This is a genomic window from Kitasatospora sp. NPDC091335 (assembly GCF_044757205.1).
Lineage (GTDB): Bacteria > Actinomycetota > Actinomycetes > Streptomycetales > Streptomycetaceae > Kitasatospora.
Window position 1 is genome coordinate 126,463 of the sequence record NZ_JBIVUM010000012.1, and the last position, 55,569, is coordinate 182,031.

Sequence of the window (55,569 nt, forward strand, 5' to 3'; positions counted from 1 at the left end):
TGGTCGGCGCTCCCTTCGACCTGGCCGCGGGGCCGCTGGTCCGGGCGCACCTGGTCACGCTCCCCGACGGCCGCCGCCTGCTGCTGGTCACCGCCCACCACATCCTGCTGGACGGCACCTCCACGGCCCTGCTGGTCCGCACGCTGGGCGACGCCTACCGGGGTCGGGCGCGGCTGCGCGGCGCCGAGTTCGGCGAGTTCACCGCCTGGGAGGAGGAGCTGCTGGCCGGCCCGCGAGGGCGGCGCCACCGGGACCACTGGCTGACGGAACTGGCCGGCGCCGACCGGCGGCTCGCCCTGCCGTACGACCGTCCGCCGGTGCCGGGGCGGCTGCCCGACGCCGACGTGGTGGTGGCCCGGGTGCCGGGTGAGCTGGCCGCCGAGGTCGCCGGTACGGCGCGCCGGCACCGGGTCAGCGTCTCGACCGTGCTGTTCGCGGCCTACGCCCGGTGCCTGCACCGGTGGACAGGACAGGACGACCTGATCGCCGGGGTCACCACGGTGGCGCGCTACGAAGAGCGGTTCCAGGACGTGGTCGGCCAGTTCGCGAACTGCCTGCCGATCCGGTCCACGGCCACTGCCCCGGCCGGCGCCCCGGAGGACGTCGCCGGGCAGCTCAGGTCGCTCCACCGCCGGGTGGTGGCCGGGATCGAGCACGGCGCCTACCCGCTGGCGGAGATCGGCCGGGCCCTGGGCGGCGGTGACGAGCCGCTGGTGCGGGCCAACTTCCTGTTCCAGAACTTCGACGGCGCCGAGCTGCTCACCGGCGGCTCGCCCGCCGGGCCCGGCGAGTTGGACCTCGGGACCTTCGAGGACCTGCCCTACCCGGGCGAGTACCCGCTCGCCCTGGAGGTCTACCGGGAGGGCGACGGCTACAAGGCCTTCCTCAAGTACGACACCAGGGCCTTCGAGCAGGCCACGGCCCGGCGGATGGCGGACGAGTGGCTGGCGGCCGTCCGCACGGTGTCGGCCGCCGGGTAGCGCCGGACGCGCGAGGAGGCCGGGCCCGCAGCGAGTGCTGCGGGCCCGGCCTCGTCGGTACCTGCGGTCAGTTGAGGGCCGCCAGCACCGACGGGTCGTACGGCACCGCCCCGTCCAGCCCGCCGTTCAGCGCCCGCTCCGCCCAGTCGGGGTTGGCCAGCAGCGCCCGGCCGACGGCGACCAGGTCGAACTCGTCGCGCTCCAACCGGTCGAGCAGGCCCTCCACGCCGGTCAGCCCGGACGGCTTGGTGAAGCCCTCGCTGAACACGCCCTCGCCGTACTGGCGGTCGAGCCCGACCGAGCCGACCGTCACCGCCGGACGGCCGGTGAGCTTGCGCGCCCAGCCCGCCAGGTTGAGCTCACAGCCCTCGAACTCGGGCTGCCAGTAGCGCCGGGTGGAGGCGTGGAAGACGTCCACACCCGCCTCGGCCAGCGGGGTCAGCAGCTGCTCCAGCTCCTCCGGGCTCTCCGCGGTCCGCGCGTCGTAGTGGTCGACCTTCCACTGGGAGAGCCGGAAGAAGACCGGGAACCGCGGGCCGACCGCCGCGCGGACGGCCCGCACGATCTCGGCCGCGAACCGGGCCCTGGAGGCCGGGTCGCCACCGTAGCCGTCGGTGCGGCGGTTGGTGCCGCTCCACAGGAAGTCGTCGATCAGGTAGCCGTGCGCGCCGTGCACCTCGACGCCGTCGAAGCCGAGCCGCTGGGCGTCCGCGGCGGCGCGGGCGAAGGAGGCCACCGTCTCGTCGATGTCCCGACAGGTCATGGCCCGCCCCGTCGGGCTGCCGTCCAGTCCGATCCCGGACGGCCCCTCGGCGGGCGGCTCGGTGCCCGGCCGCTGGACGCCGGTGTGCCACAGCTGCGGGATGATCCGGCCGCCGGCCGCGTGCACCCCGGCCACCACCCGGGACCAGCCCGCCAGCGCCTGCTCGCCGTGGAAGTCCGGCACCCCGTCGTAGGCCCGCGCGGCGGGGCGGTCGACGTAGGTGCCCTCGGTGACGATCAGCCCCACCTGGTGCGCGGCCCGGCGGGCGTAGTACTCCGCGACGTCCGGGCCGGGCACCCCTCCGGGGGACTTCATCCTGGTCATCGGCGCCATCACGATCCGGTTCCGGACCGTCAGGCCACCCACGGTGAACGGCTCTCCCAAACCCGCCATTGTTCCTCCCACTTTCGTTTGAATTCAGGATTCCCCCGTCGATTTCCTGCGAACCACGCCGCCAGTTCCTTCGGACGAATATTCCGCGCCCGTACCGTCGACAATCGGGGATTATATCGGCGCCGCCGATCCGGGAGTCCAGTGGGACGCGCACGCGAACCCGCACCGCCTGGTGCACCGCTCAAGGCGATGCACTGCATCGACACAATCGTCTTGACCATGTCCGAGGTGGTCGCGGATAGTGGTCCGCAGTGGTTCCGCGCCGCCCTTTCGAATCGACACCGGACCATGCACCCCCGTTGCCGGAAAGCGTCGCGGACAGGATTTCCGACCAGGGGAAGGCGACGCACCGGAATGGACCGCGAATTGACGGGGAAGCGCGCGGTGGTCACCGGCGGAAGCCGCGGCATCGGCGCCGCCATCGCACGGAAGCTGCTGGCGGACGGCGCCACCGTCGTCACCACCGCCCGCAAGCCGACCGAGGACACCCCGTCCGGCTCCACCTTCGTGCCGTCCGACCTGAGCACCGCGGACGGCGTCCGCGAATTCGCCGGCACCGCGCTGGAAATCCTCGGCGGCGTGGACATCGTGGTCAACAACGCCGGCGGCTGCCGGACGTTCCAGAGCGCGCTGGACATCGAGCACGACTGGCAGTTCACCATGGACATCAATTTCCTCGCCGCGGTCCGGCTCAATTCCGCGCTGGTGCCCGCGATGCGTTCCGGCGGGAGCGGCGGCGTCATCGTCCACATGTCCTCGATCGCCACCACCTCGTCCTATCCGGTGATCCTGCACTACGCCGCCGCGAAAGCCGCCCTGGAGGTCTACCACAAGGGGCTGTCGGCCGAACTGGCGGCGGACGGCATCCGGGTCGTCGCGCTCTCCCCGGGGAACGTCATGACGCCGGGCGCGGACGAGGCCAGGGACGGGATCGCCGACTACCTCGGGACGACCGGGGAGGCGGACTGGGCCGAGGGCATCCCGCTCGGACGGATCGGGCGGACCGAGGACATCGCCGAGGCGGTGGGGTTCCTGGTGTCCCCGCGCGCCTCCTGGATCACCGGCAGCAACCTCGTCATCGACGGCGGGCGGCTCGCGGCACTGTGAGCGCCCCCGGGACCGGAAGGACAGACAACATGAGCGCGACGGACGACGGGCCCCGCGCCTATCCGTTCGGCCCGACCCACCGGCTCGACATCGACCCGGAGCTGGCGGAGGTCTGCGACGAACAGCCCGTGCTGAGGGTGCGTCTGCCGTTCGGCGGCGACGGCTGGCTGGTCAGCCGCTACGCCGACGTCCGCACCGTGCTGGCCGACCCGAGGTTCAGCCGGGCCGAGGCGGTGGGCGACCACGTGCCCCGCACCGTCTCGGCCGGCCTCCCCCGCACGTCGATGCTGAGCATGGACCCGCCCGAGCACACCAGGCTCCGGCGCCGGGTGGCCAACCCGTTCACCCTCCGCCGGGTCGAGACGATGCGCCCGCGCGCCCAGGAGATCGTCGACGAGCTGCTGGACGCCATGATCGCCTCGGGCTCGCCGGCCGACCTGACCACGGCGCTGACCTGGCCGCTCCCGGTCACCATGATCTGCGAACTGCTCGGCGTGCCGGTCGCCGACCGCGTCCGGTTCAACTCCTGGGTCGACGGCCTGCTGACGCTCTCCGACCCCGAGCTGTCCAACCGCGACCGCGGGCACCTCAACGACTACCTGGGCGCCCTGGTCGCCGAGCGCAGGACCGAGCCCACCCCCGACCTGCTCGGCGAACTCGCCGCCGTCGAGGGCGAGGAGAGCCGGCTCACCGAGGAGGAGCTGGTCGGCCTCGGGGTCAGCCTGCTCTCCGCCGGCCAGGAGGCCACCGCCAACCAGATCGGCAACTTCGTCTACACCCTGCTGAGCCGCCCCGAGTTGTGGCGCTCCCTGGTGGCCGACCCCGGCCTGATCCCCGCCGCCGTGGAGGAGCTCTCCCGCGTCGTCCCGATCAGCGCCACCGCCGGCTTCACCCGGATCGCCCTGGAGGACCTGGAGCTGAGCGGGCAGAAGATCCGCGCCGGCGACGCGGTGGTCGCCGAACTCGGCCTGGCCAACCGGGATCCCGAGGTCTTCGAGGAGCCGGACCGGATCGACTTCCACCGCGCCCCGGCCCCGCACGTCACCTTCGGGCACGGCGTGCACCACTGCCTCGGGGCCCAGCTCGCCAGGATGGAGCTGCGCACCGCGATCGAATCGCTGGTCCGCCGGCTGCCCGGCCTGCACCTGGCGGTGCCGGCGGAGGAGATCAGCTGGCGGACCGAGCGTCTGATCCGCGGGGCGGAAGCCCTGCCGGTCGCCTGGTGAGCCCGGCCACGACCGGTCCCGACACGACGGGCCAGGACGCGGTGGGCGGTACGGGGCAGTCGGAGGCCGTCCGGGCCGCGCTCGCCGATCCGGCCACCAGCCCGGCCGAGATCATGGCGACCGTCATGGCCGCCTACGGCGACCGGCCCGCCCTCGGCGAACGCGCCCGCGACACGGCGACCGGGCGGCTCCTCCCGCGCTACGACACCATCAGCTACCGGGAGTTGTGGGCACGTGTGCGGGCCCTCGCCGGGGCCTGGGCCCACGAGCCCGGGTACCGGCTGCCCCCCGGCGAGCGGATCTGCGTGCTCGGCTTCAGCAGCACCGACTACGCCACCGTCGACCTCGCCTGCGTCCACCTGGGCCTGGTCGCGGTGCCGCTGCACGCCAGCGCGCCGCTCTCGCAGCTGGCCCCGATCGTCGCGGAGACCGAGCCGGTGGTCCTCGCCAGCAGCGTCGAACGGCTGGACACCGCCGTGGCCGCGCTGCTCGGGCAGCCGTCCGTCCGCCGCCTCGTCGTCTTCGACCGCCACCCCGAACTGCCCGCCCACCGCGAGGCCCTGGAGGCCGCGGGCCGCCGGCTGGCCGAGGCCGGCAGCGCCGCCGTCCTGGACCTGCTCACCGAGCTGACCGGGCGCGGCGCGCTGCTGCCGGACCCCCCGCTGCGCGTCCCCGACCCCGGCGAGGACACGCTGGCCCTGCTCCTCTACACCTCCGGCAGCACCGGTGCCCCGAAGGGCGCGATGTACCCGCAGCGGCTGACCCGCAACGCCTGGTGGGGGTTCGTCTACGGGCCCGCCGACGTGCCGTCGGTCGTCGTCCACTACATGCCGCAGAGCCACCAGGCCGGCCGGATGTCGGTGCTGGGCACCCTCGCCAGGGGCGGCCTGGGCTGCTTCACCGCCAGGAGCGACCTGTCCTGCCTGTTCGAGGACATCGCGCTGGTCCGGCCCACCGAGCTGACCATGGTGCCGCGGGTGTGCGACATGCTCTTCCAGCAGTACCGCGGCGAACTCGACCGGCGGGCCCACGAGTCGGGCGAGCCGGGTGAGCCCGGCGCCCTCGACGCGGCCGGTGACCTGGACGCGGCCGTGAAGCAGCACCTGCGGGAGACCGTCCTGGGCGGGCGGGTGGCGAAGGCCTTCTGCGGGACGGCGCCGCTGTCCGCCGAGGTCGCGGAGTTCGTCGAGTCCTGTCTGGGCCTGCACCTGTACACCGGCTACGGCTCCACCGAGGCCGGCGGCGTGCTGCTCGACACCGTGGTGCAGCACCCGCCCGTCCTCGACTACAAGCTGGTCGACGTCCCCGAACTGGGCTGCTACCGCACCGACCTGCCGCACCCGCGCGGCGAACTGCTGCTCAGGACGAGCGCCGCCATCCCCGGCTACTACCGCCGCCCCGAGCTCACCGCCGGCGTCTTCGACCAGGACGGCTACTACCACACCGGCGACATCTTCGCCGAACCCGCCCCCGACCGGCTGGTCTACGTCGGCCGCACCAAGGACGTACTCAAGCTGTCCCAGGGCGAGTTCGTCACCGTCTCCCGGCTGGAGGGCGTCTTCCTGGGCAGCCCGCTGGTCCGGCAGGTCTTCGTGTACGGCAACAGCGAGCGCTCCCACCTGCTCGCCGTGGTCGTGCCCACCCCGGAGGCGGTCGCCCACAGCCAGGGCGACCAGGGCGCGCTCAAGCGGCTGCTCGACGGCGAACTGCGGCGCACGGCCAGGGAGAGCCGGCTCCACCCGTACGAGGTGCCCCGGGACTTCCTGGTCGAGACCGAACCCTTCGGCACGGCGAACGGCCTGCTCTCCGACAGCCACAAGCTGATGCGCCCCAAGCTCGTGGAGCGCTACGGCGAGGCCCTGGAGCGCCGCTACGCCGAACTCGCCGAGGAGCAGGCCCGGCAGCTGCGCGAACTGCGCCGCACCGGCGGCGCGTTGCCGGTCCGGGAGACCGTCGCCCTGGCGGTGCGCGCCGTCCTCGGCCGGGCCGACGCCGGCACCGACCCGGGCGCCCGGTTCACCGACCTGGGCGGCGACTCGCTGTCCGCGCTGTCCTTCAGCACGCTGCTCCGGGAGGTGCTGGACGTCGAGGTGCCGGTCGGCGTCGTCATCGGCCCGGCCACCGACCTGGCCGGGGTGGCGGCCTACGTCGAGGCCCGGCGCGCCGACGCCGCTCCGGCCCGGCCCACCGCCGCCTCCGTGCACGGCGCGGGCGCGACGGAGGTCCGGGCCCGCGACCTCACCCCGGACCGGTTCATCGACGCCCCGGCCCTGGCCGCCGCACCGGGGCTGCCCGCTCCGGCGGCGTCGCCCGGGACCGTGCTGCTCACCGGCGCCAACGGGTTCCTCGGGCGCTTCCTCTGCCTGGAGTGGCTGCGCCGGCTCGGGCCCTCAGGGGGTCGGCTGGTCTGCCTCGTCCGGGGCCGCACCGACTCGGACGCGGCCGACCGGCTCGCCCGGGCCTTCGGCGACGACGGGGGCGAGGCGTCGAAGGCGTACCGGGAGCCGGCCGACGGGACGCTGACCGTCCTCGCCGGGGACCTCGCCGAACCGCGTCTGGGCCTGGAGCCCGCGGTGTGGGGCGAGTTGGCCGAGTCGGTGGACCTGATCGTCCACCCGGCCGCCCTGGTCAACCACGTGCTGCCGTACGCCGAGCTGTTCGGCCCCAACGTCGCGGGCACCGCCGAACTGATCCGGCTGGCGCTCACCGGACGGATCAAGCCGGTCGACTACCTCTCCACGGTGGCGGTGCGCGGCACGGCCGGGCCGTCCGTCCTGGACGAGGACGCCGACGTGCGGGAAGCCATCCCGCGCTGGGGCCTCGACGGCAACTACGCCGACGGGTACGCGGCCGGCAAGTGGGCGGGCGAGGTGCTGCTGCGGGAGGCGCACGAGCGGTACGGCCTGCCGGTCACCACGTTCCGGTCGGGCATGATCCTCCCGCACAGCACCTACCCGGGGCAGCTGAACGTGCCCGACGTGCTCACCCGGCTGCTGCTGAGCATCGTGGCCACCGGGATCGCGCCGCGCTCGTTCCACGGCGGCACTCCTGTGCACCTCGACGGGCTGCCGGTCGACTTCCTCGCCGAGGCGGTCGCTTCGCTCGGTGCCGGGAACGGCTACCGGACGTACAACGCGTCGAACCCGCACCAGGACGGCGCCTCGCTGGACACCTTCGTGGACTGGCTGATCGAGGCGGGCCACCCGATCCGGCGCGTGGACAACTACCGCGACTGGTTCGCCCGCTTCACCACGGCGGTGCGCGGCCTGCCGGAACGGCAGCGCGCCCACTCGGTGCTGCCACTGCTGCACGCCTTCGAGCGTCCGGGCCGGGACCGGCCCGCGCCGGCCCCGAGGTTTCGGGAGGCCGTACGGGCGGCAGGAATCGGGCCGGACAAGGACGTACCGAGGCTGACGGCCGAGGTGGCCGACAAGTACATCACCGACCTGCGCGGCCTCGGCCTGCTCTGAACCCCCTATCGGACGGAGACACCCATGGGACACGACCTCGGCGCGACGGTGGACGCCAGCCTGCGGCTCCTGGAGACACGCGACCTGGAGAGCTTCCGGAAGCTCTGCGCGCCGGACGCCACGGTGTGGCAGAACGACGGAATCGGCGTGCGGACGATAGACGCCCGGGTGGAGCACATCGCGACGTTCCTGGCCGCCCTCGACTCGCTGCGCTTCGAGGTCGTGCGCCGGTTCGACAAGCCGGGAGAGGTGCTCCAGCAGCACATCCTGCACCTGGTCGCCAAGGACGGCACCGAGAGCCGGGTCCACGCCAGCGTGTACTTCCGCTTCGAGGACGGCCTGATCGCCGAGGTCGAGGAGTACCTCTACGAGGTGTGACGGTTGCTCAAATTGCCGCTGTCAAGGCTCTCCGAGTACACCAAGCGAAGAGCACACGTCGGCCCCGGGAGGTCGATGACGGCCTGTGGGAGCACATTGGTCCGCTGTTGCCGCAGGGGTAGGGGTACGCTCGCCCGCAGCAGTGATTCCGGCGTCAGACGCGCACTTTCCGAACACTGGAGGTTCTCATGGCCAAGGGCTACTGGGTCAGCGCCTACCGCACCATATCCGACCCCGAGAAGCTGGCCGCCTACAACGAGCTGGCCGCTACGGCCGTCAAGGCGGGAGGCGGACGGGTGTTCGTCCGGGGCGGGCAGACCGTCGCCCACGACGACGGCGTCGCCGAGCGCGTCGTCCTGATCGAGTTCGACAGCTTCGAGCAGGCCGTCGCAACCCACGCGAGCGAGGCCTACCAGCAGGCGCTGCTCGTCCTGTCCGACGGCGTCGAGCGCGACTTCCGCATCGTCGAAGGCGTTTAGGGATCACCGTCCGGTCGAGGTCGAGCAGCCTGTCCCAGTCCTCCTGTGGGTAGCCCGCCCCCTCCCGCGCGGCCCCGATCCTCCGCCCCACCGTGCGCCGGCCGAGGGATCGGGGCCGCGAGCCGATAGCCCCTGCCAACCCGCCCAACGTCGCGTTGATGCTGACGTCCTGCACCTGTCGTTCCTTCTTCTCCCCTGCCTTCGATGGGCTGCGGTCACCGTCACACGGCATGCCATCGTGCCGTCGTCCGAATTCCCCCACACCGGAAGTCGACCCCGCCGACTTCCCGCGCACCACCCGCTCATCGCCCACGCCTTCGCCGGCCGTCACGCCCGAACCACTCACCTCCCGGCCCGCCCCGGAGCGCTCCCCCAACGGCACGGCCGGCCTGTCGGCGGCGACCGTGACCCGGCCTGACGGTTCTCCCGGACCTCGGGCACGGTGACCCCGCAGGGCCCACGGGGACGTCAATCGGGTGGCATCCGGTTGTCGGCACCCGCCATCCTGGCCGGATGGCCGATCGTGCGAACTTCGTCGTTGTCCGCGAAAGCGGGGAGTACGAGCTGTACCTCTCCCGCTGGGGTGCGGTGGGCCTCGACCTCGACCTGCTGGCGGGGCCTGTCGACACGCTCTCGATGGTCCAAGGCCTGGGGGTGGACGACTGGTGGCTGGACGACGTGCACTGCCAGGGGGCGGCGCTGCTCGACCTCGGCCGGAAGGTGCTGCTGCTGTTCGCCTGGGAGGGGCCGAGCACCGTGATGCGGTACCGGGCCGCGACCCTGGACCTGCTGCGGGAGGCGTGGCCGGGGTGGGACGTGCGGTGGGCCTACGACGGCCCCGCCGAACTGCGGACCTACCTGGGACTGGACCCGGAGTACGTGCGTGACCGCGTGCGCGGCACCTGCCGCGGACCGTTGCTGGAACCGGAGGACGAGGAACTGGCCGACCCCGAGCCGATGGCTGCGGTGGTGACCGTCGGATCGGACCACTGCCACGTGGTGGCGAACGTCGCCGACCACCCGGTCCGGGAGGGCGCCGCACTGCTCGACCGGCTGTCGGGCGGCCCCGACCACGGCATGTGCCGGGTGTCCGCCGATGCCGGCATGCACATCGATCCGCTGCGGCGCCGGGTCGGCTGGTGGGTGCTCGGGGCGGTGGCCGAAGCGTACGAAATGCCGGAGCGATGGCCCGGCTGGACCGTGGAGTTCTGGCAGGACTGCTGGCGGGAGCACGTCCGGCTGGCCCCGGGCCGGTTCCGGCCCCCACCGGTCGACCGTGAGCGCGCCCGGGCGGAAGTCCGGGCGGCTGCCGGCCGACACCGGTCGTCGACTACGCGGTGAGGTCCTGGCCGATCGCCCGCAGGACGTCGGCGAGCCACACCAGGTGGTATCCCAGAGCGCGATCCTCATCGGCGAGCAGGTCCTGCAGATGCTGCCAGGACTCGGTGAGCTGCCCGATCGTCAGCTCGCCCGGCGCCTTCAGGACGTCGTACTGCTCGTCGGACGGGATCGACCAGAAGTAGTCCTTCTCCAGGGGCACGGCACCGCCCGCCGTGGTGCCTTCGACGTGACGGATCAGCACGTCGAAGGCTCTGCGCAGCTCATCGAGGGACACCTGCAAGGGTTCACCGGTCATGGGCACCATCCTGACGCCTGACGCCATCGAGATCCACAGCCGGAGCACCGTGGAGCCGTCGCGACGACGTACCCGAAAGCCTCCGGAGCTGACCACCTAAGGGGCAACCCCGACAACACCCTTGCCAGGAGGAATAGTTGGCCGGGGGTTTCGCAAGGGTCGGCGCCCTCCCGGGCGGTGATCCGGGGCGTCCGCGCGGTCGGCAGGACGGGCTCCGCACGAACAAGCCCGCCCCTACCGACGGAGTGCCCGTGACGATCCGCCGACGTACCGCCCTGGCCACCGTCCTCGCGCTGGGCCTCGGTGCCGGCCCGTCGGCCGCATCGCCCGCCCTGGCCTCGACGCCCGCCCTGGCCGCGACGCCCGGTGCGCAGACGACGGCGGGCCAGTTACCCGCCCCGGACGTGAAGGCACTGGAGGCGGCTCTCCGCGGGCTGCCCGACGCGGACGCGACGGCGGCCCTCGTCCGGGTCGGCGGCCACGGGATCTGGCACGCGAGCGCGGGGGTGCACGACCTGGGCAGCGGCCGCCAGGCCCTGGAAGAGGCCCGGTTCCGGGCGGGGTCCACCACCGAGGTGGTCACCTCGGCCATCGTGCTGCAACTCGCCGCGGAGGGCCGGGTGGATCTGGACGGCACCGTCCAGAGGTACCTGCCGGGCCTGCTGAGCGACGCCTTCGAGCCGGTCACCGTACGGCAGTTGCTCACGTTCACCAGCGGTCTCCAGCCGGGCTCCTCCCTCGGCCCGGAGAACGCCGAGGGGTACGAGAACCGCTTCAGGACCCTGACTCCCGGGGAGGTCGTCGCGGCCTCGGTCGCCCAGGGCCCCTACCGGGGGCCGGGGGAAGGCCCGGGCCGGAAGCAGCGGTACGCCAACAACGACTACACCGTCCTCGGCATGCTGATCGAGAGGATCACCGGCGACTCCTACGCCCACCAGGCGCAGGCGCGCGTCTTCCGCCCGGCCGGCATGCGGCACACCTCGTTCCCCGAGGGGCCCGACCCGCGCATCCACGGCGCCCACAACCGGGGCTACCAGAAGCTGGCGGACGGCACGGTCGTGGACGCGACCGAGTGGAACATGTCGGACCGGTGGGCGGCGGGTGACATGATCTCCACCACCGCCGACCTGGAGAAGTTCCTCTTCGCGCTGTTCCGGGGCGAACTCGTGCCCCAACCCCTCCTGGAGAAGGAGATGTTCACCGCTCCGGACGTCGAGGGCGCGGTGATGAGTGCGGGGCTGCAACGCTTCGACACGGGTGGCGGCCGGGTCCTCTGGCTCAAGACCGGAGAACGGCCCGGGTACAGCACGCTCATCGCGGCGACCAGGGACCTGTCCCGCACCCTCGTCTACTCGGTCAACGCGACCGGCGCCAAGGCCGCGACCATGAACCCGGTCTGCGAGCGCATCGTGCGGGCCGCCTTCGCCCCCTCGACCGCCGGGAGCGGGAAGAACCTCCCGGCCGGATCAGCCCGCTGAACCCGGCCGGTCAAGCCGGGAGGCGGCCGGCCGCCCCACCTCGGCGTACGCCTCCGGCGGCACCGGGAAGTGCCTCAGCAACTCCTCCATCCAGGCCATCGGATGGGTGGCCGTCGCCGCCCCGCCGGGGAGAGCGCGGGCCTTGCGGATGCCCTCGATCAGTGCCTGGACGGCGGCCTCGGCGGTGTACCGCTCGGCGACCCACCGGCGGCCCGCCCGCCGCACCTCCTCGTGGCCGGGCAGGTCGAGCAGGTCGAGGGCCCGGTCCGCCAGCCGGTCCGTCTCCAGTTCCGGGATCCGCCACGCGGACGGCGAGTCGAACAACTCCGCTCCGCCGCCACCGGCGTATCCGGTCACCAGGCAGCCGCTGGCCATCGCCTCGGCCGGCGGCAGCCCGAAGCCCTCGCCCTCGGGCGCTCCCAGCGCGATGAACACCGACGTCTCCGACAGAACGCGCGCGACCTCCTCGTGGGGAACCGAGTGGATGTCGTACAGGTCGACGTCCCTGGACCGCGGGTCGGCGTGCAGCAGGCGGCGCAGCAGCGTGCTCTCGATCGGACGCTTGCGGGACATCCACGCGATGCGCCGGACCCGCCCGGTCGTGGCCGGCCGGAACGAATCGGTGTCGATGACGTTCGGTACCAGGTGCGGTTCGTACCCGGGCAGGGCCCGGCGGAGCATGTCGACGCCCGCCTTCGAGACCGTCCACAGCGCCGGCTCGGACGACCAGCCCGGGTACGGTCCGGGCTCGGGGCAGGTCAGGAAGTGGACGTAGTGGCCCTGCGAGTAGACGACCTTGCGGCCGCCCGGCGCCGGGTCGTGCCCCGGGAGCACGCTGACCTCGTGCAGCACGAGCACGTCATCGGGCCCCAGGTCCAGCGTCATCCCGGACAGCGTCGGCACGTCGTCGTCGAACCACGTGTAGCGGAACCCCGGCGTCGGCGTCCAGCGGAACGCCTCGACGCCGGCCGCCCGCAGCAGCGAGACCTGCTGGTTCAGCACGCGCACACCGCCCAGCGGGAACTGGAACTCGAACGACGCGTAGACCACTCGGCCGGTCATCGGACCTCCCTGGGGACACGACCCGCCTCCTACCCGCTCCGCTCGGGCGCAAGCTCCGCGCCCGTACCTTGGACAATCCGGCACACGCGGGCCCCGGGCCACGAACGGGGCCCGGCCCCCGCAGGTACCGTGCACCGGACGTCGGACCGGCCGACTTCCCCCGTGCTCCCCCGTCCTCACCGCCGGCGCGTCAGCGCCCGCCATCGCCACGGCGTCAGCCACCAGGCCGGCCACCCGCACCCTCGGCTCCACGCCGCACCCCTCCCCCTGGTCACCGGACGGACTGATGGACCAAAAGTCCTTCGGTCAACCCCAGTTGACCATTGTCGAGCACTCGGCAACGAAGATCCACCCGGGCGCCCCACCACGACGGTGACAAGGGGGCCCTACGTCACGGTGCCGGACCTGCCCCGTGGGTTTCGCCCGGGGCGACGAATCCCGACGGAGGCGGTTCACCCACCCGACTCCCCGCGTTTCCCCCCTCCTCTCCGCCCTCCTCCTCGGGATCTCCCCGTGCCGGGCAGGGAAATCCGCCCGGCGACAACCGGGCGATGTCCAGAGTTTTGACATTTTGCTTAACGTCATACAGTCTTCTCGGCATGTCTGACCGTCACCCGATCGAGTGCGCCGCCATCGAGCTGGCGCTGATCGGCGTGGCCGCGCACTGCGTTTCCGACAATCTCTGTCGCTGAATCCGCCTGTCCCGAAGCGTTGCGGTGATCGCCGCCTCGGGGCGTCGCCCCTTCCGCGGGCGCGGTGCCGCTCACTCCCCTCAAAGCCTCACTGTCGCCCGCCTTCCTCCGTACACCATCGGTAGCGAAAGGCTCCCTTTCCGATGTCTCGAACCACCACCCTCACCCCTCGCCGCCTCGCCCTGGCGACCGTCACCGTCGCACTCGTCGTCGGACTGGCGGCGTGCGGGCCGAAGGCCGACGGCGGTGGTGGCACCGGCAAGGACGCCGCACCGCAGCAGGGCGGCACCCTCACCGTCCTCAACCAGCTCCCGCAGGAGCAGTTCGACCCCGCACGGCTCTACACCTCCGGCGGCGGCAACGTGCCCTCCCTGGTCTTCCGCACCCTCACCACCCGCAACCGGGTCGACGGCGCGGCCGGCACCAAGGTCGTCCCGGACCTCGCCACCGACACCGGCACCCCCTCCGAGGGCGCCACCGTGTGGACGTACCGCCTCAAGGACGGCCTGAAGTTCGAGGACGGCTCGCCGATCACCACCGCCGATATCAAGTACGGCATCGAAAGGTCATTCGCCCCCGAACTCTCCGGCGGAGCGCCGTTCCTGAGGGACTGGCTGGTCGGCGCCGCCGACTACCAGGGCCCGTACAAGGAAGGCCGCACCCTGGACGCCATCGAGACGCCGGACGAGAAGACCATCGTCTTCCGCCTCAACAAGCCCGAGGGTGACTTCCCGTACCTCGCGACCCAGACCCAGTTCGCACCCGTCCCGAAGGCCAAGGACACCGGGGCGAAGTACCAGGACCACCCCGTCTCCTCAGGCCCGTACCAGGTGGAGAAGAACGAGAACGACGGCGCCCACATCGTCCTCAAGCGCAATCCCAACTGGTCCTCGGCGACGGACGACCAGCGCAAGGCGTACCCCGACACCGTCGACGTGCAGTCCGGTCTCGACCCGGCCGTGATCAACCAGCGGCTGACCACCGGCACCGGGGCCGACGCCGCCGCCGTCACCACCGACACCAACCTCGGCCCCTCCGAACTCGCCCAGGTGAAGGACGACAAGGCGCTCGCCGCCCGCGTCGGCACCGGCCACTTCGGCTTCACCAACTACCTGGCGTTCAACCCCAAGGTGAAGCCCTTCGACAACCCCAAGGTGCGCCAGGCCGTCTCCTACGCGATCAACCGCACCTCGGTCGTCAACGCCGCCGGCGGCTCCTCGCTCGCCGAGGCCGCCACCACCTACCTGCCCAGCCAGGAGACCTTCGGGTACACGCCGTACGACCCGTTCCCGGCCGGCGCCACCGGCAACCCGGACAAGGCCAGGGAACTGCTGAAGGAGGCCGGCTACCCGGACGGCCTGACCATCACGCTCACCCACTCCACCGCCGCGGGCAAGGGCTACGGCCCGGACCTGGCCACCGCCGTCCAGGACGGCCTGAAGGCGGCCGGGATCACCGTCCAGCTGGAGGCCCTGGACTCCACCCGGTACTCCAAGACCGTCCACGAGGTCGCCACCGAGCCCGGCCTCTTCCTCAGCGGCTGGGGCGCCGACTGGCCGTCCGGCGGTCCGTTCCTCGCGCCGATCTTCGACGGCCGGCAGATCGTCACCGACGGCTACAACTTCAACTCCGCACAGCTGAACGACCCTTCGGTGAACGACGAGATCGACCAGATCAACAAGATCACCGACCACGCCGAGGCCGCCAAGCGCTGGGGCGCCCTGGACAAGCGCATCGGTGAGCAGGCCCTCACCGTCCCGCTGTACCACCCCGTCTACAAGCGGCTGTCCGGCAAGGACGTCCGCAACATCGTGATCAGCGACTGGACCGGCGTGCTCGACATCTCCCAGGTCGCGGTCAAGTAGCGGACGGGACCGGACGGATCGGTCGGACAACCATGGCTCCACAGAAGCCCGGCGCCGGGGAGGCCCTCACCTCCTCCCCGGCGCCCGGGGGACGGCAGGTGTGGCGGCGGCTGCTCGCGCGGCGCGCCGCCCTCGCCGCCACCCTCGTCATCGTCCTGCTCGCCCTCGTCGCGGCGGCGGCACCGCTGCTCAGCGCGCTCGAAGGCCAGGACCCCACCAGCTACCACAACGACCTGCTCGACTCCGCGGCCGGCGGAGTGCCCACCGGCTCCTTCGGCGGCGTCAGCGCCGACCACTGGCTGGGCGTCGAACCGGGCACCGGGCGCGACGTGTTCGCCCGGCTCGTCCACGGCGCCCGGATCTCGCTGCTCGTCGCCGTCGGCGCCACCCTCGTCCAGGTCACCCTCGGCGTCCTGATCGGCCTCGCCGCCGGCCTCGGCAACCGGCTGGTCGACCAGCTGATCGGCAACACCACCGAGGTGATGCTCGCGCTGCCCTCGCTCGTCTTCGCCATCTCGCTGATGGCGGTCGTGCCGCCCGGCTTCCCCCGCCCGCTCCTGCTGACCCTGGTCATCGGACTGCTGGGCTGGGCCGGCACCTCCCGGGTGGTCCGGGCGCAGACGCTCAGCCTCCGGCAGCTCGACTACGTGTCCGCGGCCCGGCTCGCCGGCGCGAGCCGCTGGCGGATCGCCCGCCGGGAGCTGCTGCCCTCGCTGGCCGCACCGGTCATCACCTACGCGGCGGTGCTGCTGCCCTCCAACATCATCGCCGAGGCCGGGCTCTCCTTCCTCGGCGTGGGCGTCAAGCCGCCGACCTCCTCGTGGGGCCAGATGCTCTCCGGCGCGACCACCTGGTTCCGCGCCGACCCGATGTACGTCCTGCTGCCGTCCGCGCTGCTGTTCGTCACCGTGCTCGCCTTCACCGTGCTCGGCGACGCCGTCCGCACCGAACTCGACCCGCGCGCGGCCTCCCGGCTGCGGGTCGGCACCGCGCGCGGCACCGCCAAGGACGCCACGGCAGGCACCACCGCGGACGCCACCGCCGGGCAGGCCGCCACCGCGGACGGCACCGCCGGGCAGGCCGCCGCCGGGGACAGCGCCGCCAAGGGGACCGCCTCCGAGCAAACCACCGCCGAGGAGGCCACCGCATGACCCGCTTCCTGCTCCGCAAGGCCGCCGGCATGCTCGGCGTCCTGCTCGCCCTCTCCCTGATCGTCTACGCGGTCTTCTACATCGCCCCCGGCGACCCCGCCCAGCTGGCCTGCGGCGAGAAGTGCAGCCCCGCCCAGGTCGCCCAGGTCCGCGAACGGCTGGGCCTCGACGCGCCGGTCTACCTCCAGTACGCCCACTTCCTCCAGGGCATCGTCGCCGGCCGCGACTTCAGCGCCGGGACGGGCCTGCTGCACTGCCCAGCGCCCTGCCTGGGCGTCTCCTACCGCAGCGGCGAGCAGGTCACCGACATGATCACCGCCCGCCTCCCGGTGACGGCCTCACTGGCGCTCGGCGCGATGGTGCTCTGGCTGATCCTCGGCGTCGGCACCGGGCTGCTCTCCGCACTGCGCCGGGGCCGGCTCAGCGAGCGCCTGCTGACCGCGCTGACGCTGGCCGGCGGCTCCGTCCCGGTCTTCGTCATCGGCCTGGTGCTGCTCATCGTCCTCTGCGCCCAGCTCCAGTGGCTGCCGTTCCCGAGCTACGTGCCGCTCACCGAGGACCCCCAGCAGTGGTTCTGGGGCCTGCTGCTGCCCTGGGTCTCGCTCGCCCTGATCGAGTCCGCCAAGTACGCCCGGCTGACCCGCTCCTCCATGCTGGAGACCCTCGCCGACGACCACATCCGGACCTTCCGGGCGTACGGCGTCAGCGAGCGGCACCTGGTGACCAGGCACGCGCTGCGCGGCGCGCTCACCCCGGTGATCGCGCTCACCGCCATCGACCTGGGGACGATGTTCGGGTCCGCGGTGCTGACCGAGTCGCTCTTCGGCCTCCCGGGGCTCGGCAAGCTGCTGGTCACCTCGGTCGGCCTGATCGACCTGCCGACGGTCGTCGGCCTCACCCTCGTCACCGGGTTCTGCGTGGTCCTCGCCAACGTCATCGCGGACGTGCTCTACGCGGTGACCGACCGAAGGGTGGTCCTGACATGAGCCCCGCGTCCCCGGTCGAGGCCGGGAGTCTCGTCGACGTCCGGGACCTGGTCGTCGACTTCCCGGTCGGCGACGGCCACGTCCGCGCCGTCGACGGCGTCGGCTTCACCCTGGAGGCCGGACAGGCCCTCGGCATCGTCGGCGAGTCCGGCTCCGGCAAGAGCACCGTCGCCTACGGACTGCTCGGCCTGCACCGCGGCACCGGCGCCCGGATCGGCGGCACCGTCCGGGTCGCCGGCGTCGACGCCGTCACCGCCGAGGGCGCCGAACTCCGGCGCCTGCGCGGCGGACTGGCCGCCATGGTGTTCCAGGACCCGCTCTCCGCGCTCGACCCGTACTACGCGGTGGGCGACCAGATCGCCGAGGTCGTCCGGGTCCACCGGGACGCCTCCCGCCGGGCCGCCAGGGCGCGGGCCGTCGAGGTGCTCGACCGCGTCGGCATCCCCGACGCGGCGCGGCGCTCGCGCTCGCGTCCGCACGAGTTCAGCGGCGGCATGCGCCAACGGGTGCTGATCGCGATGGCCCTGGCCTGCGAGCCGCGGCTGATCGTCGCCGACGAGCCGACGACCGCGCTGGACGTCACCGTCCAGGCCCAGGTCCTCGACCTGCTGCACGAGTTGCGCGCCGAGACCGGGGCCGGGCTGGTCCTGGTCACCCACGACCTGGGCGTGGTGGCCGGAAGCGTCGACCGGGTGCTGGTGATGAAGGACGGCCGGGCGGTGGAGCACGGCCCCGTCGCCGAGGTGCTGGGCGCGCCGCGCGAGCCGTACACCCGCGCGCTGCTGTCGGCGGTGCCCCGGGTCGACGCGCCCGGCGCTCCGCGCGAGCCGGCCAAGCCCACCGGGCCGACCGGGCCGACCGGGGACGTCCTGCTCGAAGCCACCGACCTGCGCCGGGAGTTCGCCTCCCGCGGCGGACTCGGCCGGCGCGCCGCCCCCGTCACCGCGGTGGACGGCGTCTCGCTCACCGTGCGGGCCGGCGAGACGCTGGGCGTCGTCGGCGAGTCCGGCTCCGGCAAGACCACGCTCGGGCGGATGCTGGTCCGCCTGCTGGAGCCGACCGGCGGCCGGCTGCACTACCGCGGTCGGGACATCGGGGCGCTCGGGGACAAGGAACTGCGCCCGCTCCGGCGGGAGTTGCAGATGGTCTTCCAGGACCCGGTGTCCTCGCTCAACCCGCGCCGCAGCATCGGGGAGTCCGTCGCCGACCCGCTGCGCATCAACGGCGAGACCGACGAGCGCCGGATCCGCGCCCGGGTCGGCGAACTGCTCGAACGCGTGGGGCTCGACCCCGACTGGTACCACCGCTACCCGCACGAGTTCTCCGGCGGGCAGCGGCAGCGGGTCGGCATCGCCCGGGCGCTCGCACCGGAGCCGCGGCTGATCGTCTGCGACGAACCGGTCTCCGCGCTGGACGTCACCACCCAGGCCCAGGTGGTCGATCTGCTGGGCGAGTTGCAGCGCGACCTCGGCCTCGCGCTGGTCTTCATCGCCCACGACCTCGCCGTGGTCCGGCAGGTCAGCGACCGGGTCGCCGTGATGCGGGCCGGACGGATCGTGGAACAGGGCGACGCCGCCACGGTGTACGACTCCCCCCAGCACGCCTACACCAAGGGCCTGCTGGCCGCCGTACCGGTGCTGGACCCCGCCGAGGCGGCCGCCCGCCGCCACGCCCGGCTGGCCTCCGCCGGCGCCTGACCCGCCTCCGGCCGGCCGGGGGGCTCGGCCGCCCGGAGGCCCCGCGTGGGAAGTCGGCCCGCCGACTTCCCACGCAGCCCGCTGTCGGTGCACGTGGCAGGCCCGGTCGGCTCCGTCCAAGGGGACTGCTCAGTTTCTGCGGAGCTGGTCGATGATGGCGAAGAGCATCCCCAGCGCCACCGGATAGCTACAGGCCGCCCAGACCGCCGCCTTGCGGCGGTCCTCGCCGGACCACCGCGCCACCCCATATGCTCCGACGCTCACGAAACCCGCGAGGCACAGGGCCAGCAGGGTGCGGAGCACAACCACGGTGGACAACAAGCCGGCCTCCGGAAAAGTAACCTGAGCATGCGACACCACCTCGCAGCGTGTTGCGTGTTGCGAGGCAAACCGAGAGTAGGGGTGCCGGATGGTCCATGTCGAGCCGGGGGAACGAGAGTTGGAGCAGCGGCAGGCCGGCGACACCGAACCGAACCCGCTCGCGCTGTTCGCCGAGGAACTCCGCACCCTCCAGCGGGCCTCGCCCCTCACCCCGACCGAGACCCACAGGAGCACCGGCGTTCCCCTCTCGACCGTCTACGCGGCACTCGCCGGCACCCGACTGCCCTCGGAGCCCGTACTCGCCGCCCTGGTGGAGGCTTGGCACGGGGACCGCCGGAACTGGATCACCCTGCGCCGGGAGACGGCGGCCGAACTCAGGACCGGCGATGCCGCGGGTCCAGGACCGGACACCGGCGGACGACTGCCGACCGACCTGTCCGGCCACCTCGCGGCACTGGCCGGGAAATCCGGCGTGTCGATCCGCGAGCTGGCGCGGCGGGCCGGCGTCAACGCCTCGACGGTCAGCCGGGCGCTCTCCGGCGAGACGCTGCCGGGGTGGGAGGTCCTCCGCTCGCTCGCCACCGCACTGGACCTGGACGAACCCGGGCGGGAAGCGCTCAGGCGGCTCTGGCTCTCGGCGACGCGGACGGCCGAACGACCGGAGCCGGTGGCCGGTGGAATGCGGGACGCCGGGCAGGCGGCACGGCACCCGAAGACCGCACCCTCCGGTTCCGACCCGGCCCCGCAGTCCCCTGACGTTCCGGCAGGCAGTCCGACCGCGGCGGCCCTCGCCCTCGCGAACCGCCTCCGCAGAACACGCCACTCCCTCGGCCTGGCACTGGCCACGGCATCCAGTGAACTCGCCCTGTCCGCATCCCGGTTGAGCCGATTCGAGAGGGGGGTCGGCCTCCCGAGCCCGAAACTCCTCGAACTCCTGGCGGACCTGTACCGCGTTCCGGCGGTCGAGCGCGATGAACTGCGTCGGCTGCGCACCGAGGCGGAGGCCCGGGAATGGTGGAGCGAGTACGACGGCAGACCGACCGGCGCGCTGTCCCGGCTGCTCTCCCTCGAACCCGTGGCGGAGTGGATGCACGTCTACGAGGCCACCGTCATCCCGGGGCTGCTCCAGACGGAGCGGTACGGCACGGCACTCGCGGAGAGAACGGCCCTTCACCACGACGAGAGCGGCATCGCCTCCCAGGCCGCGCTCCAGTCGCGCGTGGCGCTCCGCATGGAGCGGCAACGCAGATTCCTCGCCTCCGACACCAGCTCGGTGTTCCTGCTCGACGAGAGCACGCTGCACCGGAGGGTCGGGGACGCCGCGCAGATGGTGGAGCAGATCGAGCATCTGCTCCGGATGGCCGAGAAGCCCGGCATCCGCATCCGCGTCGTTCCCCTGGAGCAGTCCCTGCCCATCGCCGTCGGCTCGCTCACCCGCCTGGAGTTCCGATCCCCCGACGTCCCCGAGGTGCTGTACCACGAGGGGATCAGGACCACGGAACACGTCTTCGAGGGGGACCCGGACTACGGGGATTTCACTCCCTACCGAGAGGCGCTGTTCAGGATCACCACGGCGGCGGCGAACAGGGCGGCGAGCATGGACATCCTCAGGTCGGCCCGGGACCGCTTCGCCCGCACCTGACCGGAGCGCGGGGCTCAGGCCCTGCTCGGGGCTCCGCCCCGGAGGCGGAAGGTGGTGCGGTAGGCCTGCGGGGTCACACCGATCGCGGCGTGCAGGTGCTGGCGCAGGGACGCTCCGGTCGCGAAGCCGATCTCCGTCGCGATCCGGTCGACCGGGAGGTCGCTGGTCTCCAGCAGGTGGCGGGCACGGTGCACCCGCTGCTGGATCAGCCAGCGGCCGGGGCTCGTCCCGGTCTCCTCGTGGAAGCGGCGGGCGAAGGTGCGCGGGCTCATCCGGGCGTGCGCGGCCAGCTCCCGCAGGGCGAGCGGCCGGTCGAGGTGTTCCAGCGCCCAGGCCTGGGTGGCGGCGGTGCCGTTGGCGCCCTCCGGGGGCATCGGCTGTTCGATGTACTGGGCCTGGCCGCCCTCGCGCCAGGGCGGCACCACGCAGTGCCGGGCGATCCGGTTGGCGACGGCGCTGCCGTGGTCCGAGCGCACCACGTGCAGGCACACGTCAAGCCCGGAGGCGGCGCCGGCCGAGGTGAGCACGTCGCCGTCGTCGACGAACAACACGTCGGGGTCCAGGGCGACTTGGGGGTACATCCGGCGGAAGACCTGTGCCACGGACCAGTGGGTGGTGGCGGGGCGCCCGTCCAGCAGACCGGCGGCGGCCAGCGCGAACGCGCCGGTGCAGATGGAGACCAGGCGGGTGCCGGGGCGGATCCGGGCGAGGGCCGCGCGCACCGGCTCCGGCAGCTCGGCGGTGACGTGGCGCAGGTCGTACGGCGGGAGGATCACCGTGTCGGCGCTCTCCAGCGCCTCGGGCCCGTGCCCGACGGTGATCGTGAAGTCGGCGTCGGTCCCGACCGTCCGGTCGTCCGTCGTCGCGCACGTCACCACCTCGTACGCCCCCGGCACTCCGGGGAAGACCCGGTTGGGGATGCCCAGCTCGAAGGGGTAGACGCCGTCGAGGGCGAGGACGACGACCCGGTGCGGCGGCCGGTCACCGGGGTCACGGGGTTCGATCGCAGCCATGGCACGATTCTATCGTTCTTTGGCAATCTTGCCATTTCCCAGGTCAGGGCCGTGCCGCAGGCTGGATCCATGACCAGGAACACCATGCGCACCATCACCCAGACCACCCTCGGCGACCCGGACGTCCTCCACCAGGCCGAGGCCGAGCGCCCCGAACCCGGCGTCGGCCAGGTCCTCGTGGCCGTCCACGCCGCCGGGGTCAACCCCACCGACTGGAAGCACCGCCGGCACGGCTACTTCCTCGGCCAACCCCCGTTCACCCTCGGCTGGGACGTCTCCGGCACCGTCGAGGCGGTCGGCCCCGGCGTCTCGCTCCTCGCCCCGGGCGACGAGGTGTTCGGCATGCTGCCCTACCCGCACGGCGCCGGCGCGCACGCCGAATACGTCACCGGCCCCGCCAGGGCCTTCGTGCCCAAGCCCGCCGCACTGAGCCACGTCGAGGCGGCCGCGCTGCCGCTCGTGTCGCTCACCGCCTGGCAGGCCCTCGTCGACACCGCACGGGTCCGGCCCGGGCAGCGGGTCCTGGTGCACGCGGCGGCCGGCGGCGTGGGGCACGTCGCCGTACAGATCGCCAAGGCGCGCGGCGCGTACGTCATCGGCACGGCGTCCGCCGCCAAGCACGACGTCGTCCGGGGCCTGGGCGCGGACGAGGTGATCGACTACCGCACCGCGGACTTCGTGAAGGAGGCCCGCGACATCGACGTGGTGCTCGACCCGCTGGGCGGGGAGGACCGGCTACGCTCGCTGGAGACGCTCAGGCCCGGCGGCGTCCTGGTGTCGATCCTGCCCCAGGGCCTGGAGGGCCTGGCCGAACGCGCCGCCGAGCTGGGCGTGACGGCGAAGACCATGATCGTCGAGCACGACCAGGCAGGCATGGCGGCGATCGCCGCCCTCGCCGAGTCCGGGCAGCTGCGCGCGCACGTCTCCGGCACGTACCCGCTCGCCGAGGCCGCCGGTGCCCACGCCGAGGGTGAGACGGGCCGGGTCGTGGGGAAGCTGGTGCTCACCGTCCGCCCGTAGCGGCCGCCCTCCGCACCGCACGGCCCCGTCTGGCGCCGCGCGGTGCGGGCAGGAGGGCGGGTCAGACGTTGCGCAGCGCGTCGGTCAGGTGCTCGGCCGCCTCCAGGACGGCCCGGGAGAGCTGGGCGCCGGGGTGCCGGGTGAGCCGCTCGATGGGGCCGGAGACGGAGACGGCGGCCACCACGCGGTTGGAGGGCCCGCGCACCGGGGCGGACACCGAGGCGACGCCGGGCTCGCGCTCGCCGATGGACTGGGCCCAGCCCCGGCGCCGTACGCCGCTCAGCGCGGTGGCGGTGAAGCGGGCGCCCTGGAGGCCCCGGTGGAGGCGCTCGGGCTCCTCCCAGGCGAGCAGGATCTGGGCGGCGGAGCCGACCTTCATGGGCAGGGTGACGCCGACCGGGACGGTGTCGCGCAGGCCGGAGAGCCGCTCGGCGGCGGCCACGCAGATCCGGATCTCGCCCTGTCTGCGGTAGAGCTGGGCGCTCTCGCCGGTCAGGTCGCGCAGCTGGGTGAGGACCGAGCCGGCCGCGGCCAGCAGGCGGTCCTCGCCGGCGGCCGCCGAGAGCTCGCCGAGCCGGGGGCCGAGGGTGAACCGGCCCTGCAGGTCACGGCTGACCAGGCGGTGGTGCTCCATCGCGACGGCCAGCCGGTGCGCGGTGGGCCTGGCCAGGCCGGTCGCGCTCACCAGGCCGCCCAGGGTGGTGGGCCCGGCCTCCAGGATGCCGAGGATCGAGGTGACCTTGTCGAGCACGCCGACGCCGCTCGTGTTGTCCATGGGTGGGTACTCCAGTCTCAATGCCCGTGAGCGGCGGGTGGGTTCCGCTCACGGACGGCTCCTGGCGGGGAGCAGGGGGGGATCAGCGAGGACGGGCCGGGGAAGTCGGCCGATAGCCTGCGCCGGGCACGAGACGGGTACGCGGAAGGGCCGGGGCGGGAAGCGCCCGGGCGAAGGACAGCACAGAGAGCACCGTGTCTCCTCATCTTTTCCCGCGCCACATTGGCGGCAGGCCGGAGTTGGCACTGACCCCGGACGGCACCGGCGCGTACTTCGGACGCCGGGTCGAACGGGGAGTTGCCGGGGCTTCGTAGGGCCGGTCCCTCCACCCCTCTGGATGATTCGTTGGGAACCATACAAGATTCCCCGGGCTGGTCGCCAAATGGTTTCCGCTCCCGGCCGCGGGGGCGGCGTTGCGCCGACGGCCCGCGGCCCGGTGCGGGAAGAATCCGGCGGGGCGCGTCCGGCTCGGCGAATCCGTCGGGGCGAATCCATCGGGCCGCCCCGAGGAGGTCCGATGAACATCCCCGGTCCCGCGCCCCGCCCGGACGGCGGGACGGGCGCCGTCGCACGGGCCGGCGGCCTGCACGCCTACCAGCTGTGGCTGCACGCCGAGTACGGACCGGTCGTACGGTTCCAGCTGCCCGGCGCCGAGACCGCCGTGTCGATCGCCGATCCGGTGCTGCTGGAGGCCACCGCCCACCTCGACGAGCGGCCGCGGCGGCTGTTCTCGTTCCTGGACCCGCTGTTCGAGACGGGCAACCTCCAGACGCTCCCGGCCGAGGAGCACACCCCGTGGCGTCGGCTGCTGCTCACCACCCTGGCCGGACGGCCCTCGCACGAACGGCACTTGGCCCGTTTCACCTCCCTGGCCACCGGGCTCGCCGACCGCTGGGCCGCCCTGCCCGCCGACCACGCCGTCCGGCTCCAGCGGGAACTCACCGGTGTCTCGCTGCGGATGATCCGCGCCTTCGCCCTGGGCGGCGGGTCCGAGGACCCGACCGGCGGGGTCGACGACCCAACCGGCGTGGCCGAGGACCCGGACGGCGTGGTCGAGGCCTTCGAGGTGGTGCTCACCGACTACCTGGAACGCCTCTACCACGTCCCGTCAGGGCAGGCCCCGGAGCGGCGCGCCGAACGGACCGCCCAAGCGCTCGCCCACCTGCGGAGCACGGTCGACCGGGTGATCGCGGCGCACCGCCCCGGCCTCCCCGGCGACCGCAGCGACCTGATCGGCGCCCTCGTCGAGGCCGGCGAGAGCCCCGCGCGGATCCGCGACACCGTCCTCGCGACGCTGCTGGCCGCCCACCACACCACCGGCGTCGCCGTCTCCTGGACCCTGCACCTGCTCGCCGGGCACCCGGCGGCGGCCGAGCGCGTCACCGCGGAACTCGACCGCGTCCTCGGCGACCGCCCCGCGCCGGAGTACGCCGACCTGCACCGCCTGCGCTACCTGGACATGGCCCTGCGGGAGTCGCTGCGCCGCTACCCGCCCGGCCCCTACGGCGCCCGGCTGACCACCGACCCGCTGACCGTCGGCCGGTACACGGTCCCCGCCGGGGCGGTGGTCTTCTACCCGTTCTGGGCGGTCCACCTGAACCCCGCCTACTGGCCGGAGCCGGAGCGGTTCCGGCCCGAGCGGTTCACCCCGGAGGAGTCGGCCGGGCGTCCGCGGCTGGCCTGGATCCCGTTCGGCCTGGGGCCGCGCAGCTGCGAGGGGGCCGCGCTTGCCAGGGTGGAGGCCCTGGTGCTGCTGGCCGTCCTGCTCAGGCGCTTCCGCTTCCGGCCGGAGCCGGGCCACCGGGTGGTCCCGGTCGAACGGTTCGTCCTGTGGGCCGCCGACGACATCCGGATGCTGGTGACGCCCCGGAGCGGCTCCGGACCCCACAGCCCGGAGCCGACGGCCAGGCAGCCGTAGAACCTGGGCGACTCCCGCCCTTCGCGGCGCCGATGCGAGCGTGCGGACCGCCTGAACCACCGTGCGGACCCACCGGGTGAGCCCGACGGACCAGGTGACGCCGGATCAGGCCTCCTTCCCGGCCCCTCCGACACTCCCGGCCCGTCCGACACTCCCGGCCCGTCCGACGCTCCCGACCCCTCCGGCGTTCTCGACCTTGCCGACGCACAGCGCCCAGATGACCAGGGCGTCGATCGCGATCAGGACGACGGCCCACAGCGGGTAGTACGGCAGCCAGAGGAAGTTGGCGAGCATTCCCAGCCCCGCCACGACGACCCCGACGACGCGCGCCCAGAAGGAACCGCTGAAGACCGCCACCCCGGCCACGATCACGACGACCCCGAGGATGAGGTGGATCCATCCCCAGCCCTCGGTGTTCATCGCGTACACGTAGCTGCGGGTGACGATGAGCAGACCGTCCTTGCGAATGGCGGCGGTCCCCTGGAAGACCGCCATCATGCCGGCGGTGATCAGCATGACCCCGGCGAAGATGGTCCACCCGCTCGCGTGCGGGTAGCGCTCGGGGCCCCGGGTGGTGGGGCCGACTCCGGTAGCACTGCTGGCCATGACTCGGGCTCCTTCGGGTGGCAACCGCCTCGCGGGCACGGTGAGACGGGAGGGACAAGCCCCGTATTTCACCGTAAGACCGGACTTTCGGTTCCGCTTGACCTTGACACCGTGACAAGCCCTTCACTGGGTCCGAGGAGGTGGTCCCGATGACCAGCACGAACGAGGACACGGACACGGTGCGGGCGGCGCTCCGCGGGCTGGGACACGGCGATCCGTCGGTCCGGCTCCGGGCGGCACTCGCCGTCGGCACGAGCCCGGACGAGGGGTCCGTCGGCACGCTCGTCGAGCGGTGCGCGGTCGAACCGGAGTTCTCCGTGCGCGAGCTGCTCACCTGGGCGCTCACCCGGCACCCGGCGGCGCTGACGGTGCCGGCGCTGCTCGACGAGGTCCGCTCGGAGCGTGCCCGGGCACGGAGCCAGGCGCTGCACACGCTGTCCAAGATCGGGGACCGGCGGGCCTGGCCGGTGATCACCCCGGCGCTGCTGGCCGACGCCGACGAGGAGGTGGCCAGGTGCGCCTGGCGGGCGGCGGTCGTGCTGGTGCCCGAGGGTGCGGAGCACGGGTTGGCCGTATCGTTGGCGGCCCAGCTCGGGCGCGGCGGACACGAGACCCGGCTGAGCCTCAGCCGGGCGCTGGTCGCGCTCGGGGAGGTGATGCTGCCGGTGCTGGACGCCGCGGCGACGGACCCCGACCCCCGGGTGCGCGCCCACGCGCTCGCCACGGAACGGCTGTGGCGCGACCCGGACGCGGGGTCCGGGTTCGCGGTCGAGGAGGCGAAGCGCACGGTGGCCCTCGGCGGGGGCGGCCGGGAGGGACGGTAGGCAGTGCTGATCGGCGAGGTCGCGCGGCGGTCCGGGGTCAGCGCCCGGATGCTCAGGCACTACGAGTCGCTCGGCCTGGTGCGGCCGACGGGGCGCACCGACTCCGGCTACCGCCAGTACGCGGAGGAGGACATCCGGCGGATCTTCCACGTCGAGAGCCTGCGGTCGCTGGGCCTGTCGCTGCGCGACGTCGGCCGGGCGCTCGACGAGCCCGGTTTCGCACCCGCGGAGCTGGTCGACGGCCTCGTCCGCCGCACCCGGGAGCGCATCGCGGCGGAGACGGAGCTGCTCACCCGGCTCCGCCGGATCGGGGCCGCGGAACCGGCGGGCTGGGAGGAGGTCCTGCGGATCGTCGCGCTGCTCCAGGCCCTGGAGTCGAAGAGCCCCAGGGCCAGGCAGCGCGCGGCCCTGTCCGCCGGCGAGGACGTCCCCGTGCCGGTGGAGGCACTGGTCGAGGCCGTGCTGGGCGAGTCGGACCCGAACGTCGCCGGGGCCCTGCGCTGGGCGCTGGCGCAGTCGGGCGGGGACGGGCCGCGCCTGCTGGCGGCGGGTCTCGACTCGCCCTCGGCCGAGGTGCGCGGGCGTGCCGTCCGGTCCATCGCCGAGTTCCCCGACGGGACGGCGACCGCGCTGCTGCGGGAGGCCCTCACCCACCGGGACGTGGCGGTCCGCAGGTGCGCGGCGCTGGCGCTCGGGGCCCGCGGGGTGGCCGAGGCCGTCCCGACGCTCATCGACATGATCGTCGAGGAGGCGAACGACGTCGACGCCGCCGACGCGCTGAGCGCGCTCGCGGGGGACCCGGCGCTGGCGGACCGGATCGCCGACGGGCTCGTCGGCCGGCTCACCGGCGACGGCGCCGGGCCGTCCGCACGCCGGCGGCTGGCCCAGGCGCTGGCGGACATCCCGGGCGCCACCACGTCGCGCGCCCTCGAAGGGCTGTCCCGGGACGAGGACCGTGCGGTCGCGCTGACCGCGGCGTACATTCTCAAGCTGCGCGACGCGCGGTAGGGTCCGTCTTCAAACTCCCGTCGTCCGCCCGGAGGGTGGGCGGGGCGGCGTTGGGGTGCGTGCATCGCAAGGCGGAGGTGGGGGCACCTCCCGGCCGAAGGCTGGGGGCGGAGCCACTGCGGTGGGGGCGCCTCCCGGCCGCCAGGCTGGGGGCCATTGGCGACCGACGACAACGCGGCGAGGTGCGTGCCCTGGGGGTACCTCCCGGCCGAAGGCCGGGGGAGCGTCGTCCCGCAGGCGCGAGTCTGAAGACGGACCCTCCGGAGGCGGCTTCGAGGGGTGGGGGTGGCGTGACGGGGGGCAGGCGGTTCCGTCGGCAGCGGAGGCTCTTCCTCTCGGTGGCGATCGACACCGTCGGCGCCGGTGTCTTCCTGCCGCTGTCCCTGCTGTACTTCGTCACCGTCCGGCACTTCCCTGCGGCCGCCGCGGGCACCGCCGTGACGGTCGGCTCGCTCGCCTCCTTCGCCGTCGTGCCGCTCTGCGGACGGGCCGTCCAGGCGGTGGGGCCCAAGTCCTGCCTGCTCGTCAGCAACGTCCTGACCGCGCTCGGGTACGGCCTCTTCTTCCTGGCGGGGAACCTGTTCACGGTGGCCGCCGCCACCTTCCTGGTGACCGCCTCCGACCGCCTGTACGGGGCCGCCTGGCCCACACTGGTCGCCCGGTTCGCGAAGCCGGAGGAGCTCACCGGGTGGTTCTCCGCGGTCACCGTGCTCAAGACGACGTCGCTGGGCGTCGGCACCCTCGCGGCGACCGCCCTGCTGGCCCTCGCCGGCGGACACGGCCTGGAGATCGCGCTCGCCCTGAACAGCGCGAGCTCCCTGCTCGCGGCCGTCCTGCTGCTGGGGGTCGCGGTGCCGGCCGTCGGGCGGCCCGCGCACCGGGCGGCGAGGTCCGACACCCGGGCGGCGCTCGGGGACCGGCCCTTCGTCTCCCTCGTCGTGTCGCAGACGCTGCTGTCGGCGGCCTGGCTGATCCCGACCGTCGCCTTCCCGGTCTACCTCGTGGAGACCCTCCACCAGGACGCGTACTGGCCCACGGTCGTGGTCGCCGTCCGTTACGCCACCGCCACCTGCCTCCAGATGCCGATCAGCCGGCGGCTCTCCGGCTGGAGCCGGTCGCGGATCCTCCGGCCGGCGATCGGCGCGGTCGCCGTGGCCATCGCCCTGACAGCCACGGTCTCCGCCGTCCCGCCCGCGTTCCAGGGCCCGCTCGCCGTCCTCGTGGCCGCCGTCCTGTCACTGGCCGAGCTGGCCTCGAAGCCCACCGCGGCCGCGCAGGCGGTGGCGATGGCGCCCAAGGGGGACGAGGGGCCGTACATGTCCCTGTTCCAGCTGACCTGGACGGTGTCCTACGCGGTCGGGCCCGCCGTCATCGGTGTGGGCCTGGAGAACCCCCCGCTGCTGTGGGCCGGGCTGGGCCTCTGCGTGGCGGCGAGCGGCCTGGCCCACCGCCTCCGCTCCCCGTGGCGCCGGGCGGCCGGCGGCACCACGGCGGGGCGACTCCCCCGCCCCGCCGGGGAACCGCGGGAGGAGGCCGACGTCCCGTGACCGGCGCCGCACCGCACGGCTGCCGGGTGCCCCGGGAGATCAGCGTCGTATCGGCGGCTGCTCGGCCGGCCCGTGGGCGCGCAGCTGATACCGCAGGCCCGAGGGCCGACGCCACTTGAGATCGAGACCGCAGGCACCGAGGACCGCCCCGAAGGCGTGCCGCATCGCGTCCCGGGCGGCGGTGCGGGCCCGCGCGGCCCGCTCGGCGTCGGGGGTGTCGCCGTCGGCGACGGCGGACAGCCGCCGGGACGGGTTCCAGTCGAGGTCGGCGAGGCCGATGGGGTCGTCGTCGGCGGCGACGGACCGGCACGAGTCGAGGACGATGCCGGGGGCCCGCAGGTGGTCGGCGACGGGCAGGCCGGCGAGCGCGGCGGCGCGGCGGACCGCCTCGACCAGGTCGGTGCCGATGCCGAGGTCCTGCGGTCGGGCGCCGGCCGGCGCCGGGGCGGCGGTGTCCTGCTCCCCCGCCGGAGGCGGGCCGTCGGCGCGGCCGAACCTGGTCTCGCCACCGGGGCGGCCCGGGGCGGTCTCCAGGCCGAAGGCCGGGAGGAACTCCGCCAGCGCGTTGTTCATGCTGTCGATGACGAGCGTGCGGGCGGAGGTGGCCGGCTTGACGGCCTGTTCCATGGCCGCGGCGGCCATCAGCCGGGGGCCCGGTTCCCAGTGCACGGCGATCAGGCCGGCGCAGTCGTCCCGCTCGTCGAGCGGCCTGGCCGGGCGCACGTGGACGCCCGCCCCGTGCCCGCCGTACGCGACGGGGAGGCCGGCCAGCAGGACCGCCTCGGTGATGCGGTCGGCGAGCAGCGGGTCCGCGCCGGGGCGGCCGGTGAACGTCACCGGAGGCCCGCCTTCTCCGGCCGAGAGACCGCCGCTTGACGGTCCGTCGGTGGTGCCAGCCGTGCGGTGACCGTGTCCACGCCGTCCTCCTCCGGGTCCAGGACGACGCCCGTCCGTCCGCGCCCGAGAGTAGTGGCGCACACGGACGGATCGTCGGTGAATCCGGAAATGTGACCGATGCCGTCCGCCCGGACACCCGGCGCGAGGACGTCCGGTGCGATGCCGTCCGCCCGCGTCGTCCGGTCAGCTCCAGGGGTTGGCCGGCTGGTCGTTGATGGCCGTCCAGAAGCGGGTGTTGCCGGGGATGTTGCCGTAAGCCCGGAACGTCCAGCCACCGGTCTGCGACATGTCGGCCCCGTAGTGGCCGTCGTGGAACTCGGCCTCGCGCCAGCCGGCGCCGAAGGTGGCCTGGCAGACGCTGTCCACCGCGGCCCGGCTGTTGAGGCGCGCCCCCTTGACCGGCTGGCTGAGGGCGACGGTGCCCTGCGCGGCCCCCACCTCGACGCCTGGGCCGAGGTCGACCGCCTGGCCGCCGGCACGGCCGGAGCCGCTTCCGCCTCCGCTGCCGGGACGGAACCGGCGAAGGCGGGGAGGAAGGAGGGCGGAAGGATCTACGATGCGGTTACCGGCGACGAGCCGACCGGGCCCAGGCCCATCCGTACCCCCCGTTCCCTTCGGGCAGAAAGGAATCCCCAGAGTGGGTAGCAGTGTCGAGACGCTGGAATTCCAGGCCGAGACCCGTCAGTTGCTCCGGTTGGTGATCCACTCGATCTACTCGAACAAGGACATCTTCCTGCGCGAGCTGATCTCGAACTCCTCCGACGCCCTGGACAAACTCCGCCTGGAGTCGCTCACCGACTCCGACGTCGGGGCCGACACCTCGGACCTGCACATCGCGCTGGACGTCGACCGGGACGCCCGCACGCTGACCGTCCGCGACAACGGGATCGGCATGAGCCGGGACGAGATCGTGGACCTGATCGGCACGATCGCCAAGTCCGGCACCGCCGGCCTGCTGGAGAAGCTCAAGGGCGCCCAGGACGCCGCGGCGGCGCAGAGCCTGATCGGCCAGTTCGGCGTCGGCTTCTACTCCGCGTTCATGGTGGCCGACAAGGTCACCCTGCGCACCCGGCGGGCCGGTGCCGAGTCCGGCACCCAGTGGGAGTCCGACGGCGAGGGCACCTACGAGCTCCGGGAGGTCGAGGGGCTGCCGACGGGCACCTCCGTCACCCTGCACCTCAAGCCCGCCGACGGCGAGGACGGCCTGGCCGACTACCTCGCCGGGTGGAAGATCCGCCAGATCGTCAAGCAGTACTCGGACTTCATCCGCTGGCCGATCCGGATGGCCACCGAGAACACCGGCGCCGGAAGCATCGGCGCCGGCGACACCGACGCCGGAAGCACCGACCCCGAGAACGCCGACGCCGCCGAGGAAGCCCCCGCCCCCGAGGTGGAGACGATCAACTCGATGAAGGCGCTCTGGGCCCGCCCCCGCGCCGAGGTGACCGAGGCCGAGTACCACGAGTTCTACCGGCAGATCAGCCACGACTGGCAGCCCCCGGCCAAGACCGTCCACATGCGCGCCGAGGGCACCTTCGAGTACGAGGCGCTGCTGTTCGTCCCCGCGCAGGCGCCGTTCGACCTGTTCTCCCGCGAGACGAAGCGCGGCGTGCAGCTGTACGTCAAGCGGGTGTTCATCATGGACGACTGCGAAGCGCTGATGCCCGACTACCTGCGCTTCGTCAAGGGCGTGGTGGACACCCACGACCTGTCGCTGAACATCTCCCGCGAGATCCTCCAGCACGACCGGCAGATCCGCGCGGTGCGCCGGCGCCTGGTCAAGAAGGTCCTCGGCGCGGTCAAGGAGATGCAGCGCGACGACGCCGAGGCCTACACGACGTTCTGGTCCCAGTTCGGCCGCGCGCTGAAGGAGGGCCTGATCGAGGACACCGACAACACCGAGGCCCTGCTGGAGCTGGTGTCGGCCGACTCCACCCACGACCCGGAGCGGACCACCACCCTCCGCGGGTACGTCGAGCGGATGAAGGACGGCCAGGACGCGATCTACTACCTGACCGGCGAGACCCGGGCCACCGTGGAGAACTCCCCGCACCTGGAGGCCTTCCGCGCCAAGGGGTACGAGGTGCTGATCCTCACCGACCCCGTCGACGAGGTCTGGGTCGAGCGGGTCCCCGGCTTCGACGGCCACCGCCTCCAGTCCATCGCCAAGGGCCAGGTCGACCTGGACGAGCCGGCCGAGGGGGACGAGCAGGCCGACGCCGAACGGGCGCAGCGCGAACAGGACTTCGCGGCCCTGCTGACCTGGCTGACGACGGCCCTGTCCGAGCAGGTCAAGCAGGTCCGGCTGTCCTCGCGGCTGACCACCTCGGCGGCCTGCGTGGTCGGCGACGCCCAGGACATGACTCCGACCCTGGAGAAGATGTACCGGGCGATGGGTCAGCAGGTGCCGCCGGTCAGGCGGATCCTGGAGCTCAACCCGGCGCACCCGCTGGTCGTCTCGCTGCGCACGGCGCACGAGGCCGACCCGGCCGATCCGGCGCTGGCGGAGATCGCCGAGCTGGTCCACGGCGGCGCGCTGCTCGCCGAGGGCGGCGAGCTGCCCGATCCGGCCCGCTTCACCCGGCTGCTCACCGAGCGGCTGGCCAGGGCGCTGTGACCGACGGGGTGCGGCCGGCCTCCCGCCGGCCGCACCCCGCCACGGCGTCGGGGGCCCGGGCCGGACGCCACGTCCGTGGCGGTGATCATCCGGGCGTAGGCTCTCGGCTGATCACCGGGGCAGGAGAGGGAAGACATGGGCCAGAAGATCATCCGGTTCTCGGACCTGACCGGCGAGCACGTGGAGAGCGACCGGGATCTGGTGCGGGTGGTGGTGCTCCAGCACCCCGACCTGGCCGAGGGGCCGGTCGAGATCGACGCGCTCGCCGGGGAGTTGGGCGAGGTCCGGGAGCTGGCGCTCGACCTGGTCACGATCGAGCTGCACCACCCGGGCCGGGAGCGGCCGCAGACGGTGGTGATGGAGGCCGGGGCGTTCGACCGGCTGGCCTCGGCCGCGCCGATGGCCGAGGTGCTGCGCGGCGCCCGCCCGGCCGAGCGCGCCGCCGTGCCGGGGACGGCGGGCTCCGGCGGCCGGGAGCGGGTCGACTACGCCAGCCTGGAACACGCCGGACGGCCGCACAAGGGCCGTACCACCGAGGCGGAGAAGCAGGTCGTCCAGCGCCATCTGGACGAGATCAACGAGCGGCTCGCCTCCGAGGGCGTCCGCACCATCGACCTGGAGAACGTCGAGCACGTGACCAGGTACGGCCTGGACGCCCTGGCCAGGGAGACCGGCGTGATGCTCGGCTGACCGCCGGCGGCGGAGGCGGGGGTGCCGCCGGGCGGGCGACCGCCGGGCAGGTGAATCACCGTCACCCGCCCCGTGTCGCCGATCGGCCCGGCTGGGCGATCGGCTGGACTGCGCACCATGCGTATTCCATACCGGACCGGACGGATCGCCTCCGTCCTGGCACTGGTGGCGGGCTCGCTGCTGAGCAGCAGCGTGCTCGCACCACCGGCCCAGGCCGCGATCTCCTTCACCAAGAGCGTCGACAAGGCAACCGTCTCCCCGGGGGAGATCGTCACCTATACCCTGCGCTACACGTGTTCCGTCACCGAGTGCACGGGTGGCGAGATCCTGGACACCCTGCCGTCGAACATGCAGTTCCTCGGCTGGACGCCGGACCCGTCCTCGGTGGACGAGGCCGCCTCCACCGTGCCCGCCGCGGGTGCGATGGGCGGCACCATGGACATCAAGCTGAAGAGCCTGAGTCCTGGCACCACCGCCACCATCGCGGTGTCGATGAAGTACCCGAACTTCTCCACCCCGAACGGCGCCGCCTCCACCAACTCGGCGACCATGTCGGCCACCGGCGAGACCACCCAGACCGCCACCGCGAACACCACGGCCCAGGTGCAGCCGCAGTACACGGTGACCAAGGGCATCCAGACCTCCAGCAGCGACGGACGCACCGTCACCTACCAGTTCAGCGCCTGCGCCACCGACAACGTGCCCAACGTCGACCTGGACACCAGCCGCCTGTTCGACACCCTGCCGCCCGGCGCGGTGGTGGACACCGGCCGCTCGCCCGGCTGGACACAGGTGGCGCCCGGCCCGAACACCTGGGGCTACGACATCGGCCCGTTCGTCTCCGGCAACGGGCGCGGCGGCTGCCGCAACCCCGGCGCCCTCGTCGTCTTCTATCCGGAGGCCTCCTTCCCGGACGGGACCACCTCCGACAACACGGTGAACCTGCTCGGCGCCCCGCTCACCGAGGCCGAGCGGCAGTTGGACACCTCCAGCACCACCACCGGCCAGTTCCAGCCGCCGGTCACCGGCGTGCAGGTGACCGCCAGCAAGACCTGGCGCGACACCACCACGTCCGGCGACCTCAACTCCTTCAGCCTGTCGGCCACCAACACCGCGGGACCGGCCACCAGCCTGACCATCACCGACCCGGGCGCCGGCTCCACCGACGGCATCTACAACTGGATCTTCCCGCAGTCCCTCCAGCTGGAGCCGTGGAACCCGACCAGCATCCAGCTGACCCTCCAGTACCGCCTGAACGGTGACCCGACCTGGCTCACCTTCACCCCCGGCACCCCGTTCAACGGCTCCGGCGCCCGCCGGCTCACCTTCGAACAGGGCGCGGGCGACCCGGCGAACGACGTGCTCGGCTTCCCGGCCGGGCGCTGGCTGGACGGCCTGAAGTTCACCTGGAACGGCCCGATCCCCACCGGCTGGAGCCCGGGCAACTCGGTGCAGCTGGTCACCCAGGTCGCCACCCCGGGCCACGACGGACGCCAGGCCCCGGCCCCGCTGACCAACTGCGTGGACACCACCGCCACCGACGGCACCAACAACGCCTCCGCCAACGCCTGCGCCCAGACCACCATCACCCAGGCCACCAACCTCGGCGCGGCCAAGACCACCGTCGCCGGCGAGCTGTCCGCCCCCGGCGGCAAGGCCACCTTCCAGGTCATCCCGTACAACCGCAGCGCCCACGACCTGGACCGCCCGCTCGTCCTGTACGACATGCTGCCCGCCGGCGTGGTCTACATCGACGGCTCGGCCCGGCCCGACCCCAACTACCCGGACGCCAAGGCCCCTTCGTCGATCACCGTGACCCCGGGCCCGGACGGCCGGCAGATCCTCCGGATGGAGTGGCCGGCCGGCGCACCCGACTCGACGTACCTGCACGACGCACTGGCCTACCGGATGCTCTTCGACGTCCAGGTCGCCAGCAGCATCCGCTCCGGCGAGCTGACCAACGACGTCTACGTCACCGTGGACCAGCCCACCCACCCGGTCTCCTGCATGTTCTCCGGCTCCGACAGCGGCAGCACCCCGGACATCCTCGACCTCAACGGCAACGGCGACACCACCGAGCTGCTCTGCCACGCCTCGTCCACGATCAACGTGGACGTACCCGCGGTGCTCCGCTCCTACAAGGAGGTCAAGGGCGACCTCGACGCCGACTACGTCAGCATCGGCACCACCACCCCCGGCGGCGGCATCTCCTACCGGATGACCGTGCGCAACGACTCCCCCGACCCGGTCACCGACTTCCTCGCGTACGACAGGCTCCCCACCCCGGGCGACGACTACGTGCTCACCCAGGACGCCCCGCGCGGCAGCGCCTGGACCCCTTCGCTGACCCAGCCGATCACCAGCAGCGACCCGACCGTGGTGATCGAGTACACCACCGACCCCGACCCCTGCGTGGACCCGCTCCTGGTCGACCGCACCGGCTGCAACAGCGCGGCGGTCTGGAGCAGCACCTTCCCCGGCCCGGGGACGGCCACCTGGTTCCGCATCCGCCGCCCCGGCGCCATGGCCTCCGGTGAGTCCTTCACCCTGACCTGGCCGATGGTCGCCTCCTACGACGCGCCGGAGGGGGACTACGCCTGGAACAGCTTCGCGTTCACCGCCGTCGACAACGAGGGCCGCCGGCTGCTGCCGGCCGAGCCCGCCAAGGTCGGCGTCGCGGTCAAGCGCGTCGCACCCTCGAACAACGCCCTGGGCGACTTCGTCTGGATCGACAAGGACGGCTCCGGTGTCCAGAAGCCCGGTGACACCGGCATCGCCGGGGTCAAGGTGACGCTGCTGGACGGCGCCGGCCAGGCCGTACGGGACAAGGACGGCAAGCCGGTCACCACGGTGACGGACGCCAACGGCCACTACCTGTTCGACAACCTGCCCGACGGCAGCTACGCGGTGCAGTTCGACCTGACCACGCTGCCCCCGGGTGCCAAGGTCACCACGCGGCACGCCGGCACCGACCCGGCCAAGGACTCGGACGCCGACCCGGCCACCGGCATCACCCAGACCGTCACCCTGAGCGGCGGACAGCGCGACCTCGACCTCGACATGGGGGTGGTCCTCCAGACCACCTCGCCGTCCCCGTCCCCCTCGCCGTCCCCGTCCCCCTCGCCGTCCCCGTCGCCCTCGCCTTCCCCGTCCCCGTCGCCGAGCCCGAGTTCGTCACCGTCGCCGTCCCCGTCGCCGACCGTCTCCCCCAGCCCCACGGCCACCCCGACCCACACCCACACCCACCCGCACACCCCGAGGCCGTCGGAGAGCGGCGAGCTGCCGCACACCGGCAGCTCCTCCCCCGACACCCTGATCGCGGCGCTCGGGGCCATCGCCCTCCTCGGCGGCGGCACCCTCTGCTTCGTCGCCTACCGCAGGCCGGGCCGGCACAGCTGACGCCCGACCGCACACCCGCAGGACACCAGTGGCGCCGCCCCACCGAGGGCGGCGCCACCGGCGCGTCCGGGGGCAGGCCCCGGGGGTGTGAAGTCGGGCGGCTCAGTCCTGGTCCAGCTTGGACAGGGCCTCGGTGACCAGCTTGGTGGCGAAGTCGTTGCCGTTGCCGGAGATCCGGTTGATGTACTCCGCCAGCAGGACGACCATGGCCTCCAGCGGATTCATCTCCGCCTCGGTCCACTGCCCGTACTGGGCGCGCCACAGGGTGGGGCTCAGCCCGGTGCCGGCGGCGACCAGCAGGCCGGCCATCATCGGGATCACCTCGGGGCGGAAGGTCCTCGGCATCATCCGCATGGTGGCCACCAGGCTGGGCAGCACGTGCTCGACCACGTCCTCCTCGTGCTGCTCGAAGGCCGAGCGCAGCCAGTTCATGTACATGTAGACGAGCGTGCAGGCGCCGTCCAGCAGCGCCTTGGCCTGCGCGGGGCCGAAGGACGCGGTGAGCTGGTCGACCATCCGCTGGTGCTCGGGGTCCGTCCCGCTCTTGCCGTCGTAGACGGCCTTGAGCCGGGAGTCGATCACCATGAGCGCGGCGCTCACGTCGCCGACGGGAGCGTGCTGGGGGTCGCAGGACGACACGGGACTCCTCCTAGAGCGGCCACGGCCGGTGCGGCCGGCCCGTTCGTAGGGTAGGCGACCGATCGCACAGGGTCAGGCCGTTCCGCCCGGCAGGGTCCCGGGGCGGGGGTGCGGAAGGGCCGCCCCGGGCGGGCCGGGGCGGCCCTTGGTAGCGGCGGGCCGGGTCCTGGGGCCCGGCCCGCCGGCCGACAGCGGCTTCACGCGAAGGAGTTGCCCACGGAAAGCCAGGTTGACGGCGGCGACGCGCGGAGGGTGGCCGGCGCCTCGTCCGGCCCGTCGCCAGGCCCGCTGCCAGGCCCGCCGTCCGGCCCGTCGCCAGGCCAGGCCCGGGGGCCGGCCACCCTCCCGCCGTCAGGCGCCCGTCGTGGCGGTCCTGGCGTTGCGGCGGCGGACGTAGACGGTGGCCAGGATGCCGGCGACCACCGCGCCGCCGCCCGCCCCCGCGACGGACGCGTTGATCATCGGGACCGCCGCCGCGGGCTCGGCCCCGCCGCACTCGGCGTGGCCGATGACCAGGTTGGCGCCGTTCAGCGCCGGCAGCAGGGTGATGTGGACGGCGTTGACGGTCAGCGCGCCGTTGGCGTCGGTGGTCTGCTCGTTGAGGACGATCGAGCCGACGAGCGGGATGTCGATCCTGGTGTTGGCGGGGGCGTTGGCCTGGAGGTTGGTCGGGATGATGCCGACGGTGATCGACCCGCCCGCGATCAGTCCGCTGCCGGTGGCCCCGGCGGGGGTGGCGGTGCAGGTCGAGTTGATGCCGGTCAGCGAGACCGAGGCGACCCCGAGGTCGAGCCCGAGCTTGTCGACCGTCGCCGAGGCCGACGCGGTGCCGTCGGCGGGGTTGCCCGCGGTGGTCGCGGTGAGCACCGAAGTGGTGGCGACCGGACCGACGTTGAGGCCGACCAGGGTCTGGGTGCCGCCGGACGGGTAGGCCGAGTGGGGCGAGGGTGCGACGGCGACCATCCCGCCCAGCGCCTGCGTGGAGACCACGTAGGCGTCGGCCACGGGGGCGGGAAGTGCGGCGTACGCCGGGGAGGCCACGGTCAGGGCTCCGACGGCGAGCGCGGTGCCGGCGAGGACGCGGTTGCGGGTACGAGTTCTCACGGGTTGGCCTTTCGGACGTGTCGCACGGCGGAACGGATCGTCCGCCGTGGGGCGGGAAGGGGTGGTGCTTCGACTCCGCCGGCCGGCCTCGGCGTTGGCTCCGGGCGCGGCCTCACCGGCCGGGGAGAAGTCTCGGTGCCTCAGGCGATGGGCCTCAGGCGGTGGTGCCTCAGGCGGTGGCGATCTCCTGGGCGGGGGCGGGCTCCTGGGCCGCGGGCGCCGGCAGCGGCGCGGCGGTGCGGGCCGTCTTCTGCCAGGAGCCCTTGCCCCGCACGATCCGCCAGAAGGCGCGGACCGCGACGAGGTAGGTGGTCGCGGCGTACACCGCGAGGGCGAGGCCGTAGCCGAGCGCGGCCCGGCGGCTGATCCCCGGTTCGCTGCGGCGCCGGTACAGCGGCCCCCAGAGGGCGAACTCGGCGACCCCGAGGAGCAGGTAGAGCGCGATCAGCACCGCGCCGCCCTGGCCCAGGAAGGCGAGCACGAACCGCGGGTAGAAGACCGCGTTGTACGCGAAGGCGGCGATCGGCACGGTGTAGACCACCAGGCCGACGACCTGGAGCCAGGGCTGGACCATGAAGTAGAGGACTTCCAGGAAGCCCATCGTGCTGAACTCGCGGGACCGCCAGACCCGGCGCAGGTACGGCGCGCACTGCATCGAGCCCTGCGCCCAGCGGACCCGCTGGGTGATCAACTGCCGGACGTTCCACAGGGCTTCCTGGTCCACCCAGGCGGTCGTGGTGTAGCCGTTGCGCCAGCCGGCCAGCATCATCCGCAGCCCGAGCTCGAAGTCCTCCAGCAGCGCCCGGCCCCACGGCTCGCCGCCGCCCGGGTCGATCGAGCGCAGCGCGCTGAGCCGGTTGGCCTGGCCGTTGCCGCCCACGTTGACGGTCCCGGTGAGCCGGCGGGTGATCTGGATCGCGGAGATCGGCCCGCGGAACTCCATGTCCTGGAGCCTGGCCAGCAGCCGGGCGAACCGGTTGGCGAGGCGCCCGCGGTGGGGCAGCGGCACGGCCACGTCGCGGTTGGACATCCGGACCTCGGCCTGGACGGCGCCGATGGCCGGGTCGCCGAAGAAGGACGCTCCGGCGAAGCAGTCCAGCATCCCCGGCGAGGGCCGCCCGTCAGCGTCCAGGACGATCAGGACGACCCGGTCGGCGTCGGTGTCCTCCGGCAGCCGGGTTTCGAGGGCCCGGTAGGCGGAGTTCAGGGCGTCGCCCTTGCCGGTACGGGCCCGCGGCAGCCGCCGGGTGACCAGGTGGACGGGCCGTCCCTCGTCCGCCCTGGCCCGCACCACCTCGGCGGTGCGGTCCTCGGAGTGGTCGTCGACGACCCAGACGTGGGCCAGGGGGAAGTGCCGGGCGAGGTAGTCCAGGGTGGTGCCGATCACGGCCTCCTCGTCCCGGCAGGGTATGAGGAAGTGCCAGTCGAACCGGCTCGGGTCGCCGGGGGCGTCCGGGCGGGCCCGCAGGAAGTTGCGCACGATCACCGCGACGTAGGCGAGGAAGCCGACCCCCAGCACGAAGGAGAGGGAGACGGACAGGTCGAGCAGGGTCACGGCGCATCGGCCTCCGCGTCGCGGGTGGACGTTCGGGTGATCAGGAAGAGGAAGAGCAGCAGGGCGATCAGGCCGGCGGCCATCATCAGCACCGAGCCGAACAGCACGTGCGTCCAGCCGAACCCCTCGTCGCCGTAGCGGTGCTGCATGGCGACGATCAGCGTCAGCCGGCCCAGGTTGGCGGCGACGACCAGGGCGGCCGCCAGGACGAAGCCCAGCAGCACCCTGCCCGGCCCGCGGGTGCCGAACAGCAGCAGGACGCCGGCCACCAGGGCCAGCGGGGCGATCAGCAGGGCGCTGCTGCATCCGGTGGTCAGCGCGATCCCGCGCCCGAGCCCGCCCTCGCCGCCGGCGTACAGCACCGGCGCGTCGGGGGCCTCCAGCAGCAGGGTCCGCAGGCCGAGCCCGTGCTCGACCAGCCACCGGGCCCCGGCCATCTCGCGGAAGCGGTAGGCGCGCTCGCCGACGACCAGGAACCCGCCCAGCCCCAGCAGCAGCGGCCCGGCCACCCCGGCGAGCAGCCGGCCGGAGAGCGGGCCGCGGCCGTGCTGCGACAGCCGCGACCGGGCCGGCCCCGGCGGGCGGGCGGGTTGCGGGTGGACGTCTGCGGTCACGAGGAAACTCCCTGGGGGAAGGGCGAGTTGGCGGAGGACGGACTGGTGCGGCGGCGCGCGGCTACGCGTCGTCGCGGTGACGGCCGCCCGGCTCGTCCCGGTCGGCGGCCAGGCGGCTGCGCCGCAGCAGGGCGACTCCCACCAGCACCAGGGCGGTGCCGGCCGCGGCCGCGATGCCGAGACCGGGAGAGCCGGTCGAGGCCAGGACGCCGCCGCCCGCCGCGGCCGGGGGGATGCCGCCGCCCATGGGTCCGTACATGGCTGGTTCCTCTCGTTGTGACCGGGTTGTCCCGATCTTTGCGATCTGGAGCCGTATGGTGCTGGGCCGATCGGATGATCGGATAGGTCCGGCGCGCCCATTCGGGTGGAAATCACCCGTTTGCCGTAACGGACCGCGCGGCGACGCCGGTGAGCCGGCATCCCGCACTCGACGAACGGCGGCCAAGTGGACGCCCGACGAGCGGCCTTGACGGCCCGGCACATCGATCCGTACACGACCGGAGGCGCGAGCCGCCCCCTGCGCGGCTGCCCGCACGGACGCCTCGATCAAGGCCGGATGGGTCGACATTGCGCCACACGGGTGACATTTGTCCGATGTGCGGATATTTCTCCCCAAGTAATCCCTATCGTCTGCTGATACTTCCGCAGCACCCACCCCTCGCCCCTTCGGAGCGCCATGTCCTCGACCGATGTCGCCCTGGTCCTCGGAACCCGGCCGGAGATCGTCAAACTCGCCGGAGTGGCCCGCCTGCTGGGCCCGCAGGCCCGCATCGTCTGGAGCGGCCAGCACTGGGACCCGGCCCTCACCACCACCTTCTTCGCCCAGTACGGCCTGCCCCGCCCGCACCACCTGCTGAAGGGCGTCGGCGGCGAGCCGCGCGGCCGGCAGATCGGCCACATGGTCAGCAGGCTGAGCGACCACCTCGCGGCCCGCCCGCCGGCCGCCGTCGTCGTCCAGGGCGACACCAACACCGCCGCCGCCGGCGCGCTCGCGGCACACTGCGCCGGCATACCCGTCGTCCACGTCGAGGCCGGCCTGCGCTCCTTCGACCCCGACATGCCCGAGGAGGCCAACCGCCGCCTCATCGCCCCGCTCGCCGACCTGCACTGCGCGCCCACCGCCACCGCGGCGGCCCACCTCCTGCGCGAGGGAATCCCCCCGGAACGGGTGGTGATCACCGGCAACACCGTCGTCGAGGCGACCCTGGAGACCCTGCCCGCCGAGGCCGAGGCCCACCGCATCGTGACCGGACACGGCGTCACCCCGGGCGGCTACGTGCTCGCCACCATCCACCGCCCGGAGAACACCGACGACGCCGCGCGGCTCGCCCAGATCCTCGACCAGCTCGCCGCCCTCGACCTGCCGGTGCTGCTGCCGCTGCACCCCAGGACCAGGGCCGCCGTCGAGGCGCACGGCCTGCGCGGCCCGATCGCACGGCTGCGCCGGATCGACCCGCTGGACCACGCCGGCTTCCTCGCGCTGGCCCGGCACTGCCGCCTGCTGGTGTCGGACTCCGGCGGGGTGCAGGAGGAGTGCACGGTGCTCAAGCGCCCGCTCGTGGTGGTGCGCAACTCCACCGAACGCCCCGAGGCCGTCCAGGCCGGCTTCGCCCGCCTCGCCCGTCCTGGCCACGAACTCGCCCGCGCCCTGAGGGACTTGCTCGCCGACGAGGCCGCCGCCGAACGGCTGGCCCAGCTCCCCTCCCCGTACGGCACCGGGCAGGCCAGCGCCGAGATCGTCGCCGCGGTGCGCGGCCGCTACCTCGCCCCCGGGCCGCCGGCCGAACGGTTCACCGGGCCGCCGGCCGAGCGGTTCCCCGAGCCGGCCGCCGCCCCGCTGCCCGGCCCCGGACGCACGCCGGTCACGGCCGTGGCGGCCCGCCCCCGGCGCTGAACGCACCACCTGCCGGGCCTCGCCCGCCCCGGCAGGAAGCTGACGGATCGGATCCGCCCGCGAGCCGCCCTGGCAGGAAGGTGGCGGATCGGATCCGTCGACCCCGGGCGGAGCTGCTGGCAGGGTCGGACGCAGCCCGCGTCCGGCGGGATCCACTGCACCCGGGGGGCTCCCATGACGACGACAACCGGCACCCGTCCGGCCACCGCACCGGGCCCGGACGGGCGCCGCACGCGGACCGCGGGCTGAGGCGGGCGGCATGGACGACCTCTACGAGCGCCACTGCCTCGCCGACCCGCTGTTCTACGACGAGCCGGTCCGCGCCGAGCGCCCCGACGACCGCTTCGCCGCCGCCACCGCCCCGCTCCCGCCGGGCTGGCGGCGCCAGGAGCACGGCGGCTGGGTCAACCTGAGGCCGCCCGGGGCGCGACTGCCCGAGCAGGGCTGGAAGGTGCACGTCTCGGCGACGACGGACGAGGCCGGGCGGGTGATCGACCAGGTCCTGGCGTACTGCCTGGAACACGAGCTGACCTGGAAGTTCCTGCGCAGCCCCGCCACCGTGCTCGCGGCGAACAGCAAGTACGCCGACCGCCGCTCCAGCGGCAAGCTGATCACGCTCTACCCGGAGGACGAGGCCCGGCTGGTCCGGGTGCTCGACGACCTGTCCACCCTGCTCAAGGGCGTCCAGGGACCGTACGTGCTGAGCGACCTGCGCTACGGGGAGGGCCCGCTCTACCTGCGCTACGGCTCGTTCGTCGAGCGCTACTGCACCGACGGGCACGGCGAGCGGGTGCCGGCCATGCTCGGACCCGACGGCGAGCCCGTCCCCGACACCCGCGGCACGGTCTTCGCGGTGCCCGACTGGGTGCCGGTGCCCGAGGTCGTCGCGGCCCAGCAGGCCGCCGACGCCGAGCGCGAGGCGGCCGGTTCCGACACCGAGTTCCCGTTCGAGGTCAGCAAGGCGCTGCACTTCTCCAACGGCGGCGGGATCTACCTGGCCACCGACCGGCGCGACGGCCGCAAGGTGGTGCTGCGCGAGGCCCGCCCGCACGCCGGGCTCGACGCCGCCCGCCGGGACGCGGTGCAGCGGCTGCACAGCGAGCGCCGGGTGCTGGAGGCGCTGGACGGGCTGGACTTCGTGCCCGCGCTGTACGAGTACCGGCAGGTCTGGGAGCACCACTACCTGGTCGAGGAGTACATCGAGGGCGAGCGGCTGGAGGAGGTCTTCACCCGCACCTGCCCGCTCGCCCGCCCCGAGCCGGACGAGGCCGAACTGGCCGAGTACACCGCCTGGGCCCTCGACGTGGTCGACCAGGTCTCCGGCATGCTGGCGACGCTGCACCGGCGCGGGCTGGTCTTCGGCGACCTCCAGCCCAACAACATTCTGGTCAGGCCGGACGGACGCTGCGCGCTGGTCGACTTCGAGATCACCTTCCCGGCCGAGGACGGCACCGCGCCCCCGCTGGGCACGCCCGGCTTCGTCTCTCCCCGGGCCCGGCGCGGCACCGCGGTGGACGCGTACGCGCTCGCCGCGCTGCGGCTCTACCTCTTCCTGCCGGTGAACCAGCTGCTCGGACTGGACTCCGGCAAGGCCGAGCTGGCCGGCCGGGAGATCGAGCGGCGCTACCCCGTACCGCCCGGTTTCGGGGCCGAGACCGCCGCGGCGCTGCACCGGGCGGCCGGCGGGACGCTGCCGCCGGGCGCCACCGAGCGCCACCGGGCCGACGACGGGCACGGCCAGGCACCGGCCTGGCCGCAGGAGCCGGCCACCGACACCGCGGCCTGGCGCCCGGTGCTGGACTCGCTCGCCGAGGGCATCCTGGCGATGGCCACCCCGGAGCGGACGGACCGTCTCTTCCCCGGCGACATCGCCCAGTTCGGTCCGGGCCACGGCGGCCTGGGCCTCGCCCACGGGGCGGCCGGCGTGCTGTACGCGCTGCGGGCCTGCGGCCGTCCCGTCCCGCCCGAGCACACCGAGTGGCTGCTGACCAGGACGAACGCGGCGCCCGACCTGCCGGCCGGGCTGTACGACGGGCTGACCGGCATCGCCTGGACACTGGCCCGCCTCGGCGCCCTGGAGGAGGCCGGCGCCCTGGTCGACCGGCTGCTCGCCACCGCACCGCCGGCCGATCCGGGGCTCGGCTCCGGCCGCGCCGGCATCGCCCTCGGGCTGCTCGACCTGGCCGGCGCACTCGGCCGGGACCAGCTCGCCGAACAGGCCCTGGCCCTCGGGCACCAGCTGGCCGCGGAGGAGCGCGCGCCGCGGCTGCGCGGCCTGCTGGACGGCTGGACCGGCCAGGCCTCACTGTTCCTGCGGCTGCACGAGCACACCGGCGAGCCGCGCTGGCTGGCGGCGGCCGAGGCGGCGCTGGGCCGCGAACTGGACGGCGCGGACATCTCCGACGGGATGCTCTTCCTGCTGGAGGACCGCCACCACCGCAAGCTGCCGTACCTGGCCGCGGGCGGCGTGGGCACCGCCGGCGTGATCGCCGAACTGGCCCGGCGCACCGGCGAGGACCGGCTGCCCGCCCGGTTCGCCGAGGCGACGGCCGCCGCCGGGCGCGGCTGCCTCCCCGAGCTGGTCGCGGCCTCCGGCCTCTTCGAGGGCCGGGCCGGGCTGATGCTGCACCAGCTCAGGACCGGCCGCCGGGCCCAGGCCGAACGCCACCTGCGGCTGCTGGAGTGGCAGGTGATGGCCCACCGGGGCCACCTGGTGTTCCCCGGCCGCCGCACGATGCGGCTCTCGGCGGACCTGGCCACCGGCGCGGCCGGGATCCTGGCCGTCCTGCACGAGGCGGTGCTCGGCCCGGTGCCGCTGCCCGGCATCACGGACCTCCCCCGGCCCTGACCGCGGGGGACGCACGACGGTCACCATCCGGTGACCGCTACCGACACCGAAAGGACGGCACCACCATGTCGCAGATCCTCGCCCTCCAGGCCCTGGAGACCGAGCACGGCCCGGGGACCGACGCCGCCGTGGTCGGCAGCCACCTGAGCAGCTTCGCGCACTTCCGCTTCGAGGTCGCCGTCACGGACCAGGACGCCCGCTGATGTCCCGGATCCTGGCCCTCCAGGGGCTGCGGGCAGAGACCGGCACCGAGGCCGCCGTCGCCGGGAACAGCTACAACTTCAGCTTCCACAGCGGCTTCAGCCACCAGTACACCCAGACCCACATCACCGAGGAGGAGATCCACTGATGTCGCAGATCCTCGCCCTCCAGGCCCTGGAGACCGAGCACGGCTCCGAGCTGGGCGTCGCCAGGAGCTACAGCTACCTCAGCAGCTTCATCCACCAGTACACCCACACCCACGTCACCGCCGAGGAGACCTCCTGATGTCCGAGATCCTTGCCCTCCAGGGCCTCCAGCCCGAGACCGGCTCCGAGGCGGGCGTCGCCAAGACGAACGTCCTCAGCCACGTCAGCACAGCCTTCCACCAGTTCACCCACGCCCACGTCACCGCCGAGGAGACCCGCTGATGTCGCAGATCCTCGCCCTCCAGGGCCTGCGCAGCGAAGACGACGTGACCTTCGCCGCCGCCAAGTACAGCTACATCAGCAGCTCCTTCCACAACTTCACCATCACCCACGTCGCCGAGGAGGAGACCGCCTGATGTCCCGGATCCTCGCCCTCCAGGGCCTGCGCAGCGAAGACGACGCCACCCTCGCCGCCGCCAAGTACAGCTACATCAGCACCGCGATCCACCAGTTCACCCACACCCACCTGACCGACGAGGACGCCGCCTGATGCCGCGGATCCTCGCGCTCCAGGGTCTGGAGGCGGACGGGGACGCCCTGGCGGCGACACCCACCACCTTCATCGGCAGCCACCTGAGCAGCGTGGCGCACATCCGCCACGAGGTCCCCGTCACGGACGAGACCTCACGCTGATGCCGAGAGCGGCTGCCCGCCGGGGCCGTCCCGGCGGGCAGCCGCCCCGTGTCACCCCCGGCCCCGGCGGGCCGCCCGGTTCAGCACGGCGCCGTGGCGTCCACCGGGACGGTCAGCCGCGCACGCTCGGCCAGCACGCCGGCCTGGAACCGGCTCTGCGCGCCGAGGCGTTGCAGCAGCTCGGCGATGTGCCGCCGGCAGGTGCGGGTCGACATGCCCAGCCGCCGGGCGATCGCGTCGTCCTTCTCCCCGGCCGCGAGCAGCACCGCGATCACGCCCTCGACCTCGCGGGACACCGCGCGGGCCGCGGTCGGCGCGGTGTCGTACGGGACGGCCTGGCTCCACTCGTGTTCGAAGAGCCGGACGAAGTACGCCACCAGGGACGGCTCGCGGACCAGCAGCGCCCCGCCGGTGGCGAGCCTGGCCGGCACGAAGGCCGTGGTCCGGTCCACCAGGACCAGCCGGGCGGGCACCTCGGCGCGGGTGCGGATCTGCGCCCCGGCGGCGGTGACCCGCTCCGCGTAGGAGCGGGTGGGCGGGTCGAACCTGGTCGGGTGCTGGTAGACGCTCCGCAGCCGAACGTCCCGTTCCAGCAGGGCCAGGTCCCTGGGCAGCGCCTGGTCCAGGTCCGCCCAGGGGTGCCGGCCGCCCGGCCGGATCGCCAGCACCTCCTCCTCGGCCGCGCCCACCACCGAGTCCAGCGCCGCGCGGGCCGCCTGGGCGTCCTCCAGCAGCCGGACCGAGCCGGCCGGCTCGCCGCTCTGCGACCAGTACACCGGCTCCAGCGAGGCCACCTCGGCGCGCAGCTTGGCCAGCGCCGCCAGCCGCCGGCCCAGTTCGGCCTCGTACAGCCGCAGCCTGGCCTCCGCCGGTCCGGTCAGCCGCGCCACGGCCGCGTCCGGGCCGACCGCCGCGAGGCAGTCCGGTTCGTCCCCCGGTCGCTGGATCAGCAGGCACAGCTCCACCAGCAGGTCGACGGCCCGTCGGCACCGCGCCTCGGTGAGCCCGAGGTCGCCGGCGATCCGCGCCAGGTCGGCCGGTTCGACCCGCCGGTGCCGCACCGCCCACTCGTAGACCAGCCGCGCCTCGTGGTCGAGCAGGGCCTCCCGCCCCGACGACCGGATCGTGTCCGTGTTCACCGGATTCATCCACCCCTCCTCAGTCGGCCATCATCTTCCTGACCCTCCCCGCCCCTTGGCTGCCGTCGCGACCTGTGGCGATTATCGGACGACCGCTCCGAGGAGCAGTCGTCCACCGGACGCGACTGTCACCTGCCACTGCTGTCAAGAGGGCCGCCATGGAACAACGTGGAACCGTCCGGGTTGCGTTCACCGCACCCGCGCCGGCGGCCCTTCCGCCCCCGGGGCGCCGCACCGCCGGCCGAACGCCCGCCGCGCGGCGGCCGTCCCCGGCCCGACCAGCGAGGACACCCAGCTTGGACACCCAGGCCTCCGTCGCCCCCGCCCCCGCCCCCGAGACCGACCACGACTCCGTCACCTTCTACCGCTGGGCCGTCCGCCAGGACAAGTCCGGCGCGGACGGCCTCCGCTCCGTCGCCGAGCACACCTGCGGCCATCCGGCCGGCCACGCCGTGGACCACGCCGTCGGCCACGCCGTGGACGTGCCCCGGCGCCGCGGGCTGCTGCGGCCCGTCCCCGCCGACACCCCGGCACCCGCCCGGGAGCAGGCCGGGCCCGAGCACCTCCACACCAAGCAGCCCGCCGCGGCAGCCGGCCCCGGAACCGCGCACGCCGGTGTCGTCGGCCGACTGCTCCTGGCCCGCCGGGAGGTGCTGCTCTGCTGCCCCGGCGGCGACCCGGCCGCGGCCGGGCTGGCCGAACTGCTGCTGGCCGAACTGCCGCTCGCCGAAGCGGCGTTGAGCGTCCGGATCATCCTCCAGCACCCGGCGCGCTTCCACCTGCCCGCCCAGCGCCGGGCCCGGGCCGCGACGCGGGCCGGCGCCGAGGTGCGCACCACCGGGGAGAGCTGCGGACCGCTGCTGGTCATCGACCGGGAGAGCGCGTTCCTGCCGGAGCACGGGCGGCCCGACGGACTGGTGCCGGTGACCCAGCCGTCCGTGGTGAACCACCTGGCCGACACCTTCGAGACGCTCTGGCACCGGGGCGAAGCCTTCCGCAGCGGGCCGGTCGCCGCCCGCGCCGTCTCCGACGAACTGCGCGGCGCGATCCTGCGGCTGCTCGCCGACGGGCTGAAGGACGAGGTCATCGCCCGCCGCCTCGGGCTCTCACTGCGCAGCTGCCGCCGGCACATCGCCGGCCTGTACGGCACGCTGGGCGCCGACAGCCGCTTCCAGGCGGGGGTGCTGGCTGAGCGGCACGGCCTCACCGGCGGCGTGGCGGCGCCCGGCGCCTCCTCACCCGCCTCCCCGACTGCCGCACCGACCGCCGCACCGACCGCCGTTCCGGCCGCTGTGCCGCCCGCCGCCTGTGCCGCCGGCAGCCGCTGAGCGGCAGATCACAGCAGGCAGCCACGCGCCGCCACACGCCCGTCACATTCGGCCCGGATACTCGAACAGGCCCACCGATCACCTCCCGGACGACGGAGGACCCCCGCATGACCGCCGGCCCCGACCGCCCCGCCTTCCTGCTGGTCCACGGCGCCTGGCACGGCGCCTGGTGCTGGGACGCCGTACGCGCCGCCCTCGACGCCGAGGGCTGGCGCTCCCACGCCGTCGACCTGCCCAGCTCCGCCCCCGTCGGCTCCGTCCCCGCCCGCTCCGACGGCACCCGGCCGGCGGGCCTGGCGGAGGACGCGGCCGCGGTCCGCGACCACCTGCGGCGGATCGACGGCCCGGTGGTGGTGGTCGCCCACTCCTACGGCGGCGCCCCCGTCACCGAGGCGATCGCGGGCGCCCCGAACGTGGTGCGGGCGGTGTACCTCGCCGCCTTCCAACTGGACGCCGGAGAAAGCCTGTTCTCCTTCCTGGGGACACCCGCCCCGGCGGACGACACGGGCCACACCCCGCCGGACGAGGACGCCCGGCAGGTGTTCTTCGCCGACGTGCCCGGCGCCGAGGCCGACCGCGCCGTGGCGCGGCTGACCCCGCAGAGCGTCCGGTCCTTCACCGAACCGGTGCGCACGGCGGGCTGGCGCACGGTGCCGTCCAGCTACGTGGTCTGCGAGCACGACCGGGCGCTCGAACCCTCCCGGCAGCGCGTGCTCGCCGCGCGCGCCGACACCGTGCACCGGCTACCCAGCAGTCACTCCCCCTTCCTGTCCATGCCCGGGGAGCTCGCCGCCCTGCTGGCCGGGATCGCCGGCACCGGCCGGCGGTCCGACCGCCGGTCCGACGGTCGGGGTGGGCCGGACGGCGGGCCGGCCCACCGCGCCGTCCGGTCCTCGTGAGCTCCGGCTCGCGTCGGCTCCGGCCCTCGTCAACCCACGTCAGTGGCGCCGGTGCGCGGCTCCAGCCGGGTGCCCGTACGGAGGGTGATCGACATCAGGTCGCTGGGGGCGTCGAGTTCCAGCCGGTGCCAGCGGCCCCGGGGGACGATCGCGGCGGTGCCCGCCGTCAGGCGCACCACGGTCTCGGCCTCGCCCGCCTCCCCGGGCTCCACCGGGCGGAGGTGGAGCCGGACGCCGCCGGCCAGGCAGCACACCGCCTCCTCCGCCTCGGGGTGCATCTCCCAGTGGTCGGCGTGGACGTCGGCGTCGGTCTCCACGTGGAAGGTCGCGATCTGCCAGGCCCCGGTGTCGCCGCCGGTCATCCGCCGCCCGGTGGCCGTGACGTCGCCGTCGGGGTGGATGTGCAGTGCCGAGGCGAAGAGGTTCACGGCCGCGATCGGAGTGGTGGTCATGAGCGGGTTCCTTCCAGTCGGTTCTCCGCGGGGGTGAGCGGGCTGGGGCCGGGGTCTTCCGGCCGCCGCCGGGGCAGCACGGCGATCGCCACGAGCGCGGCGAGCACGAAGAGGACGGCGGTGACGGCCAGTCCCGCCGCGTAGCCGTCGCTGAGGGCGGCGGGGTCGGTGGCACCGCCGGTGCGGTGGGCGGCGACGGTCGCCAGGGCGGCCAGGCCGACACAGCCGCCGAGCTGGCGCGAGCTGTTGAGCAGTCCCGAGGCCATGCCGGCCTCGCGGGCGGCCACGCCGGTGGTCGCCGCGGCGGCGACCGGCGCCAGGACCAGCCCGGTGCCGATGCTGGTGACCAGGGACGGGCCGAGGACGTCGGTGAGGAAGCCCCCGTCGGGGCTGATCGACGCGAACCAGGCCAGGCCCGCGGCGGCCAGGACGGCCCCCGGCACCAGGGCCACGCGGGGTGTGCGGCGCGCGGTGATCCGGGTGGCGACGACGGTGCCCGCGACGAGTCCGGCCGAGAAGGGCAGGAACGCGAGGCCGGTGGCGGCGGCGCCCAGGCCCAGCACCTGCTGGAGGTAGAGGGAGACGAAGTAGAAGGCCGTGAACTGCCCGGCGGCGGCCAGGAACACCAGGGCGTTGGCACCGGCCACCCAGCGGCTGCGCAGCAGGCCGAGGCGGAGCAGCGGCGCGGGGGCCCTGGTCTCGGTGACGGCGAAGGCGGCCAGCAGCACGACCGCGGCGGCGAGCGTCCCCAGGGTGGCCGGGGAGCCCCACCCGTGGACGTCGGTGCGGACGACGCCGAACACCAGCAGCCCGATCCCCGCGGTCGCCAGCACGGCGCCGAGCACGTCGGGCCGCTCCCGCCGTACGGGCCGCGCCTCCTCCGGTCCCCCGCCGGGTGCCGGCGCGAACGCCACCGCCACCACGGGCAGGTTGACCAGCATGACCCAGCGCCAGCTCGCGTACTCGGTCAGCACCCCACCTGCCAGCACCCCCAGCGCTCCGCCCGCGGCGTTCGCCGCGCTCCACACGCCGAGCGCGCGCACCCGGCGGGGGCCTTCGGTGAAGGTGGTGGTGAGCATCGCGAGCGCGGCCGGGGCCGCCGCCGCGGCGCCCACGCCCTGTCCGGCGCGGGCGGCGACCAGCTGCCAGGGCGCCTGGGCCACCCCGCCCGCCAGGGAGCAGAGCCCGAAGACGGCCAGGCCCAGCAGGAACAGCCGCCGCCGGCCGTACAGGTCGCAGGCGCGGCCGCCCAGCAGCAGGAGCCCGCCGAAGGTGAGCGCGTAGACGTGCACGACCCAGGAGAGGTCGAGCGGCGCGAAGCCCAGGTCGGTCCTGATAGCGGGCAGGGCGACGTTGACCACCGACATGTCCAGGGCGAAGACGAACTGCGCGACGGTCACCGCCGCCAGCACCAGGCCGGGGCGCCCTCGTGGGTTTTTATACATGTAAAGAAAGTAGCCCCGGATGATCGCCGCTGTCGAGTCCCGGGTGATGATGGGGGCATGCAGCAGCCCGCCGAACCGCAGCCGCCGGCCTCGACGTCCTCGGCCTCCTCGACGTCCTCGTCGCCGCGCACGGGCACCGCGCCGGGCAAGGCCGCCGGGCCGGGCAAGGCCGCCGGGCCGGGCAAGGCCGCCGGGCCGGGCAAGGCCGCCGGGCCGGGCAAGGCCACCGGGCCGGGCAAGGCCGCCGGGCCGGGCAAGGCCACCGCACCGCGAGGGGCCGCCGCACCGCGCAAGGCCACCGGCCGGCCTCCCCGCATCTCCCGGGAGGAGGTCGTCACCGCGGCCCGCCGGATCGTGGACGAGGAGGGCGTCGAGCGGCTCACCATGCGGCGCCTGGCCGGCGAGATCGGCAGCACGCCGATGGCGCTCTACCACCACGTCCGCGACAAGGAGGAGCTGCTCGTCCTGCTGCTGGACGACTACGCCGCGCGGACGCTGCGGCCGACCGGGCTGCCGGCCGAGCCGCGCGAGCGGGTCGTCGCCGCGGCGGCCGCCATCCACGGGGCGCTCGCCGCCTGCCCCTGGATCGTCGAGGTGCTGACCGGGGACGACCTGATGTCCGCCCACTCCCTGTGGTTCGTCGAGCAGATCGTCGACGGCCTGATCGGGTGCGGCCTGTCACCGGACCGGGCCGTCCAGGGCTACCGCGCCATCTGGTACTACACCGCCGGCGAGATCCTGGTCCGCGCGCCGGCGACCCGCCGACGGGCCGCGGACGACCGCCCGACCCACCGCCAGCAGGTCTTCGCCGACCTCGACCCGGAACACCTGCCCCGGCTGGCCGGGCTCGCCGACCGCTGGGCCCCGCTCACCTCCGGGGACACCTACCAGGACGGCCTCCGCGCCCTGGTCGACGGCCTGCTCGCCGCGGGCTGAACGGACGGCGCGCAGCCGCCGTCGCCCATCCGCGCCCTCCCGCCTTCACGAGGAGTCCTCACCGGTGGAACCCTCCATCACCCTGCCGACCCCGCAAGCCCACCGGGACACCCGGTCATGGCACTTCGACCTGCCCTTCCCGTACCGAATAGGCCAGGACCGCACCCGGGTCACCGCGCACACCCGGGACTGGGTCCGACGCATGGGCCTGGCCCCCGACGACGCGGCCCTGCGCCGCCACGACCGGTACGACATGGCCCTGTTCGCCTGCCTGAGCTACCCCGACGCCACCGGCGACGGCCTCGACCTGGTGGCCGACTGGGTCTCCTGGTGGTCGGTCTGGAACGACTTCCCCGACGACCCCGCCTTTATCGGCGAACCCGGCCGGGCCGACGCCTTCTTCACCTCCCTGGCCGCCGTCCTCGACGCACCGGGCCCGCAGCCGGGCCGGCTGCCCGCCGACCCGCACGTCCGCGCCTTCACCGACCTCTGGCAGCGGTGGACCGACGGCATGTCACCGGCGTTCGTGGCGCGCACCGGGAAGAACTGGGCGGACTGGTTCGCCTCCTGCCTCACCCGCTGCCGACAGCGCCGGGAGGGCGTCGTCCTCGGCGCCGAGGAGTACCTCGCCCTGCGCGAACTGACCGGCGCCGTGCGCCTGGAGATGGACGCGGCCGAGCGGGCAGGCCGGTACGAGGTCCCGGATGACGTCCTCCGCAGCCGGCCCCTGCGCACACTGCGCCACCTCACCACCCACGTCGTCAACATCACCCAGGACGTGCAGTCCCTCACGAAGGAGGAGCTCGCGGGCGACCACCACAACCTGGTGATCGTCCTCGAACGGCAGCACGGCATCACCCGGCCCGAGGCGCTCGCCCGGATCCACACCATGGTCCGCGGCTACACCGACTCCTTCCTGCGCACCGAGGCCGGTCTGCCCCGCCTGCTCGACCGGCTCGGGCTCGCGGCCGAGGACCGCTCCCCCGTCTATCGGTACGTGACGGACCTGCGCTCACTGATGCGCGGCTGCGTGGACTTCTGCTCGGCCTCCGGGCGGTACCGCTAGCCTCGCCCCCGGCTACTTCCCGACCACGAGACGGCCGATCGTCCGGCCGAGGAGACGCGGTGCCAGACGCCGGGCGGTCCACATCACGCGGGTACCGCGCCCGGGGAAGGCCCACAGCCGGCCCCGCGCCAGGGCGCGGTCCATCGACTCCAGGACCGCCTCGGGGCTCAACCCGCTGACCCGGCCCATCAGTTCAGGGGAGTCGCTGCGCATCCGGTCCAGCATCGGGGTCTCCACCGCGGGCGGGCAGACGCAGACGACCTGGATCCGGTCCTTCCGGTACTCGGCCGCGACGGTCTCGGCGAGGAAGTGGACCGCGGCCTTGGCCGCACCGTACGCCCCGCCCATCGGTACCGGCACCCAGCCCGCGATGGAGCCGAGGAGCACCACCTGGCCCCCGCCCCGGGCCACCATGCCGGGGACGACGGCGTGCACCAGGTGGAGCGTGCCGCCGTACACCGTCTCCATCACCCGGAGGGTGCCGGCCGCGTCCTGATCGAGCAGCCGACCCATCACGCCGACGCCCGCGCAGTGCACCAGCCGCCGGGGCGGCCCCAGTTCGCTGCCGACGTCACGGACCACAGCGGCGACCGCCGGGCGGTCCGTGACGTCACAGACGAACGGACGCACCCCGGGGGCCTGTTGCGCCAGCCCCTCCAGACCGGCCGCGTCCACGTCGACCGCGGCGACCGTCCAGCCCGCCCCGGCCAGCCGCAGCGCCGCCGCCCGGCCGATCCCGCTGGCGGCGCCGGTGACGATCGCCACCTCTCCCGATACGGACGCCACCATCTGACACGCTCCCACGGCTGCGAGGACCACGCTCCCGGCGCCGGAGACCTGGCCTCCCGCGCCGAGCAGCGCCTACCCGGCCGATGATCCCCCAACTCGGCACCGGCCCGCAGCCGTTGGAACCAAACTCCGCCTCAGCCGTTACCGAAGAAGCCGAGCGCCCCCGCCGCGCAGAGCCCGC

Annotated in this window: 53 protein-coding genes, 2 pseudogenes and 1 riboswitch (2 of these 56 cut by a window edge); of the genes and pseudogenes, 35 read left to right on the plus strand and 20 right to left on the minus strand. The window is 73.8% G+C overall.

All coding sequences use genetic code 11. The annotated features are described in order from the left end of the window. Nucleotides 1-980, plus strand: partial view of an SDR family NAD(P)-dependent oxidoreductase gene (locus ACIQOW_RS24525; RefSeq protein ID WP_401088316.1) — the 3' portion only. The gene continues 18,466 nt to the left of window position 1, outside the view; 980 of the gene's 19,446 nt are visible here — the last part of the coding sequence; the start codon falls outside the window, past its left edge; the stop codon is at nt 978-980. 67 nt (nt 981-1,047) lie between these two features. On the opposite strand, the gene ACIQOW_RS24530 is transcribed toward ACIQOW_RS24525, so the two are convergent. Next, on the minus strand, nt 1,048-2,136 hold the full coding sequence (locus ACIQOW_RS24530) for an NADH:flavin oxidoreductase (RefSeq protein WP_401088318.1): 1,089 nt from the start codon (nt 2,134-2,136) through the stop codon (nt 1,048-1,050). 354 nt (nt 2,137-2,490) lie between these two features. Between ACIQOW_RS24530 and ACIQOW_RS24535 the strand changes: the two genes are divergently transcribed. The 6 genes from ACIQOW_RS24535 to ACIQOW_RS24560 all read left to right on the plus strand — a co-directional run bounded on the left by ACIQOW_RS24535 (nt 2,491) and on the right by ACIQOW_RS24560 (nt 10,137). Continuing rightward, nucleotides 2,491-3,243 (plus strand): oxidoreductase, encoded by a 753-nt coding sequence (locus tag ACIQOW_RS24535; protein WP_401088320.1) that lies wholly within the window; start codon nt 2,491-2,493, stop codon nt 3,241-3,243. A 29-nt stretch (nt 3,244-3,272) separates the two neighbouring features. Continuing rightward, nucleotides 3,273-4,469 carry a cytochrome P450 gene (locus ACIQOW_RS24540; RefSeq protein ID WP_401088322.1) on the plus strand — a complete coding sequence of 399 codons (1,197 nt, stop codon included), beginning with the start codon at nt 3,273-3,275 and terminating at the stop codon, nt 4,467-4,469. Then, entirely contained in the window at nt 4,466-7,939 is a 3,474-nt protein-coding gene (gene car, locus ACIQOW_RS24545) for a carboxylic acid reductase (RefSeq protein ID WP_401088324.1), read from the plus strand. Before ACIQOW_RS24540 ends, car begins: the two co-directional genes overlap by 4 nt. Nucleotides 7,940-7,963: 24 nt before the next feature. Continuing rightward, nucleotides 7,964-8,317, plus strand: coding sequence for a nuclear transport factor 2 family protein (locus ACIQOW_RS24550; protein WP_401088326.1), 354 nt, complete (start codon nt 7,964-7,966; stop codon nt 8,315-8,317). Nucleotides 8,318-8,505: 188 nt separating this feature from the next. Then, entirely contained in the window at nt 8,506-8,796 is a 291-nt protein-coding gene (locus ACIQOW_RS24555; protein ID WP_401088328.1) for a DUF1330 domain-containing protein, read from the plus strand. Between the two features lie 513 nt (nt 8,797-9,309). After that, nucleotides 9,310-10,137 (plus strand): hypothetical protein, encoded by an 828-nt coding sequence (locus ACIQOW_RS24560; protein ID WP_401088330.1) that lies wholly within the window; start codon nt 9,310-9,312, stop codon nt 10,135-10,137. Here the strand turns inward: ACIQOW_RS24560 and ACIQOW_RS24565 are convergent. Continuing rightward, nucleotides 10,127-10,432 (minus strand): hypothetical protein, encoded by a 306-nt coding sequence (locus ACIQOW_RS24565; RefSeq protein WP_401088332.1) that lies wholly within the window; start codon nt 10,430-10,432, stop codon nt 10,127-10,129. The two genes, ACIQOW_RS24560 and ACIQOW_RS24565, sit on opposite strands and share 11 nt — an antisense overlap. A gap of 251 nt (nt 10,433-10,683) precedes the next feature. Here ACIQOW_RS24565 and ACIQOW_RS24570 point away from each other — a divergent pair, with 251 nt between their 5' ends. Further along, the gene (locus ACIQOW_RS24570; protein ID WP_401088334.1) at nt 10,684-11,910 is read left to right on the plus strand and encodes a serine hydrolase domain-containing protein; all 1,227 of its coding nucleotides are present in this window, start codon (nt 10,684-10,686) and stop codon (nt 11,908-11,910) included. Here ACIQOW_RS24570 and ACIQOW_RS24575 read toward each other — a convergent pair. Further along, nucleotides 11,899-12,972, minus strand: a complete 1,074-nt coding sequence (locus tag ACIQOW_RS24575; RefSeq protein WP_401088336.1) for a glycosyltransferase — start codon at nt 12,970-12,972, stop codon at nt 11,899-11,901. The two genes, ACIQOW_RS24570 and ACIQOW_RS24575, sit on opposite strands and share 12 nt — an antisense overlap. Nucleotides 12,973-13,571: 599 nt before the next feature. On the opposite strand from ACIQOW_RS24575, the gene ACIQOW_RS24580 reads away from it, so the two are divergent. From ACIQOW_RS24580 to ACIQOW_RS24600, 5 genes are all read left to right on the plus strand, one after another. Then, on the plus strand, nt 13,572-13,664 hold the full coding sequence (locus ACIQOW_RS24580) for an Ms4533A family Cys-rich leader peptide (RefSeq protein ID WP_317620150.1): 93 nt from the start codon (nt 13,572-13,574) through the stop codon (nt 13,662-13,664). Nucleotides 13,665-13,807: 143 nt separating this feature from the next. After that, nucleotides 13,808-15,529, plus strand: coding sequence for an ABC transporter substrate-binding protein (locus tag ACIQOW_RS24585; RefSeq protein WP_401088338.1), 1,722 nt, complete (start codon nt 13,808-13,810; stop codon nt 15,527-15,529). 32 nt (nt 15,530-15,561) lie between these two features. Beyond that, complete coding sequence (locus ACIQOW_RS24590) at nt 15,562-16,680, plus strand: ABC transporter permease (protein WP_401088340.1); 1,119 nt, start codon at nt 15,562-15,564, stop codon at nt 16,678-16,680. Then, on the plus strand, nt 16,677-17,666 hold the full coding sequence (locus tag ACIQOW_RS24595) for an ABC transporter permease (RefSeq protein ID WP_401088342.1): 990 nt from the start codon (nt 16,677-16,679) through the stop codon (nt 17,664-17,666). The genes ACIQOW_RS24590 and ACIQOW_RS24595 overlap by 4 nt, the downstream gene beginning before the upstream one ends. Next, nucleotides 17,663-19,363, plus strand: a complete 1,701-nt coding sequence (locus ACIQOW_RS24600; RefSeq protein ID WP_401088344.1) for an ABC transporter ATP-binding protein — start codon at nt 17,663-17,665, stop codon at nt 19,361-19,363. Before ACIQOW_RS24595 ends, ACIQOW_RS24600 begins: the two co-directional genes overlap by 4 nt. Nucleotides 19,364-19,492: 129 nt before the next feature. Here the strand turns inward: ACIQOW_RS24600 and ACIQOW_RS24605 are convergent, their stop codons facing one another. After that, nucleotides 19,493-19,681, minus strand: a complete 189-nt coding sequence (locus ACIQOW_RS24605; protein ID WP_188297556.1) for a hypothetical protein — start codon at nt 19,679-19,681, stop codon at nt 19,493-19,495. A gap of 91 nt (nt 19,682-19,772) precedes the next feature. On the opposite strand from ACIQOW_RS24605, the gene ACIQOW_RS24610 reads away from it, so the two are divergent. Next, a complete protein-coding gene (locus ACIQOW_RS24610; protein WP_401088346.1) occupies nt 19,773-21,326 on the plus strand; it encodes a Scr1 family TA system antitoxin-like transcriptional regulator in 1,554 nt (517 codons plus the stop codon). A 14-nt stretch (nt 21,327-21,340) separates the two neighbouring features. Here ACIQOW_RS24610 and ACIQOW_RS24615 read toward each other — a convergent pair whose 3' ends face one another. Continuing rightward, a complete protein-coding gene (locus tag ACIQOW_RS24615) occupies nt 21,341-22,339 on the minus strand; it encodes a GlxA family transcriptional regulator (RefSeq protein ID WP_401088348.1) in 999 nt (332 codons plus the stop codon). Nucleotides 22,340-22,408: 69 nt separating this feature from the next. Here ACIQOW_RS24615 and ACIQOW_RS24620 point away from each other — a divergent pair, with 69 nt between their 5' ends. After that, the gene (locus ACIQOW_RS24620; protein WP_401088350.1) at nt 22,409-23,359 is read left to right on the plus strand and encodes an NADP-dependent oxidoreductase; all 951 of its coding nucleotides are present in this window, start codon (nt 22,409-22,411) and stop codon (nt 23,357-23,359) included. 61 nt (nt 23,360-23,420) lie between these two features. Here the strand turns inward: ACIQOW_RS24620 and ACIQOW_RS24625 are convergent, their stop codons facing one another. After that, a complete protein-coding gene (locus ACIQOW_RS24625) occupies nt 23,421-24,134 on the minus strand; it encodes an IclR family transcriptional regulator (protein ID WP_188297559.1) in 714 nt (237 codons plus the stop codon). Nucleotides 24,135-24,333: 199 nt separating this feature from the next. Next, a riboswitch (SAM riboswitch) is annotated at nt 24,334-24,478 on the minus strand. 173 nt (nt 24,479-24,651) lie between these two features. Between ACIQOW_RS24625 and ACIQOW_RS24630 the strand changes: the two genes are divergently transcribed. Beyond that, nucleotides 24,652-26,052 carry a cytochrome P450 gene (locus ACIQOW_RS24630; protein ID WP_401088352.1) on the plus strand — a complete coding sequence of 467 codons (1,401 nt, stop codon included), beginning with the start codon at nt 24,652-24,654 and terminating at the stop codon, nt 26,050-26,052. A 105-nt stretch (nt 26,053-26,157) separates the two neighbouring features. Here ACIQOW_RS24630 and ACIQOW_RS24635 read toward each other — a convergent pair whose 3' ends face one another. Then, nucleotides 26,158-26,658: a hypothetical protein gene (locus tag ACIQOW_RS24635; protein WP_401088354.1), complete on the minus strand. Its 501-nt coding sequence runs from the start codon at nt 26,656-26,658 to the stop codon at nt 26,158-26,160. A 149-nt stretch (nt 26,659-26,807) separates the two neighbouring features. Between ACIQOW_RS24635 and ACIQOW_RS24640 the strand changes: the two genes are divergently transcribed. The 3 genes from ACIQOW_RS24640 to ACIQOW_RS24650 all read left to right on the plus strand — a co-directional run bounded on the left by ACIQOW_RS24640 (nt 26,808) and on the right by ACIQOW_RS24650 (nt 30,037). Then, the gene (locus tag ACIQOW_RS24640; protein WP_401088356.1) at nt 26,808-27,482 is read left to right on the plus strand and encodes a HEAT repeat domain-containing protein; all 675 of its coding nucleotides are present in this window, start codon (nt 26,808-26,810) and stop codon (nt 27,480-27,482) included. Nucleotides 27,483-27,485: 3 nt separating this feature from the next. Then, nucleotides 27,486-28,490, plus strand: coding sequence for a HEAT repeat domain-containing protein (locus ACIQOW_RS24645; protein ID WP_401088358.1), 1,005 nt, complete (start codon nt 27,486-27,488; stop codon nt 28,488-28,490). Nucleotides 28,491-28,828: 338 nt separating this feature from the next. Beyond that, the gene (locus ACIQOW_RS24650) at nt 28,829-30,037 is read left to right on the plus strand and encodes an MFS transporter (RefSeq protein WP_401088360.1); all 1,209 of its coding nucleotides are present in this window, start codon (nt 28,829-28,831) and stop codon (nt 30,035-30,037) included. 39 nt (nt 30,038-30,076) lie between these two features. Here ACIQOW_RS24650 and ACIQOW_RS24655 read toward each other — a convergent pair whose 3' ends face one another. Further along, nucleotides 30,077-30,874: a hypothetical protein gene (locus ACIQOW_RS24655; RefSeq protein WP_401088362.1), complete on the minus strand. Its 798-nt coding sequence runs from the start codon at nt 30,872-30,874 to the stop codon at nt 30,077-30,079. 243 nt (nt 30,875-31,117) lie between these two features. Continuing rightward, nucleotides 31,118-31,372, minus strand: a complete 255-nt coding sequence (locus ACIQOW_RS24660; RefSeq protein WP_401088363.1) for a hypothetical protein — start codon at nt 31,370-31,372, stop codon at nt 31,118-31,120. Between the two features lie 199 nt (nt 31,373-31,571). Between ACIQOW_RS24660 and htpG the strand changes: the two genes are divergently transcribed. The 3 genes and pseudogenes from htpG to ACIQOW_RS24675 form a co-directional block, all read left to right on the plus strand. After that, nucleotides 31,572-33,551: a molecular chaperone HtpG gene (gene htpG, locus ACIQOW_RS24665; RefSeq protein WP_401088364.1), complete on the plus strand. Its 1,980-nt coding sequence runs from the start codon at nt 31,572-31,574 to the stop codon at nt 33,549-33,551. A 135-nt stretch (nt 33,552-33,686) separates the two neighbouring features. Continuing rightward, nucleotides 33,687-34,241, plus strand: coding sequence for a hypothetical protein (locus tag ACIQOW_RS24670; protein ID WP_401088366.1), 555 nt, complete (start codon nt 33,687-33,689; stop codon nt 34,239-34,241). Between the two features lie 117 nt (nt 34,242-34,358). Then, nucleotides 34,359-37,298, plus strand: a pseudogene (locus ACIQOW_RS24675) (SdrD B-like domain-containing protein); the annotation flags it as partial. Between the two features lie 89 nt (nt 37,299-37,387). On the opposite strand, the pseudogene ACIQOW_RS24680 reads toward ACIQOW_RS24675, so the two are convergent. The 6 genes and pseudogenes from ACIQOW_RS24680 to ACIQOW_RS24705 all read right to left on the minus strand — a co-directional run. Then, nucleotides 37,388-37,576: pseudogene (locus ACIQOW_RS24680) on the minus strand (hypothetical protein); the annotation flags it as partial. A 166-nt stretch (nt 37,577-37,742) separates the two neighbouring features. Next, nucleotides 37,743-38,225 carry a hypothetical protein gene (locus ACIQOW_RS24685; protein ID WP_401088528.1) on the minus strand — a complete coding sequence of 161 codons (483 nt, stop codon included), beginning with the start codon at nt 38,223-38,225 and terminating at the stop codon, nt 37,743-37,745. A gap of 405 nt (nt 38,226-38,630) precedes the next feature. Continuing rightward, on the minus strand, nt 38,631-39,383 hold the full coding sequence (locus tag ACIQOW_RS24690) for a choice-of-anchor P family protein (protein WP_401088368.1): 753 nt from the start codon (nt 39,381-39,383) through the stop codon (nt 38,631-38,633). A gap of 169 nt (nt 39,384-39,552) precedes the next feature. Next, nucleotides 39,553-40,938 carry a glycosyltransferase gene (locus ACIQOW_RS24695; protein ID WP_401088370.1) on the minus strand — a complete coding sequence of 462 codons (1,386 nt, stop codon included), beginning with the start codon at nt 40,936-40,938 and terminating at the stop codon, nt 39,553-39,555. Beyond that, the gene (locus ACIQOW_RS24700) at nt 40,935-41,552 is read right to left on the minus strand and encodes an archaeosortase/exosortase family protein (RefSeq protein ID WP_401088372.1); all 618 of its coding nucleotides are present in this window, start codon (nt 41,550-41,552) and stop codon (nt 40,935-40,937) included. The genes ACIQOW_RS24695 and ACIQOW_RS24700 overlap by 4 nt, the downstream gene beginning before the upstream one ends. 61 nt (nt 41,553-41,613) lie before the next feature. Then, nucleotides 41,614-41,811: a hypothetical protein gene (locus ACIQOW_RS24705; protein WP_401088374.1), complete on the minus strand. Its 198-nt coding sequence runs from the start codon at nt 41,809-41,811 to the stop codon at nt 41,614-41,616. A gap of 417 nt (nt 41,812-42,228) precedes the next feature. Between ACIQOW_RS24705 and wecB the strand changes: the two genes are divergently transcribed. The 9 genes from wecB (at nt 42,229) to ACIQOW_RS24750 (ending at nt 47,334) form a co-directional block, all read left to right on the plus strand. Next, complete coding sequence (gene wecB, locus ACIQOW_RS24710; protein ID WP_401088376.1) at nt 42,229-43,446, plus strand: non-hydrolyzing UDP-N-acetylglucosamine 2-epimerase; 1,218 nt, start codon at nt 42,229-42,231, stop codon at nt 43,444-43,446. A 259-nt stretch (nt 43,447-43,705) separates the two neighbouring features. After that, on the plus strand, nt 43,706-46,294 hold the full coding sequence (lanKC, locus tag ACIQOW_RS24715; RefSeq protein ID WP_401088378.1) for a class III lanthionine synthetase LanKC: 2,589 nt from the start codon (nt 43,706-43,708) through the stop codon (nt 46,292-46,294). A gap of 65 nt (nt 46,295-46,359) precedes the next feature. After that, on the plus strand, nt 46,360-46,497 hold the full coding sequence (locus ACIQOW_RS24720) for a hypothetical protein (protein WP_401088380.1): 138 nt from the start codon (nt 46,360-46,362) through the stop codon (nt 46,495-46,497). Further along, nucleotides 46,497-46,643: a hypothetical protein gene (locus ACIQOW_RS24725; protein WP_401088381.1), complete on the plus strand. Its 147-nt coding sequence runs from the start codon at nt 46,497-46,499 to the stop codon at nt 46,641-46,643. Before ACIQOW_RS24720 ends, ACIQOW_RS24725 begins: the two co-directional genes overlap by 1 nt. Next, nucleotides 46,643-46,780, plus strand: a complete 138-nt coding sequence (locus ACIQOW_RS24730; RefSeq protein WP_401088383.1) for a hypothetical protein — start codon at nt 46,643-46,645, stop codon at nt 46,778-46,780. The genes ACIQOW_RS24725 and ACIQOW_RS24730 overlap by 1 nt, the downstream gene beginning before the upstream one ends. Further along, nucleotides 46,780-46,923 (plus strand): hypothetical protein, encoded by a 144-nt coding sequence (locus tag ACIQOW_RS24735; protein ID WP_401088385.1) that lies wholly within the window; start codon nt 46,780-46,782, stop codon nt 46,921-46,923. The genes ACIQOW_RS24730 and ACIQOW_RS24735 overlap by 1 nt, the downstream gene beginning before the upstream one ends. Further along, complete coding sequence (locus ACIQOW_RS24740; protein WP_401088387.1) at nt 46,923-47,057, plus strand: hypothetical protein; 135 nt, start codon at nt 46,923-46,925, stop codon at nt 47,055-47,057. Before ACIQOW_RS24735 ends, ACIQOW_RS24740 begins: the two co-directional genes overlap by 1 nt. Further along, nucleotides 47,057-47,191, plus strand: coding sequence for a hypothetical protein (locus tag ACIQOW_RS24745; protein ID WP_401088389.1), 135 nt, complete (start codon nt 47,057-47,059; stop codon nt 47,189-47,191). Before ACIQOW_RS24740 ends, ACIQOW_RS24745 begins: the two co-directional genes overlap by 1 nt. Then, nucleotides 47,191-47,334 (plus strand): hypothetical protein, encoded by a 144-nt coding sequence (locus ACIQOW_RS24750; RefSeq protein ID WP_401088391.1) that lies wholly within the window; start codon nt 47,191-47,193, stop codon nt 47,332-47,334. Before ACIQOW_RS24745 ends, ACIQOW_RS24750 begins: the two co-directional genes overlap by 1 nt. 80 nt (nt 47,335-47,414) lie before the next feature. Here the strand turns inward: ACIQOW_RS24750 and ACIQOW_RS24755 are convergent, their stop codons facing one another. Then, the gene (locus tag ACIQOW_RS24755; RefSeq protein ID WP_401088393.1) at nt 47,415-48,482 is read right to left on the minus strand and encodes a LuxR C-terminal-related transcriptional regulator; all 1,068 of its coding nucleotides are present in this window, start codon (nt 48,480-48,482) and stop codon (nt 47,415-47,417) included. Between the two features lie 287 nt (nt 48,483-48,769). On the opposite strand from ACIQOW_RS24755, the gene ACIQOW_RS24760 reads away from it, so the two are divergent. Together ACIQOW_RS24760 and ACIQOW_RS24765 are read left to right on the plus strand one after the other, a co-directional pair. Beyond that, nucleotides 48,770-49,801, plus strand: coding sequence for a response regulator transcription factor (locus ACIQOW_RS24760; RefSeq protein WP_401088394.1), 1,032 nt, complete (start codon nt 48,770-48,772; stop codon nt 49,799-49,801). A gap of 107 nt (nt 49,802-49,908) precedes the next feature. Continuing rightward, a complete protein-coding gene (locus ACIQOW_RS24765) occupies nt 49,909-50,700 on the plus strand; it encodes an alpha/beta fold hydrolase (RefSeq protein ID WP_401088396.1) in 792 nt (263 codons plus the stop codon). 29 nt (nt 50,701-50,729) lie between these two features. Here the strand turns inward: ACIQOW_RS24765 and ACIQOW_RS24770 are convergent, their stop codons facing one another. Together ACIQOW_RS24770 and ACIQOW_RS24775 are read right to left on the minus strand one after the other, a co-directional pair. Continuing rightward, entirely contained in the window at nt 50,730-51,152 is a 423-nt protein-coding gene (locus ACIQOW_RS24770; protein WP_401088398.1) for a cupin, read from the minus strand. Further along, the gene (locus ACIQOW_RS24775; RefSeq protein ID WP_401088400.1) at nt 51,149-52,597 is read right to left on the minus strand and encodes an MFS transporter; all 1,449 of its coding nucleotides are present in this window, start codon (nt 52,595-52,597) and stop codon (nt 51,149-51,151) included. The genes ACIQOW_RS24770 and ACIQOW_RS24775 overlap by 4 nt, the downstream gene beginning before the upstream one ends. A gap of 315 nt (nt 52,598-52,912) precedes the next feature. Here ACIQOW_RS24775 and ACIQOW_RS24780 point away from each other — a divergent pair, with 315 nt between their 5' ends. Next, entirely contained in the window at nt 52,913-53,533 is a 621-nt protein-coding gene (locus ACIQOW_RS24780; RefSeq protein WP_401088530.1) for a TetR/AcrR family transcriptional regulator, read from the plus strand. Nucleotides 53,534-53,597: 64 nt separating this feature from the next. Continuing rightward, on the plus strand, nt 53,598-54,599 hold the full coding sequence (locus ACIQOW_RS24785; RefSeq protein ID WP_401088402.1) for a hypothetical protein: 1,002 nt from the start codon (nt 53,598-53,600) through the stop codon (nt 54,597-54,599). A gap of 12 nt (nt 54,600-54,611) precedes the next feature. Here ACIQOW_RS24785 and ACIQOW_RS24790 read toward each other — a convergent pair whose 3' ends face one another. Then, complete coding sequence (locus tag ACIQOW_RS24790; protein ID WP_401088404.1) at nt 54,612-55,388, minus strand: SDR family NAD(P)-dependent oxidoreductase; 777 nt, start codon at nt 55,386-55,388, stop codon at nt 54,612-54,614. 134 nt (nt 55,389-55,522) lie between these two features. Beyond that, on the minus strand, nt 55,523-55,569 hold the final stretch of the coding sequence (locus ACIQOW_RS24795; RefSeq protein ID WP_401088406.1) for a metal-dependent hydrolase. Its footprint extends 754 nt past the window's final position; the window shows 47 of its 801 coding nt (coding positions 755-801); the start codon falls outside the window, past its right edge; its stop codon occupies nt 55,523-55,525.

Excerpts from the sequence above, each read along its gene's own strand:
- ACIQOW_RS24730 (WP_401088383.1), top strand. The coding sequence starts at position 46,643 with ATGTCGCAGATCCTCGCCCTCCAGGCCCTGGAGACCGAGCACGGCTCC.
- ACIQOW_RS24775 (WP_401088400.1), bottom strand. The coding sequence starts at position 52,597 with ATGTATAAAAACCCACGAGGGCGCCCCGGCCTGGTGCTGGCGGCGGTG.
- ACIQOW_RS24600 (WP_401088344.1), top strand. The coding sequence starts at position 17,663 with ATGAGCCCCGCGTCCCCGGTCGAGGCCGGGAGTCTCGTCGACGTCCGG.
- ACIQOW_RS24765 (WP_401088396.1), top strand. The coding sequence starts at position 49,909 with ATGACCGCCGGCCCCGACCGCCCCGCCTTCCTGCTGGTCCACGGCGCC.
- wecB (WP_401088376.1), top strand. The coding sequence starts at position 42,229 with ATGTCCTCGACCGATGTCGCCCTGGTCCTCGGAACCCGGCCGGAGATC.
- ACIQOW_RS24555 (WP_401088328.1), top strand. The coding sequence starts at position 8,506 with ATGGCCAAGGGCTACTGGGTCAGCGCCTACCGCACCATATCCGACCCC.
- ACIQOW_RS24535 (WP_401088320.1), top strand. The coding sequence starts at position 2,491 with ATGGACCGCGAATTGACGGGGAAGCGCGCGGTGGTCACCGGCGGAAGC.
- ACIQOW_RS24575 (WP_401088336.1), bottom strand. The coding sequence starts at position 12,972 with ATGACCGGCCGAGTGGTCTACGCGTCGTTCGAGTTCCAGTTCCCGCTG.
- ACIQOW_RS24705 (WP_401088374.1), bottom strand. The coding sequence starts at position 41,811 with ATGTACGGACCCATGGGCGGCGGCATCCCCCCGGCCGCGGCGGGCGGC.
- ACIQOW_RS24530 (WP_401088318.1), bottom strand. The coding sequence starts at position 2,136 with ATGGCGGGTTTGGGAGAGCCGTTCACCGTGGGTGGCCTGACGGTCCGG.
- ACIQOW_RS24745 (WP_401088389.1), top strand. The coding sequence starts at position 47,057 with ATGTCCCGGATCCTCGCCCTCCAGGGCCTGCGCAGCGAAGACGACGCC.
- ACIQOW_RS24750 (WP_401088391.1), top strand. The coding sequence starts at position 47,191 with ATGCCGCGGATCCTCGCGCTCCAGGGTCTGGAGGCGGACGGGGACGCC.
- ACIQOW_RS24630 (WP_401088352.1), top strand. The coding sequence starts at position 24,652 with ATGAACATCCCCGGTCCCGCGCCCCGCCCGGACGGCGGGACGGGCGCC.
- ACIQOW_RS24670 (WP_401088366.1), top strand. The coding sequence starts at position 33,687 with ATGGGCCAGAAGATCATCCGGTTCTCGGACCTGACCGGCGAGCACGTG.
- ACIQOW_RS24540 (WP_401088322.1), top strand. The coding sequence starts at position 3,273 with ATGAGCGCGACGGACGACGGGCCCCGCGCCTATCCGTTCGGCCCGACC.
- ACIQOW_RS24725 (WP_401088381.1), top strand. The coding sequence starts at position 46,497 with ATGTCCCGGATCCTGGCCCTCCAGGGGCTGCGGGCAGAGACCGGCACC.
- ACIQOW_RS24620 (WP_401088350.1), top strand. The coding sequence starts at position 22,409 with ATGACCAGGAACACCATGCGCACCATCACCCAGACCACCCTCGGCGAC.
- ACIQOW_RS24610 (WP_401088346.1), top strand. The coding sequence starts at position 19,773 with ATGGTCCATGTCGAGCCGGGGGAACGAGAGTTGGAGCAGCGGCAGGCC.
- ACIQOW_RS24740 (WP_401088387.1), top strand. The coding sequence starts at position 46,923 with ATGTCGCAGATCCTCGCCCTCCAGGGCCTGCGCAGCGAAGACGACGTG.
- ACIQOW_RS24565 (WP_401088332.1), bottom strand. The coding sequence starts at position 10,432 with ATGACCGGTGAACCCTTGCAGGTGTCCCTCGATGAGCTGCGCAGAGCC.
- ACIQOW_RS24755 (WP_401088393.1), bottom strand. The coding sequence starts at position 48,482 with ATGAATCCGGTGAACACGGACACGATCCGGTCGTCGGGGCGGGAGGCC.
- ACIQOW_RS24770 (WP_401088398.1), bottom strand. The coding sequence starts at position 51,152 with ATGACCACCACTCCGATCGCGGCCGTGAACCTCTTCGCCTCGGCACTG.
- ACIQOW_RS24615 (WP_401088348.1), bottom strand. The coding sequence starts at position 22,339 with ATGGCTGCGATCGAACCCCGTGACCCCGGTGACCGGCCGCCGCACCGG.
- ACIQOW_RS24735 (WP_401088385.1), top strand. The coding sequence starts at position 46,780 with ATGTCCGAGATCCTTGCCCTCCAGGGCCTCCAGCCCGAGACCGGCTCC.
- ACIQOW_RS24790 (WP_401088404.1), bottom strand. The coding sequence starts at position 55,388 with ATGGTGGCGTCCGTATCGGGAGAGGTGGCGATCGTCACCGGCGCCGCC.
- ACIQOW_RS24595 (WP_401088342.1), top strand. The coding sequence starts at position 16,677 with ATGACCCGCTTCCTGCTCCGCAAGGCCGCCGGCATGCTCGGCGTCCTG.
- ACIQOW_RS24685 (WP_401088528.1), bottom strand. The coding sequence starts at position 38,225 with ATGGTGATCGACTCCCGGCTCAAGGCCGTCTACGACGGCAAGAGCGGG.
- ACIQOW_RS24560 (WP_401088330.1), top strand. The coding sequence starts at position 9,310 with ATGGCCGATCGTGCGAACTTCGTCGTTGTCCGCGAAAGCGGGGAGTAC.
- ACIQOW_RS24625 (WP_188297559.1), bottom strand. The coding sequence starts at position 24,134 with ATGGACAACACGAGCGGCGTCGGCGTGCTCGACAAGGTCACCTCGATC.
- ACIQOW_RS24585 (WP_401088338.1), top strand. The coding sequence starts at position 13,808 with ATGTCTCGAACCACCACCCTCACCCCTCGCCGCCTCGCCCTGGCGACC.
- ACIQOW_RS24640 (WP_401088356.1), top strand. The coding sequence starts at position 26,808 with ATGACCAGCACGAACGAGGACACGGACACGGTGCGGGCGGCGCTCCGC.
- ACIQOW_RS24635 (WP_401088354.1), bottom strand. The coding sequence starts at position 26,658 with ATGGCCAGCAGTGCTACCGGAGTCGGCCCCACCACCCGGGGCCCCGAG.
- ACIQOW_RS24580 (WP_317620150.1), top strand. The coding sequence starts at position 13,572 with ATGTCTGACCGTCACCCGATCGAGTGCGCCGCCATCGAGCTGGCGCTG.
- lanKC (WP_401088378.1), top strand. The coding sequence starts at position 43,706 with ATGGACGACCTCTACGAGCGCCACTGCCTCGCCGACCCGCTGTTCTAC.
- ACIQOW_RS24590 (WP_401088340.1), top strand. The coding sequence starts at position 15,562 with ATGGCTCCACAGAAGCCCGGCGCCGGGGAGGCCCTCACCTCCTCCCCG.
- ACIQOW_RS24550 (WP_401088326.1), top strand. The coding sequence starts at position 7,964 with ATGGGACACGACCTCGGCGCGACGGTGGACGCCAGCCTGCGGCTCCTG.
- ACIQOW_RS24720 (WP_401088380.1), top strand. The coding sequence starts at position 46,360 with ATGTCGCAGATCCTCGCCCTCCAGGCCCTGGAGACCGAGCACGGCCCG.